The following is a 53,901-nucleotide window of genomic DNA, read 5'->3' on the forward strand; positions in this document are numbered from 1 at the left end:
CGCCAGAGGCCAGCGTCAGCGACACCAGCGTCTGGCAGTTGGCGTTCTTGCCAAGCGCCGAGGCATATTGCGGCGCGACGCCGACCGAGTGGCGCCCCTTCTTGGGGAGCGCGGTGTCGTCCACGATCAGCCACGCATCGTTCCCGCCAACTTGTCTGTCGGCCTCCGCAAGTAGCACCTTCTCCAGCGGCGCAGCATCCCACACGCCGCTCGAGATGAAGTGGTGCAGCTGGTCATAATTGACGCCTGCGTCGCGCGCCGCCATCGGTTGGATGCTCTTGCGATCCCCAAGGCCAATCAGCCCAGCAATATAGGCCGGACACATCCGCGCACGCGTCTTGTGCCTCAACGCCGAGACGAACGGCTCAAGCCACTGCTCCAGATCGACTTGCCAATCCCTGTTCATGGCCGGCCCCTCCAATAGCCGACCTCTCATGAATCACGCAAAACCGCTCTTGGGAATCCTCAAAACGCTCCCAGAACTAAAAATCTGCCAAAGTAGTGCTAGGCCGTGAACTCATAAATGCGGAATGACCGAGATGGGGTGGACAGCGGCCTGTCCGCTTCTGCGATCACAAGGGACAAGCCGGCCATCGGGTGGATGTCGGTAATAGCCTTAGCCCTTTGTTTTGAAAGCACCTGAGGTTAGCGTTCGCACTAGGAGATCTTTTGTTTCTTGATTCTTCTGGCTATTATCGACAAAGCGGACCGCGTAATAATTTGGCAACCACCGCAGAATTTTCTCCACAGGGCCGTCAGTCACCGCTTCATCAGTTATAGTCAATGTAATGCGCTTCAGGTTCGTTCCTGGGCCAAATGTCGCCGCAAGATTGTTGGGGTCAACTCTCTTCACTGATGTTGGGTCGGAGACATCGTCGAACGTCATGAAGTCCGGATATTTGTTGCGGGGCACGACGCGCGTCTCCCGCAATTTCACCAATGTGTCGAGTTCGCCATAAGCGTCTGGGCTCTTCTGAGGCAAGAAAGTAGAAGATTCGCGACCGGCAGAGTTCAGGATAGCGAAAAGATACTTTCCAGGCGTCACCTCCACGAAGGACGCTTCGCCTTTGACCTCGCTGTGAATGCCGCCCGCCGCCGAAATCGGGATCCATTTCGGTTCGGTGCCGGCATGGATTGCAACAGTACTCCCGCCTGTTTTGGCGCCGGTCGGCGTATCAACCTCCAGAACAAGCTTCTGGTGCCATTCCCAGCTTCGGAAGCCGAGCAGCCTTCCGCCGAGGAACCAGACAGCAAGAACTGCCAATGCGACAATGGAGATATTTCTGCCGCCGTGCATCACTGATAGAGCCCTCTCGCCAAAACACAATTAAGCGCGACATGACTTGGCCTAGGATTGGGGCCGTGATTTGAGCAATAGTCAGAAATCACGCCTATCCGCCATAAACCGCCGAGCATCGTTCGGTGGTTTATGGCGTGGTCTTTAATCTTGGACATGCCATCAATCTTACCCCCAAAGTGCTGAAAACTGATCAAAGTCGAAAATAGAATTTGAACGACCGCAATGGGTCGTTTTCCGGCTGGCGGCTTTCATATTGCGGCGCAATCTGATTCAGGCTCCGCATGAGCCGATATGACCTGACCGACTTCGAGTGGCGCGTGATCGAGCCGCTGTTGCCCAACAAGCCGCGAGGAGTGCCGCGCGTCGATGACCGGCGGGTGCTCAACGGCATCTTCTGGGTGCTGCGATCCGGTGCGCCATGGCGCGATCTGCCCGAGCGATACGGCCCACGCACCACCTGCTACAACCGCTTTGTCCGATGGCGGAAAGCAGGTGTGTGGGACCGCCTCATGGCCGACATTACCAAAGCCCATGACGGCGAGGTGCAGATGATCGACACCTCCATTGTTCGCGTCCATCAGCACGGCGCGACGGCAAAAAGGGGGGTCGAGATTGTTGTCTCGGTCGTTCTCGAGGCGGGCTGACAACCAAAATCCATGCTCTTGTCGACGCCCAAGGGAGGCCGATCAAGCTAACGCTGACGGCAGGCCAGAAGAGCGACATCACCTCCGCAGTCGACTTGATCAGGGATTTGCCCGAGGGTGCCATGCTGTTCGCCGACAAGGGCTATGATGCGAACGCCTTGCGTGCGGCCATCACCGAGCGAAAGGCTTGGGCCAACATCCCGCCCAAGTCCAACCGCAAGGACCCGATCTGCTTCAGTCGCTTCCTCTATAAGGCGCGCAACCTCGTAGAGCGCTTCTTCAATAAAGCCAAGCAGTTCCGGCGGATCGCGACACGCTACGACAAGCTGGCAGAAAACTATCTTGCTGCCCTCAAACTCGTCTCAACTCGCATCTGGCTACGCAGTAATGAGTCTACGCCTTACCTAGACAGTCGCAGGAAATATTTGGCGCCGCAATCACTGGCACCCGGGTCGAGCTTGAACTTGTGACATGGGCTGTGACATACCGGTGGAACGGTGACTTGCGGGCGTGGCGAAACTGGTAACCGCACAGGACTTAAAATCCTGCGTCCTCAGTGACTTACGGGTTCGACCCCCGTCGCCCGCACCACCGCAAATGAGACTTAAAATCCCTCGATCTCTGATCGTACGGGTTCGATTCCCGTCGTCCGCACCAGCAAAAATCTTCAAATTTGTTGGATTTGCTCTGTTGAACCGCCGCAACGTCATTTAGCCCGGCGCGGCTACCGGCTGCGGATCACTGCTGTAACTCGGATAGTGCCCTCTCCAGCGGAGCCATCGAGATCTGGATCGGGCCGGAAAAGGCCACGTCCATATCGAAGATCAGATAGATCGCCCCGGCAACCAAAGCCGCCGACACCAGGTAGGTCGAAATGGTGATCGTATTGCGTGGCGCCCTGAAGCCGAAGCTGGCGAAGATCAGCACCAGCCAGGTAACCAGGAGCGTGATCAGAGGCACCGGAATCGTGCCCTCCGACTGCTCGATCAACACCCATCGCAGTTCCAGCACTTTCTGCAAATGCTGGCGGGCGTCCTGCACAATGAAGCCATGCGCGTCGTCGGGCGGCGCCAGCGCACTCAGCCGGGTGCCGATTTCCGCCAGCAACTGCTCAGAGAGCCGGTTGGCGGCGACCAGCGTCTCGCTGGTCGGCGAGGCATCGCCCGCCACCCGCTGCAAGTAGACGACCAGCGGCTGGCGTACCGTGTCGGTTTGCGGGCCATATTGCCGCAAGGTCCTGTCGAGCAGGATCAACTCGGTCGCGTAGGCGTGGACATTGTGGTCGATCGATTCAAAGGTGTTCTTAGCCGAATTGATCATCAGCCCGAGCATCAGCGAGGTCATGACCCCGAACAGGTTCGCGGCGTGCCGAACCACGGTGCTCGTGTCGTCGTCACGATGTTTGGCCGGCAGTTTTGGCCATATAACGGTGCTGGCAAGCGCGGCCGTAGTCAGGCACAGGAAGATTACCGTTGCGATGAAAGCTTCGCGCATGCCACTCATTCCGATGGGCAATGGCAAGATCGTCAGTTGATGACCGCCATCACGATTCCGGCGCGTCCTTGCGCCTTGCCGGACGCCTGCTGCAGGGGTGGGTTGACGCGCACCGCCTCGCGGCCCGCCGCGATAGTTCTGTCGACCTGTTCGGGCTTCGACCTAAGCCGGGTCGGAATAGCGTTGAGGCCAGACGCCAACGCATCGAGATCCCCCGAGCCTTCGATCTCGATGACGGGGAGTGTCATTCGATGTAGGTCACCGCACCCGTTTGCAGATCATAGATCGCCGCGACTATCTTCAGCTTCCCCGCCTTAATGAGACCGGCTAACACCTTGCTCGAGGCCGAAAGGCGCCTCGCGGTCCTCCGCGCGCTCTCCTTGGCAGTGTTGTCGACGAAATCGCCCGCTGCGCTCCGCATTGCTATCGCCGCGGGCAGGATCGGTTCGATCATCGGGCCGATCGCGCCAGGATAGGTCGCGTTCTTGGTGACCACGTCGCACGCCGCCTTCACGGCACCGCAGTTTGTGTGCGCCAGAACCACGATCAAGGGTGAGCCGAGCACCGCTGCCCCGTATTCGACGGTACCGAGCGTCGCAGTGTCGACAAGGTTGCCGGCATTGCGGGCGACGAACAATTCTCCAACGCCGTGACCGCCGAAAATCAGCTCCGGAGGAACGCGACTGTCGGCGCAACTGATGATCGTGGCCCAGGGCGCCTGATGTGCGGCGACGGCGTTTCGCTGCGCGGCAAGGTCCATCGAGCAGAGTTCCGGGTGACTGACGTAGCTTTCGTTGCCGGATTTTAGCGCAGCGAGCGCTTCATCGAGGCTTAGCGCGGTCGCCGCGCCTTGTGCCGCGCGCGCCGACCACGTGGCCCCACCAAGGCCGAATGCGACGAGTCCCGCGCCGACTTTGAGGAACTCCCTCCGGCCGACCCCTGTACCATCACAGGTGCTGCACATTCTTAGCCCTCGCCCATTGTTCTCCGAAGAATATGCGCTCGCTCTAATATATAGGCAAGCGATTGGCGATAAGGTCAGGATCGAAGAGAGGAGGCCAGGATGCAGGAACGACGAAAGCCACCGCAATGCAGTGCATCGGCGCGCCCCTGAAATCAGGCCGGCTTGCCCTTATCATCTAACCTTCAGCGAGAAATTGCCGTGGATTTGGATGCCTAGCCGCTCGCCTTTTCTCCACCGCACTTCCGCTCGATAAGTCGCACCATCCAACGGCACGCGCAGCCGGAAGCTATCCGGCACTTTTGCCCCCACAGCGACACGCAACTCAGCGCCGTGCTCATGCTGATTTCTGACGGCGCAGCCTATTTCGCCATCCTGCGTGATTATGAACGCATCCTTCAAAACCACTTCTCTCAAGTGACTTCGACGCTCGATTGGCGGTTCAGAGGATTTGTCGGTCATGGTAGGCTGCCTCCAACGAGCTAATGCTATCAGACTAAAGTCTGCGATGCAGGACGCAAAGGTCTTACGTTTTCGCTTAAGTTCCGTTCTTGTCCTTTGTCCGTTCTTTGTATTAGCAAATCGTGAAATATTCAGCTCTATAATCATCGTCGGCCTTGCCCCGGAACTGTGGCGGGGAGAGCCGAGAATACACCGCATGGGAAAGCCCGGTATGTTCATCGACTTCTACGAAATGCTCGAAATCAGTCCGAATGCCAATTCGGAAACGATAGAGCGCATTTTTCGTCATTTTGCCATGCGCTACCATCCCGACAACCAGGTCACCGGCAACGAGTCACGCTTCAGCGATATCCTGGAGGCTCACAACACGCTCAAGGATCCGGTCAAGCGTGCGCAATACGATATTCAATACAAGGCTCATTTGAACCTCCGGGCCGAGCTGGCCGATCAGGCGAGCAACAGCAAGAACCTCGATCGAGATTCAGCCTTTCAAGCCAAAGTGCTCTCTCTGCTTTATGCAAAACGCCGACAGGACGTCAACAATCCTGGCATTGGCGACGATGAACTCGAACGAATGTCAGGCTGTCCGCGTGAGCACCTCGAGTTTCACCTGTGGTATCTAAAAGCGAAGGGCTGGATCGCCAGAACAGAAAACGGCACGTTCGCCATCACCGTCGAAGGCATCGATCGCGTTAATTCCGAACATCATCGCGACGCAGCCACCACCCGCCTGTTGGATCATGCGGGCTGAATTGGAATTCCTTGGTCTCCGATCAAGCTGCCATCGGATTAAGCTTCAGATGCTGGATCAGAATGATGGTCTTGGCATCGACGATGCGGCCGTCGGCGATGCCGGCCAGCGCTTCGTCGAGCGGCATTTCCAGAACCTCGATGTCCTCGCCCTCCTCTGGAGCGCCGCCGCCGGCCGAAATGCGGTCGGCGGGCGAATAGCGGGCGATGAAGAACCAGAGCCGCTCGGTGACGCTGCCCGGGCTCATGTAGGGTGAAAACAGCCGCTCGATCCTGTTCAACCGGTAACCCAGTTCTTCCTCGGCTTCCTTGCGGATGGCGGTTTCCGGATCGTTTTCGTCCAGCAATCCGGCACAGGCCTCGATCAGCGGTTCGCGGTGGCCAGTGACATAAGCGGGATAGCGGAACTGGCGCACCAGAAGCACGGTCGAACGCTGGGGGTCGTAGGGCAGGATCACCGCGCCGTCGCCGCGATCATAGGTCTGGCGAATCTGCGTCTCCCATTGTCCGTCACGCCGGCGATAGTCGAGCACGGTCTTCTTCAGGACCGCCCAGTCGTCGGAGAGAATCTCTTCCGAGCGGATACGAACGCGGTCTTCCATCTGACACCTCGAAGCTTGCTGGCGAACGCAGGCGTAGCCGCGAACCGGTACAGGCGCAATCGGGCCAGCGATTGATGCAGCGCCCTTCACTGTCTCGTGTGTGGTATGGAAGGGTGCCATTGCCTAAATAGCGCATTCCCCTCCCCGGAGTTTCTTCATGACGACATCGCTTTTCCAGCCGATCACACTCGATGGCCTCACCTTTCCCAACCGCATCGCCGTGGCGCCGATGTGCCAGTATTCCGCCGAGGACGGGTCGGCCAGCGACTGGCATCTCTACCACTGGATGAACCTGGCCATGTCCGGCGCCGGCATGGTCACGGTGGAGATGACCGATGTCGAGCGGCGCGGACGCATCAGCCATGGCTGTCTCGGCCTCTATTCCGAAGACAATGAAGCAGCCGCGCGCCGCGCGCTGGACGCGGCCCGGCGTGTGGCCGCACCCGGCACGAAGTTCGGCACGCAGCTGGCGCACGCTGGCCGCAAGGCCTCGAACCGCAAGCCCTGGGAAGGTGGCGGCCCATTGCAGCCAAACGAGGATCCCTGGCAGACCGTCTCGGCCTCGGCCATCGCCTACGACACCGGTTGGAACGTGCCGCACGCCCTGGACGACGAGGAAGTCCTGCAGCTCATCGAGCGGTTCGCGGAAGCCGCAAGGCGGGCCGAACGTGCCGGATTCGACTTCATCGAACTGCACGCGGCGCATGGCTACCTGATCTTCCAGTTCCTGTCGCCGCTGTCCAACCAGCGCACGGATCGCTGGGGCGGCTCGCTGGAAAACCGGATGCGTCTTGTCGTCGAGATCGCCAGGGCGGTGAAGAAAGCAGTGCCAAGGCTGATGCTCGGCGCACGGCTGTCGGTGAAGGACTGGGTCGATGGCGGCTTTGACGTCGAGGACGCGATCGAGGTGGCGAAAGCGTTGAAGGCCGAAGGCATCGCCTATCTCTGCTGCTCGAGCGGCGGCAATTCGCCGTTGCAGAAATTGCCCACCGGGCCGGGCTATCAGGTGCATCTGGCGGAAGCCGTACGCAAGGGCGCCGGCATTCCAACCCGTGCGGTCGGGCTGATCGACAACCCGAAACAGGCCGAGGCTGTTATCGCCGAAGGTCGCGCCGACATGGTGGCGCTGGCGCGCGCCTTCCTCGCCGATCCGCGCTGGGGATGGCGTGCGGCGGCCACCTTCAGCGAAAAGATCCATCCGGCGCCGCAGCTCGCCCGCTCGGTGACGACGATGGAACATTGGATGAAGGCGGCCAGCTGATCGCCCATTCTCCCTGACGGTTCGCCAACGGCCTGCTTCAATTCTGGCCGCGAACTGCTACGCTGCCGAGGGCTGCGGCGGGCGCGGCCGGGCTGGGGAGGTAATCATGTCGTTCAGGGCATTCTTGCCGGCCGCGGCACTCGTGGCCGTGGCCGGATTTTGGCTCGGCTCTTCGGCGCCGACCGTCGGGCAATATTGCGAGGGTACGGTGTACGGCCTCTCCGGCCGTTACAATCTGGCGACCGGCAGCGGCTTTCTCGCCGTGCGCACATGGCCAAACTCGTCCTCACGGATGATCGGGCAGTTGTTCAACGGCGATCATACGGAGATCTTCGACCGGCGCGGCAACTGGGTCGAAATCGGCGGCGGCACCGGCTGGGCGAATGCGCGCTGGCTACGCAACGACTGCGGCTACTGAGACGCCAATGCATTTAGTGCGCGCCGCGGAAGCGACGCGACCTTTGGGCGCGGGCCAAAGGCCATTTTTGCAACCAAATTGGCTGCTTTGCGTTGCGGCCATGATGGACAACAAGCCTTTTGAAACGCCCGTCGTGGTCGAGCTTGGCCATGTCGGCAAATATCGCCATATCCGCTCGACCCAGGAGGCAGCGGAGTGTCTGATGACTGTGTGGCCGCTTAATCGCGGGCCTCGTCATCGTGATGCCCTCGACACTTGCCTCAAAGTGCTGGAAGGTTATCGTTCGACAGCGGAAGCGCGCCGGGCACTGATCGAGGCCGCCAGGGAATCGGAAGTGCTGGTGCACGACGACAAGCTGCCCGACGACCGGCTGCCAGACGACCGGTTGCATTGAGCAGGCGGACCTTTAACTGGAGGTTTTGATGGCGAAGCTGACTTACAAGATCGTCGAGCATGACGGTGGCTGGGCCTATAAGGTCGGATCAACCTTCTCAGAGACATTTCCCACCCATCAGGACGCGTTACGCGCCGCCGAGATCGCTTCGGCCGAACAACAGGTGGCGGGTTCCACCGATGGCATCCAGTATGAGGACGCCGAGGGCAAATGGCACGAGGAACTCGCCGACGGCCGCGACCGGCCTCAGACCGAAATCTCGGATTGATCTCGACAGGCGATGGCCGCGGATAGTGTGAAACTATCCGCAGCCAACCGGCGCCCCGTGAATCGAATTACTTCCCGCAGTACTTATCGTTGACGTTCAGCCCGGAATTGGCGTCGGGACCAGGCGTGTTGTGGGCACATGGACCGATACCTCCAGTGTTGCCTTGGGTGCTCAGCCCGGAGCCGTAGGCGTCGATGCTCCCGGTGGTGTACGGATCGACGGTTGTCTCCTCATGGTTGCCGAACAGCCACCAGCTATGGTTGGTATATGTCGGTTCTGACGACTGAGCCATGGCCGATGTTGCGAGGCCAATCGTCAGAGCGGATGCGGCTAGAAGTTTCGCGTACATATTAGTTACTCCGTATCTACCTTGGTCGTCTTGGGTGCGACACGGTCGAAACCCAATAGTCAGCCGAATGGTTCCCTGAAATTCTCGTGAAGTGGCGGTGATGCCGGGCGACAAAAGCGCGCCGCTATGCGCTCGATGAAGGCGACGACTTGTTCAGGCGCGGCGAATTGCGGCATCCGTCATCACCGGGATCCGAGCCGTGCACCTTATCCGCCCGCGATGCCGCCGCAAGGATGGCAAAAAACGGACTGACTTCGCGGGGCGGTCGTTGATCGCACCCCGCGTCCGAGAACAATCGGAAAGAGCTTTCTCCCGTCCTGGTCAAGCTATGCCAGCCACCGTAATCCAGGTGATATCCGTGTATGCCGGATCGTTCGCCGTTTGGGCGGCATTGCCGCCGCCCGTCGGTCGCGCTATTCAGACGGGCCGTCTGTCGGAGCCTTCCATGCCTGAAATCGTCACTGCCGCCATGCTTGTCATCGGCGATGAGATTCTGTCCGGCCGCACCAAGGACAAGAACATCGGCCACCTCGCCGATATCATGACGGCGATCGGCATCGACCTGAAGGAGGTGCGCATTGTTCCCGACGAGGAAGACGAGATCGTCGCGGCGGTGAATGCCGTGCGCGCACGCTATACCTATGTGTTCACAACCGGCGGCATCGGCCCGACACATGACGACATCACAGCCGATTCGATCGCCAAGGCTTTCGGCGTGCCTTGTGAATACGATGCCAAGGCCTATGCCCTGCTGGAGGCGAGCTATGCCGCACGCAGCATCGAATACACGGAGGCTCGCAAACGCATGGCGCGAATGCCGCGCGGCGCCGACCATATCGACAACCCGGTGTCCGTGGCGCCCGGTTTCCGCATCGGCAACGTCCATGTCATGGCCGGCGTACCCTCGATCTTCCAGGCCATGCTCGACAATGTCGTCCCGACGCTGAGAGCCGGCACCAAAATGCTGTCGGCCACGGTGCACTGCCCGTTCGGCGAGGGCCTGGTCGGCGGGCCGTTGGGCGAGATCCAGAAAGCGCATCCGGACACGATCATCGGCTCCTATCCGAAATATGGCGACGGCAAGTTCTGGACTGAACTGGTGGTTCGTGCCCGCAGCGCCGATGCGCTCGAGGCCGCGCGCGCCGACGTCGAGGCCATGGTGGCTGGCTTCGCTGGCAAGACGAGCTGATCCGGCGCAAACCGGAACCAAGAACGACGCCGCAACGTTTCCCTGCCGCGAGGCTCGTCACTCGCAAGGTTGAGGGATCATCATGCGTTTCAAGACCATCGTTGCCATTCTGCAGAACGAACAGGACGCCGAGCGGGTGCTCGACTGCGCCATCCCGCTTGCCAGCCGCTTCGAGAGCCATCTGATCGGCATTCATGCCGAGGCGCTCCCGGTGCCCTACACGTCGGCGACGGGTTTTCCCGATACGGAGTTCCTGCAGGTTTCCGCCGACATGAACCGGGAGCGGGCCGAAAAACTCCAGGCTTTCTTCCTGAGGTGCATCGAGGATTCCGGCCTCTCCTTCGAATGGCGGAGCCTGGAGAGCTTCTCCGGCGACAGCGCGCTGACTGGCATTTCAAACGTGCGCGCCGCCGATCTCATCATCGCCGCCCAACGCGAGACTGGCGGCGATCCGAGCGCAGACGTCGATACGCTGGTCTATGATGCCGGCCGGCCGGTGCTGGTGGTGCCGCATGCCGGTCCTCTCGTCACCACCTTCAAACACGTTCTGCTTGCCTGGAACGGCAGCAAGGAGGCCGCGCGCGCCGCGTTCGATGCCCTGCCCTTCATCATCGAGGCCGAGAAAACCGACATACTGGTCATCGATCCACCCGATACGCTCGACGAAAGCCCGGAGGCCGCGGGCGCCGAAATCGCGTCGGCCCTGTCGCGCCACGGCGCCACTGTCAGTGTCTCGGTGCAGAAATCGGGCGGCACCTCGGTCGACGACATGATCCAGAACAGAATCGCGGAGACCGGTGCCGATCTGCTGGTGCTTGGCGCCTACAGCCACTCCTGGCTGCGCCAGCTTCTGTTCGGCGGGGTGACGCGCACGGTGCTGCGCACGGCGCAGGTAGCGGCCTTCCTGTCGCGATAAGTCCACAGCGATCGCTACCAGCCACCCTTGCCAAGCCCGGTGATTTCCAGTTAATTCCGCGCGCATTCCCCTGTTTTCTTGCACGCGGCCGTCGCGTGCCGCGGAGTGCGCGAAAAATGTCCCTTCCCGAAAAAGCCTTCCCGGTCTCCTGGGACCAGTTCCATCGCGATGCCCGCGCGCTTGCCTGGCGGCTTGCCGGCACCAGCAAGGGCCAATGGAAGGCTATCGTCTGCATCACGCGCGGTGGCCTGGTTCCGGCGGCGATCATCTCGCGCGAACTCGGCATCCGCGTCATCGAGACGGTCTGCGTCGCCTCCTATCACGACTACACCAGCCAGGGACAATTGCAGGTGCTGAAGGAGATCACGCCGGCCTTGCTGTCCGACGATGGCGCCGGCGTGCTGATCATCGACGACCTGACCGACACCGGAAAGACCGCCGGCATCGTGCGGGCAATGATGCCCAAGGCCCATTTCGCGACCGTCTACGCCAAGCCCAAGGGCCGGCCGCTGGTCGATACTTTCGTCACCGAGGTCAGCCAGGACACCTGGATCTATTTTCCCTGGGACATGGGCTTCACCTATCAGAAGCCGATCGCCGACGATCACGCCGGCTGATTCGCGGCAAGCCGTTTTTACCAATCAAGCCAGCGCCGACGACAATATTTGCTTGCGCGGACTGACCCGCCGACAAGATATCCTGCGAAATCGACCCTTGTTGACGGGAATCAGCCAGCGTGACCGAAGTTTTTACTTTTATTGGTCACAATTAGCCGTAAGATTCATGAGACGGCAAACGATTCTGGAGGCTGGGGCTAGCTTCTTCGATGTTGACACGGCCAACGACGCACAACCACCTTGCTGAAAGGGTCCGGCGACTCTTCGGCACGGCACCGTGTCGTCTGCAGGTTGCCGCCCTGCCCTGGCGCGATGTCGGGAACGGCGTCGAGGTCATGCTGATCACCAGCCGCGATACTGGCCGCTGGGTGTTGCCGAAAGGCTGGCCGGAAGCCAAGGAGCCGCTCTGCGAAGCCGCCGCGCGCGAGGCCGCCGAAGAAGCCGGTTTGCGCGGCAACATCTCCCATCTCGAAGCCGGCCGCTATTTCTATGCCAAGGTGCTGGCTTCGGGCGAAGAAGTGCCTTGCGAGGTGCTGGTGTTTCCGCTGCATGTCGACAAGATCGCCGACCGCTGGAAGGAAAAAAATTCCCGCACACGCAGGTGGGTCAGTTCCAGCGAGGCCGTGCGCATGGTCAATGAGCCCGACCTCTGTCAGATCATCGCCTATTTCTGCGCCGACCCGCGCAGGTTCTCCTGAGCGCACGTGTTATCGCGGCAGACTCACAACTATGCGATGCACCGCGTGTGAATGGTTTGCTAATTTTTCTTCGATAGAAATGGGCCAGTCTGGCGCGTTTCATCGATGGCGAATCCTGTAAACCCATTTCAGCAAGAGTCCCCTGAGCCGCAGCGCGAGCATCGGCCACGCGTGCTCAAAGGTGGAACGATCATCACCGGGATCCGGAATTCAGAAATCGGTTGTACGGTGCGCGACCAGCATGCGGGCGGCGCCGAACTGAAAATCCCGCTCGAGTCCCGGGTTCCCGACCAATTCCTTCTTTATGTGCCGCTCGACGGCGTCGCCTATCGCTGCGAAGTCCGCTGGCGCCGCAACGACCGGGTCGGCGTACAGTTCACCGGTACCGAGCCCAAGCCGAAGCGGCACTACGGCTGACTCCCTGCGCATCCGCTTGCCGGGCTTTTTTGAACCCGCCGGACAGTCTTGACGCAGCCCGCGTAGGCGGACCGGTGATCGCAAATGCTTGCCGCCGGAAAATGGCCGCCACAGCGGCCCATTCTATCCCCGTTATCCACATGTGTGACACACAAGATGTTGGGGTCACAAAAGCTACGCAAACGAATCCTTGACGGCTCGAAACGAGTCGCCTTTTATAGGCCATGCGCTCCTGTTGAGAGCGCGACCGGAAAGTTCTGAGCCCGGTCTTTTTCCCGGATTATGTGCGTTTTGCCCGCATTTCCGCCTATTTACGAGGCCGGCGGAATCGTGGGGTGGTGGGGCGACGAAAGGGAGAATTGTCGGACTGGAATAAATTGTCTGTTAACACTATATTTAGTGTTTGCAGGCAGGTTCGACGCTAGATAGTGTGAATTTCCCTCAGGTGAGGGAATCGAAAAATTCAGTTTTGAGGGACCCGCGGGGTCGGTTGGCAGCCTCGGCAAACGCTCGGCAAGGCGTTTTGTCGTGTGCGTGGCCGCGCCCGCGAAGAGGAGATGCCGGCATTGTTCGCAATGCCGGCAAACGGCGGACAGCGCGTTTCGTCTTTTGGGGGCAGAAATCCCCTGATGAAAGCGCTATATATAGACAAAAGGGACCGGACCAATGCGCATCGAGCGTCGTTTCACCAAGCCAGGACATGCAGGCCAAGAAGGGGCCGCTTATGCGGAGATCGAATTCCGCAAGGCGCTTTCCGAGATCAAGAATCCGGATGGCTCGGTGGTGTTCCGCTTGGACAACATCGATGTGCCGGCGCAGTTCTCCCAGGTCGCCGCCGACATCCTGGCCCAGAAATATTTCCGCAAGGCCGGTGTTCCCGCGCGCCTGAAGAAGGTCGAGGAGAACGACGTCCCCTCCTTCCTGTGGCGCTCCGTCGCCGATGAGGCCGAGCTCGCCAAGCTGCCGGAAGCCGAGCGCTACGGTTCCGAGATCGACGCCCGCCAGGTCTTCGACCGGCTGGCCGGCACCTGGACCTATTGGGGCTGGAAGGGCGGCTACTTCAAGGCGTCGGAGGAAGATGCGCGCGCCTTCCGCGACGAGCTTGCCTATATGCTGGCCACCCAGCGCGTCGCGCCGAATTCGCCGCAATGGTTCAACACCGGCCTGCACTGGGCCTATGGCATCGACGGTCCGAGCCAGGGTCACTTCTATGTCGACCCCTTCACCGGCAAGCTGACCAAGTCGAAGTCCTCCTACGAGCATCCGCAGCCGCATGCCTGCTTCATCCAGGGCGTGCAGGACGACCTCGTCAACGAGGGCGGCATCATGGATCTGTGGGTGCGCGAGGCGCGCCTGTTCAAATATGGCTCCGGCACCGGCTCAAACTTCTCGCTGCTGCGCGGCGAAGGCGAAAAGCTGTCCGGCGGCGGCCGCTCGTCCGGCCTGATGAGCTTCCTCAAGATCGGCGACCGTGCGGCGGGCGCCATCAAGTCGGGCGGCACGACGCGCCGCGCGGCGAAAATGGTCATCGTCGACGCCGACCACCCCGACATCGAGGAATTCATCGACTGGAAGGTCAATGAAGAGCAGAAGGTCGCCTCGCTGGTGACCGGCTCCAAGATCGTCAAGAAGCATCTCGAAGCGATCATGAAGGCCTGCGTCAACTGCGAAGGTCATGACGACGACTGCTTCGATCCGGCCGTCAACACGGCGCTGAAGCGCGAAATCAAGGCGGCCAAGAAGTCGGCGGTGCCGGAAAACTACATCTATCGCGTCATCCAGTTCGCCAAGCAGGGCTACACCTCGATGTCGTTCAAGACCTACGACACCGACTGGGATTCTGACGCCTACCTGACGGTCTCGGGCCAGAACTCCAACAATTCGGTGTCGCTGAAGGACAATTTCCTGCGCGCCGTCGAGACCGACGCCGACTGGCACCTGACCGCCCGCAAGGACGGCAAGGTCTTGAAGACGCTGAAGGCGCGGGACCTCTGGGAAAAGATCGGCTACGCCGCCTGGGCGTCGGCTGATCCCGGCCTGCATTTCAACACGACGATGAACGACTGGCACACCTGCGCATCGGCGGGTGCGATCCGGGCTTCCAACCCGTGCTCGGAATACATGTTCCTCGACGACACGGCCTGCAACCTCGCCTCGATCAATTTGCTCCCCTACCGCAACGCCGACGGCACGATCGATATCGCTGCCTACGAGCACACCGTGCGGCTGTGGACCATTGTTCTCGAAATCTCGGTGATGATGGCGCAGTTCCCGTCGAAGGAGATCGCCAAGCTTTCCTACGACTACCGCACGCTCGGCCTCGGCTACGCCAATATCGGCGGCCTGCTGATGACCTCGGGCATTCCCTACGATTCCGACGAGGGCCGCGCCATCTGCGCCGCGCTGACCGCCATCATGACCGGCGTCGCCTACTCGACCTCGGCGGAAATGGCGTCCGAACTCGGCGCCTTCCCCGATTATGACCGCAACGCCCAGAACATGCTGCGCGTCATGCGCAATCATCGCCGCGCCGCCTATGGCGACAAGGACGGTTACGAAAAACTCGCCGTCAATCCGGTGCCTCTCGTGGCGTCGGACCTGAAGCAGCAGGATTTGGCCACCCACGCCAAGGCCGCCTGGGACCGCGCCATCGAACTCGGCGAGGAGCATGGCTACCGCAACGCGCAGGCTACCGTGATCGCGCCAACCGGCACGATCGGCCTGGTCATGGATTGCGACACCACCGGCATCGAGCCCGACTTCGCCCTGGTGAAGTTCAAGAAGCTCGCCGGCGGCGGCTATTTCAAGATCATCAACCGCGCCGTGCCGGAAGCGCTGCGCACGCTCGGTTACTCCGAGAGCCAGATCGCCGAGATCGAGGCCTATGCCGTCGGTCACGGCAATCTCAACCAGGCGCCGGCCGTCAACCCCGGTTCGCTCAAGGCAAAGGGCTTCACCGACGACAAGATCGCGGCGCTTAATGCCGCGCTGAAGTCGGCCTTCGACATCAAGTTCGTCTTCAACCAGTGGACGCTCGGCGCCGACTGGGTGAAGGAGACTTTCGGCTTCACCGACGAACAGCTCAACGATTTCTCGTTCGAAATGCTGCCGGCGCTGGGTTTCTCCCGGAAGGACATCGAGGCCGCCAACATCCATGTCTGCGGTGCGATGACGCTGGAAGGCGCGCCCTTCCTCAAGGCCGAACACCTCGCCGTGTTCGACTGTGCGAGCCCCTGCGGCAAGATCGGCAAGCGCTCGCTTTCGATCAACAGCCACATCCAGATGATGGCGGCGGCGCAGCCCTTCATCTCCGGCGCCATCTCCAAGACCATCAACATGCCGAACGACGCGACAGTGGAGGACGCCAAGAGCGCCTACATGTTGTCCTGGAAGCTGGCGCTGAAGGCCAACGCGCTCTACCGCGACGGCTCGAAGCTGTCGCAGCCGCTCAATGCCTCGCTGCTCGCCGATGGCGAGGAGGATGAGGACGATGCGGTCGAGCAGCTGATCCAGGCACCGGCTGCGGCGCGCGCGGCGCAGATCACCGAGCGCATCGTCGAACGCATCATCGAACGCGTGTCGCGCGAGCAGGAGAAGCTGCCCGGCCGCCGCAAGGGTTACACGCAGAAGGCCAAGATCGGCGGCAACACCATCTTCCTGCGCACCGGCGAGTATGACGATGGCCGTCTCGGCGAGATCTTCATCGACATGAACAAGGAAGGCGCCACGCTGCGTGGCCTTCTCAACAATTTCGCCATCGCGATTTCGCTCGGCCTGCAATATGGCGTGCCGCTCGACGAATATGTGCACGCCTTCACTTTCACCAAGTTCGAACCGGCCGGCATGGTTATCGGCAACGATGCCATCAAGAGCGCGACGTCGATCCTCGACTACGTGTTCCGTGAGCTCGCCATTTCCTATCTCGGCCGCAACGACCTCGCCCATGTCGACCAGTCGGACTTCTCCAACACAGCGCTTGGCCGCGGCATCAGCGAAGGCAAGACCGACGCTGTCTCCAAGGGCCTGACCCGCGGCTCGCCGGTGAAGCTGGTTTCGAGGGCAAGCGGCAGTGAGCCGAAGGGTTTTGCCGGCTCCTCCGGCGCCCCTGCCCGCTCGGCGCCGACCGCCTTCTCCGGCTCCAACGTGCTGGCGTTGAAGCCGGCGAGCGACGAGGCGATCGCCTACAAGCGCGACTATGAGGAGCGGGCCAAGGAATTGGCGGAAGACATCGCCTTCGAGGAAGCGGCCTCCGATGCCTCGAGCGATACCACCGCGGCACTGTTCACCGACACGGCGGCCCAGGAAGCGGCCGAGGCGAAGAAACTCGCCGCCGACCGCCGCGCCAAGTCGCTGCTCCAAGGCTACACCGGCAATTCCTGCTCCGAGTGCCAGAACTTTACCATGGTGCGGAACGGAACTTGCGAGAAGTGCGATACGTGCGGCGCCACGAGCGGGTGCAGCTGAGAATCTGAGGCACTTCCTATTCACGGCATCCGAGGCCGGCCCGAGAGGGTCGGCCTCTGTGTTTTGTTCGACCCGATCTTACGACCGAACCGATGATGTTACTGTGCTTTTCCCGACGCATTTGTCGGTCGGCGGACGACGGTGCGGGTTCGGCACGAGTCACTGTAGGTTGCCATCACAGATACCAGGGCACCGATCCAGATGATCGATGCCATCGCGCTATTCATCGCTGCATCCCGTCAAAGTAAAAGCATCCCGGGCCGAGCCGTCGGGGTTGGCATTGGCGAAGTCGGGCCATTCGGCGAACGTCGCACCGAACTGCGGCAGCAGCAGCCCTTTCGGCGCCGGTGTCGCTTCGCGCGAATTCAGCTGCTCGGCGCCGCCGCCGGTCAGGGCATAGATCTGCCCGTCCCATATCCTGCACAGCCCGCTGCCGTCCTGCAGACCCGCTTCGCGGTCGTCGTCGGTGCAGGTGTGGCGGATGGTGCCGAGCGGAAATGAATTTTTGCCGTTGGTCCAGGTGATGTCGGCCGGCAGACTTATGTCGGTATGGGGCACGGTCAGCGAGAACACCTGCGTCGTCAGTGCCGCTGGTTCGTTGTCGAGCGGCCGGAATTGCATGACCGCGCCCGAGCGTGGCTCCTGATAGGTGGCGTGGCTCAGCAGGCATTCCTTGGCGCTCGCCGCTTGCATGAGCCCTAGCGAACCCAGGACAACAAAGGCCAGTTTGCGAATGGTCATCGAAATCTCGGGGAAAGCGTTGTGAAGCAAGGCCGGCTGCGTGCCGGGCTGCACAGTCGCATCATCCGTGCAAAACCATAAGCGAAATCCGGAACCGCTGCGTTTATCGCACGTCGATCGAAACTTGCCCCACGCAAACCAGCAATCTGTATGATCAGACGACGGCCCAGGGGGACAAGGATGCAGCGTTTGGCAATGATCATGGCAATCTCCGCAACTGCGATTGTGCCGGCCGCAGCGGCAGCGCCCTATGTCGGGACTTGGTCCAGGGACAGGTTGAACTGCCGTGCGACCGCCGACGTCCAGCGCCAGACTGTCTTCACCGTGGATCAATCGGCCCTGTCGTTTCCCAACCTCGGCTGCGAGCACGCGAGCTTCCGCAAAACCGCCACCGGTTGGGTGGTTCGCGCCAGCCAGTGTTATGGCGAGGACCCATCGCTTGACGAGCCATTTTCCCGCATCATCCATATCAAAAGAGATGGCGCGACGGTGCGATTGACCTGGCGGGGATTCGATAGCGGACCTCTCGTGCGCTGCTGAAGGCGGCGACGCTCAGACCAGTCCGACCAGCAAGGCCGAGCCGCCGAGAAAGCCTGCCGAACAGACCCACAGCAGCCAGAGCCCGCGCACCCGGCATTCGAGCACCGCCGAGGCGGGATTGGCGGGGTCATAATGCACGTCGACCTTGCCGCTCTCGACATACCGCCTCGCCTGACCGCCGACGAGGCCGGGCAGCGAGGCCGTCACGCTGGCGCCGAAAGCGACGCGATCGGCGCTGTAGCGCTGTCCGGCGACACCATAGCTGTAGACGATGCGGGATTTGAAGACAGTGCGCCAAGGCCGGTAGCCTTCGAACCTGTCGCGGGTCTTGATCGCCTGCAGGCCGGACGCATCGATACGGCCGGCGGTGGTCGGCCATTTTGTCGCCTGCTCGGCCATCGATTTCTGGGCAAAGCCCATGCGCAGCACAAAAAGACCCATGAACAGCAGGAACGCCGCGGCGCCGAGGTTCTGCGGCTTGGGCAAATGCGGCCCGATTGCCTCCATCACGCCACCGACGGAAAACACCAGCACCAGCGCACCAACCACCAGCCCCGCCGAAAGCTGGACCATGAACTTGAAGGCGCCATCCGGCATGGTGCGCTCGATCACCGCCTTGCCCGGACTGGACGGGTCATAGAACACGGTTACCGCCGCGCCGCGCGGAAACCGCGCAAGGGTTTCCGCGACTTCGAAATTTCCGAGGTTCTCCTGCACGCTGTAGTGCGAACTTTGGAATGTCTTGCCACCCACCTTGTACTCATAGGTGATGGCCGGAAAATTGCGGATTTCGGTCGAAGTGCTGCTTTCCGAGCCAGTGCCCGAGCTTGTCACCTCGCGCGCCTCGACACGCGACGAGACGATCTTTCCAGGCGTCGGCAACCAGCGGCTGGCGGCCTTGACCTCTCGCCATTTCAGGAAGGTGACGATCGACAGCATGCCGGCGACCGTGCAGGCAAAGCCAACCAATAGAAATTTGAGCTCCAACTCGCCCCCCGACGACCAAGAGTGCAGCAGCCCGCATATAGACAGCACGGCGCCGGAAATGTCTCGTCTATTCGCAAGATTGGGAAATGAACGCCGGCAACGCCATCCGCACGACGACGTGATAAAAGGTAGTGTCTCAGTTTGAAATTTGAGGCGGCAAAACCCGTTGTCGCGCCCCGGCCCGAACTCCTATATGCTTAGCGGAAAGCATGGAGGCGCGGTTGCCATACGTCAAAGTGGAAATTGCCAAGGGCATCGCATCGGTCGAGCAGAAGCGCGCCGTCATACGCGGCATGACCGACGTGCTTGTCAAGGAGCTTGGGCGCGACCCGGAATACGTCTTTGTCGTCATTGACGAGGTGGAGACAGATAACTGGGGTCGCAAAGGCGAGTCCCTTACCGAGCTTTGGAGGCAGCGCGATGCCAACCGGACCTAAAGGCCAGAAGCGACCAGCCGATGTGATCGGCAATGCCGTCCGCGTCATGCGTATTGCGACCGGCGAGGAAGACGACTCCGTTATCGATGACGGCAAAGACCCTGCCGCCAAGGCGCTCGGCGCAAAGGGCGGTAAAAAGCGCGCCGAGAACATGACGCCGGAGCGGCGCGCCGAGATCGCTAAGAAGGCTGCTGCGAAGCGCTGGGGAAAATAGCAAGCACGTTAGCTTTTGTTCCGCCTCTATGCTTGCAGGTGAATTGCAAGCATGATAGCGCTCCAGCCTTAGCAAGCATGGAGCGATTCTTATGCCGCATAACCCACAGAGCAAAGGCGGGCTCGCAAGAGCCGAAAAACTAACTCCCGAGGAAAAATCGGCAATTGCGTCGGGTGCGGCTAGGGCCCGATGGGAGGATCAAGCCAATCTCCCCAGCGTGGATTTCCCCGGAACGCTGAAACTCGGAAACATCAGTATTCCCTGCGCCGTTCTCACGGATGGTACGCGTGTCTTGTCCGAAAATGGAATTGCGAATGCCTTGCTCGGCGGGCGTAGCGGCGCATCTAAAAGAAAGAAGAAGGCGGCAGGCGAAGCTGGGGCCCATCTGCCCCTTTTTGTGGCACCACGGCAGTTAGAGCCGTTTATTTCCAACGAGTTGCTGGATGGGCCCCTTAGGCCAATCCGCTACGTGGACGGTAGATCTGTTGTTATCGGCTACGATGCGCGCATCCTTCGCGCTGTTTGCGAAATCTGGCTGAGCGCCCGCGCCGCTGGCGCTTTGCAAGACCAGCAGCTCGACAAAGCTCAACGGGCCGAAGAATTGATGCGGGCCCTTGCCGACGTTGGCATCGTCGCATTGGTTGACGAGGCTACGGGTTATCAGGCCTACCGCGCCCGCGATGAACTTCAAAAGATCCTTGCTGCATATATCGCCCCCGAACTGATGCCTTGGACACAACGCTTCCCTCAGAGCTTCTATGCGGAATTGCATCGGGTACGCGGCTGGCGATACGCCCCAGGATCGAACAAGCGCAACCACTACATCGGCAAGCTGACCAACGAATTGATTTACAAGCAACTGCCTGAAGGTGTTCTGGATGAGTTGCGCAATAAGAACCCGCGCGACCCTGACAAGGGACGCAGACGATACACGCATCATCGGTTTCTGACTGACGACATCGGCAACCCACATCTCGAAAAGCAGATTGTTGCAGTCACCACGCTATTAGCGGTTGCTGATGACTGGTCGGATTTTTCCCGCCTGTTCTGTAAAAAGTTCCCGCCGGGCCCCAACGATCTATTCTCGCTTCCCCCTCCAGATAAATGAACAGTAATGCTTGACACTAAGCATAAAAGTTCACATATTAGGGGCGTGAACAAGCTGCCCCTCCAAACCCGCGTCCAAATCCTCACCATGCTTTGCGAGGGTTCTTCCATGCGGTCGATCTCCCGCGTTGCCGACGTGTCGATCAACACGGTTTCCAAGCTGCTGGTTGATGCCGGCAAGTTCTGCGCCGATCTGCATGACCGCGAAGTCCGCAACGTGAAGTCCAAGCGCGTGCAGTGCGACGAAATTTGGAGTTTTACCGGCGCGATGCAGAAGAACGTTTCCGGTATGAAAAAGCCGGTCGATGGCGCTGGCGACACATGGACCTGGACCGCTTTGGACGCCGACAGCAAGCTTATCATTTCGTGGCTGGTCGGCGGTCGCGACGGCGAATATGCGTTGGCCTTCATGGACGACGTGAAGGACCGCCTTGCCAATCGCGTCCAGCTTACGACCGACGGTCACCGCGCCTATCTCAATGCGGTCGAGGAAGCCTTTGGAGCGGACATCGACTATGCCATGCTGGTCAAGCAGTACGGCGAGCCGGAAGGCAAAGCAGTGCCACAGGAACGCCGCTACAGCCCCGCCGTTTGCACTGGCGCGGTAAAGACCCGGATTGAAGGCTCGCCCGATCTGGCGCATGTCAGCACGTCGCACGTAGAGCGGCAGAACCTCACCATGCGGATGCAGATGCGCCGCTTCACGCGCCTTACCAATGCGTTCTCAAAGAAGTTCGAAAACCACGTCCACATGGTCGCGTTGTACACGGTTTGGTACAACTTCATTCGCATTCACAAGACGGTGAAAACGTCGCCAGCAATGGCCGCTGGCGTGTCGGCAACCTTGTGGTCGATGGATGATCTTTGCGAGAAGATGGACGCCGTTGCGCCGAAGCCGGGCAAGCGCGGGCCTTACAAGAAGCACTGGGCCTAGCTATCTTGTCGCAATGACCAGTTCGCTACTCCCGTGCCCATGCTGCCGTTCGCTCGTCGTGAGCCAGCCCGGCAGCTACGAAATCTGCCCAGAGTGCGGATGGGAAGACGATCCCGTGCAAACTGCCGATCCTGATTATGCGGGCGGCGCAAATGAGCTCAGTCTAAATCAATACCGGCGGCAAATTTCAAACTGAGACACTACCTGATAGAAGGACCACTTGACGATCGACCCGATCGGATAAATTCCAGGAAGACAACAGCCGGGACGATGCGCATGAGTGACAAAGCCGACGACGAAACCGATATCGTGAACCAGCTCGCCTATGTCAGGGCCGATCCGACCCAGCACGACACGCTGACGCTTCTCGCCATGATCGATGCCGCCATCGCCGAGATCATGAGCCTGAGGACGCGGCTGCGGCTGTGCGAGGAAAAGAACGCCGGAAGCAACCAGTTCCGATAGGGACGAGCGCCCGGGCGACGGACGGTATCCCGTCCTAGTCCGAGTCAGCCATCATCTGCCTGCCGCCACCGCCGGCCCAGGCGCGCCATTGCCGCTCATCGCTGTGGAAGACGTTGAGATCGATGCGGCCGGTCACGCCATGCGACAGGCCGGAGCCGGAATACTGCCAGAACAGCCACTTGCGATCGGGATAGACCTTTGACGGGTGCCGGGCCACAGCGCGCAGCCAGAACGGGTAGTCCGGGAAGGCGCCCTGAAGGTTGTCGCGATAGAAATCCGGCGCCGTGTAGATGATCGGCCGCTGGCCATAGCGGCGCTCCAGCTTGTCCATGAACACCTGCATCTTCTCCAGCACCTTTTCGCGCGACGGGCGCCGCTGGCAACTGGAGTCGCCGTTCCACTCGACGTCGATCACCGGCGGCAGCGCGCCCTCCACCTTCGGCACGTTGCGGATGAACCAATCGGCCTGCTCGCCGGCGGTGCGGCACCAGTAGAAGAAGTGATAGGCCCCGCGCTTCAGGCCGGCGGCGTCGGCGCCGCGCCAGTTCCTGGTGAACATCGGGTCGAGATGGTCGCCGCCGTCGGTCGCCTTGATGTAGGCGAAGTTGGCGCCCTGGGCGCGCAGCTTCTCCCAATTCACGTCGCCTTGCCAGCGCGACACGTCGACACCATGCACGGCAAGGTGACGGGGCGACGAGCGGCCGAAATTGATCGGCTTGGCATCGCGGAAGCCGTAGCGCGTGACCGGGCCTGCAAGCATGGGCGGCGCCGCCCGCGACAACAGTTTCGGCGGCGACACCAGGGCAGCCTCCTCGATCGGCGGCTCGACGCTGTCGGGCAGTTCGGGTGCGGGAAACGCCACCGTCTCTTCCTCCGCAAGGCCGAAGGGCCGAGCGGTGTCGTCCTCGGGCGCAACCTCAACCCGATTGCGCGCCGCGTTTGCCTTGGCCACCGGAACGGATGTGATCGGCGCGCTTGGCCGCACCACCGAACTGGTCGTCTCATTGGACGGCTTCTGCATGTCGAGCGCGTCCATGCCCGATGTCGACGAACAGCCGGCAAGGCACAGCGATGCGATCACGAAACTGATGACGCCTGGTAACCGCATCTGGACCTGTACTCAAACACAACAGACCGAAGGCGACGGCCGACGGACAACCAGACGAGTTATGAACGAGAAATTACCAATAAAGTTTGAATCAAGTTTTTTACCATGGCTGTGGCCCCTTTCAGACAGTCGCAGGAGCGGCCCGGCCAAGCCTTGACAGCGCCATGATATGGCTGTTGAGAACGGTATGCGGCGTATGCGCCGGCGTTCCCATGAATCTCGAAAAGGCGCCGGGCCACGCGGCTGGCTCGTCAACGACAAGCTCGACCAACTCAGGAGCCTGCTCGAGAGCGGCAGCTGAGGAACACTTTCAAAGGGAGCTTGCGTGCAGTCGTTCATCGACCAGAGCGTTGGTTTCATCGAGAACCATCAGGCCTGGGCGGGCCTCGTGGTCGGATTGCTGGCCTTCGGCGAATCGCTGGTGCTGGTCGGCATCCTGTTGCCCGGCACCACGGTGCTGATCATCGTCGGCGGCCTGGTGGGTGCCGGTATCGTCCAGCCACTGCCGGTCCTCCTCGCCGCGATGATCGGCGCGGCGCTCGGGGACACCATCTCCTTCTTTCTCGGCAAATGGCTCGGGCGCGGCGTCGTCCACAAATGGCCGCTCAACCGCTATCGCCGCGAGATCGCCAGGGCGCGCCTGTTCTTCCATCGCTACGGTTTCGCCGCGGTTTTCGTCGGCCGCTTCTTCGGTCCGGTGCGTGCCACCGTGCCGCTGGTCGCGGGCATGATGGGGATGAACAGGCGCCGCTTCCAGATCGCCAACATCCTGTCGGCGATCATCTGGGCGCCGGTCGTGCTGTCGCCTGGGTGGCTGGTGGCGAAAGGGGCCGACAATCTGCCTGAGCTAGACGCAACCAGCCTGTTCGGCCTGGCGGTGATCGCGGCCATGGCGGCGGCGATCATCGTCGTCGTTATTGTCATCAGACTGCGCGGCAGGCGCGATACCCGGGCTTAGGGCGTTCAGCCGCGCTTCCTGAAGACGCCGATCATCGGCCCCAGGTTCCAGTAGTCGTCGTTGCGGCCGAGGGCCGGAGCGAGCAGGCTCGATATCGTGCCGTCGAGAAAGAGCGCGTTGTCGCAGCCGAGCACGTCGCGAAACAGGCGGGCGAAGGCATGGAACGTCACCGTGCCGTTCGAGATGGCAAAGACGGCAACCCCATCCTTTCGCACTCCGACGCCGTCGCGGCTCTTGCGCGACGTGCCGTCGGACCGGAATTTCGGGTGAAGCTGGCCGTCGATCACCAGCATTGGCCCCGATTGCGTCGCATAGTCGGTGGCTGGCCGCTGCCTGACGAAGTCCCTGGTCGCCCGGACCGCGGCCTTGCCGCCGCCGACGTAGAAGATGCCATTCGGCTGCAGCGAAAAGTTGCCGCTTCCCGAGCCCGTCTTCACACCGGCCATTTCCTGGCCGCGTTCGACATAGAGGCCGACCGGCCTGAGGTCCGGATGATACATGCCGCCATTGATGGCAAACAACATGGTACGGCCGGCCGTGCGCTGGGCGCTGTCGAGATTGTGCAGCGATTGAAAAGGCTTGCCCGCCGGGTCTTTCCAGAACAGTTCGATCGAATACAGTTTCGGATCGACCTCGCAGACGAGAAAGCTCGCGGCCTCGAAGGCGACGTCACGGCAAGGCGGCACCGAAGCGAACCACTGGCCGAATGCCATCATCGTGGCGACCGCGTGGGGCAACGCGCCCTTGACCAAGGTCAGCAACAAGGGCGCAGAATGCAGGAGAGTCAAAAAATCCATGCGCGTTCCGGATTGTCGGTCCCAACGAATTGTCGTGGATAGCACCGCTTGCCGGCACGATGAAGGATTTGCTCGAGGAGAAGCGTGGACTACGGCCCGACGGCTATTTGACGGCGCTGACCAGCTTCTCTTCGCCGGCAAGAATGGAGACCCAGTGCCCGGTGTCGTCACTCGCCTGTCTTTTCAGATAGCGATACGGCGTCTGGTTCCAGACACGAACCTTGTCGACGAGATTGTCGAGGATGAAGTCGCCCTTGTCGGTACGCACCGTCAGCACGGCGTGGCCCTCGCCGTCCGGCTTGCGAACCACCGTCATCAGGAGGTTGGCTATGGCAATGCCCAGGCTGTTGAGCTCACGCCGCTTTTCCAGCGCGTAATCCTCGCAATCGCCGAAGCCATTGTCCGGATAGGCCCACCATTCCTCCTTGCCGTAATTGTCCATGTCGCTCATCGGCTTGACGCGTGCGTTGACCGAAAGGTTCACGGCTCTGATCTCCCGCGACAGCTTGGCGGTCAGTCGTGCCGGCTCGCTGTCGGGTGAACGGATCAAGCACTCGGCGGAATGGATCTTGCAAAAATCATAGTGGCCGATCGGCTGGGAGGTCGAGCCGCCGATAACCATGGAAACGGGAGCCGTGTAGGCGGAACTCGCCGCCGAACAGAAAGCAATCAGGCCAATCGCGAGCCCCAGCCCCTTCGCCTTCCGGCGCCAACCCATCAAGGATGCCATCCGGCCCCGCCCATCTGTTTTGTTAACAGAACGTTAAGGGCGGATGTTGCCGGAAGTCAATGAAGGCGTCCGATCACATCTTCGGGCATGGGTTCATGTCCTCCCGGCGGTTGCAGCCGCGCAACACCGGAAGCGTGCCGATCCGGCCTAGGCAAGCCATCCCGTTGCCACGCCGAGCAGCAAGACAACCCCGAGCACGCCGCGATAGATGACGAAGGGCCAGGCGGAGAAGCGTTCCAGCACGCGCATCAGGCCCCAGATGGCGAAAAAGGCCGATATCGAGGCCACAAGCAGTCCCATGCCGAGAACCGACCATCCATGGGCATCGAGATGCACCTTGTGCAGTTCCCACAATTCCTTGAGGCCGGCGAGCGCGATGGCCGGCAGCCCGAGCAGGAACGAGAAACGGGCCGCCTCCGCCCGCTTGAAGCCAAGCCCCAGTGCCGCCGTCAGGGTCGAGCCGGAACGGGAAACTCCGGGTATCAAGGCGCCGATCTGCGCGATGCCGACCAGCAGTGCATCGGCCAGCGACGCGTCGGCCATGGTGCGCCGGTGGCGGGCAAGGATTTCCGCCAGCCCCAGCAGGACCGCCATGGCGATGCAGGCCCAGCCAATCACACTCAGGCTACGCAACGGCGAATTGCAGGTGTTGAGAACGCCCGAGAGCGCCACCCCGGCGATGACGATGGGGATCGTCGCCAGCACGATCCACAGCGCCAGGCGGAAATGCCGGTCGGCAAAATCGCGGCGCGTGAGGGCGTCGAGCGACCCGAACAGAAGATCCCTCACATCGCCCCAGAAATAGCTGACCACGGCGGCAAGGGCCGCCAGTTGCATGGCGGCAGAGAAGGCGGAACCCGGATCCTGCCAGCCGAGCACGGCCGGCACGATGCGCATATGGGCGGTCGAGGAAATCGGCAGCAGTTCGGTGATGCCTTGCACCAGGCCGAGGAATGCGACCTTGGCAAATCCAAGGCCGACAAAGCCCGTGTCGACGCCTTGCGTGCAGATATCAGCCATGTCGGGTTCCATGCGGGAGAGATCGGACTTGCGAAGGCACGATCGGCGGCGATCGGAGCCGGACAAGCCATACCGTCATGCTGCGGAGAATCAATTTACGGATTTGTAAGCTGGCACCGCCGCGTCAGGCGCGTACGGTTCAAACCGGCCCGAAGGGCCGGCGATGCTCCCATGGGTGAGGTTGACAAGACGATTACGGGCACAGCCACAGTTTCTGGCAGGTCCTGGCAATCACATGCGCGGGCGGCATGACAGGCTCCTCTGCGGACGGCCGGCGAGCCCGCTCAAGCAGCATGCGCACCTGTTCCGGGCGCACACGGTCGCGCTCCATCACAAGCAGGACCATCGGGTCGCTCAAAAGCTCGTCCAGGGTGCTGATGCTGTCGCTCATCCGTCGTCTCCTCGAATGCCGGGCCCGCGACGCTTAGATAGGGTGACAAAGATGGCCCGCCAATGACGCTTTGCCGGCTATCGCGTGTCTCTTTGGGTTATTTTTTGGTCATCCTAGGGCACGTCCTCTCCTGCTGACGGGAAGGAGAAAGCCTAGGCCGGCGGAGCGCCTTCATATTGCGGCAGGCCGTCGTCCAGCATCACCCAAGGCTGCTTCGAGGTGGTCCAGATATGCATCTGGGGCCGGAACAGCGACGGGTCGTCGAGCGAACCGGTCGTGACGCCGATGATGCCGGCCGAAACGCGCCGCGAAAACATCGTCGTGCCGCAGCTCGGGCAAAAACCGCGCTCGAGGTCCGGCGAGGTATTGACCGTGGCCAACGGGCCCTCGACCGTCACATCGTCGATGCGGAACAGAACGCGCGCATTGAAGGCCGCGCCGATCGCCTTCTGGCAGAGCCGGCAATGACAGATGCGCTCGTTGATGGGGCCGGCGTCGGTGCGGTAGCGCACCGCCCTGCACAGGCATCCGCCCTCATATTTTGTCATCGCCTGGATCCATTGTTGGAGTGAACAGGCGGCAAGGTAGCGGCGAAGCCGATTGGGTCAATTGAAAAGCTTTGATACAAGGTCATCGATTATCGTGATGTGGCAGGACCGTCATGACAGCGGACATCGAAACAATCGGCATTGCGGCTCTGTTCGGACCGCCCTCGCCCGCCCGCGACCGCTGCGACGCCAGGATCATGGCCGCCGCGTCCGGCATCGGCTTCATGGCGGTCCGGGATTTCCCCGGCGACGACTGGCTGACGCCGGACAAGCGCGCGCAAGTGCTGCGCATCTTCGCGCTTCCCGATGCCGGGAGGCAGGAATTGCTGCGCTGGAATTTCGATCACACGAAGAAGAATTTCTACCGCGGCTGGTTTCCGCTGCAGCCGCAAGCCGTTTCCTACAAGGAAGGTATCGACATGGGGCCGGACCTTGCCGACGCGGCGCGACTGTCAGCCTCCGACGATCCCTTGTGCGAGCCGACACCACTGCCGGCCGAAAATGCGCTGCCCGGCTGGCGAACCGCGACAGCCGACTACTATCGCGCGATGGAGACGATCGGCACCATGCTGATGCGGTCGATCGCTCGCGGACTTGGCCTGCCTGAACTGATCTTCGATGCCTATTTCGATGGTGGCATCTCGACGCTGCGCCTGATCCGCTATCCCCTGCGCGACGCCAATGCCGGCGTCGACACCAGCGGGCCGGAGTTTTCGGTGATCCACAAGGGTGAGATGCGCACCATCATCGGCCGCGAACATGCCGATTCAGGCTTCGTCACCTTGCTGGCGCAGGATGGCGTCGAGGGCCTGCAGGCAAAGAACCTCGCCGGCGAATGGATCGACGTGCCTCCAGCCAACGGCACGCTGGCGGTCAATTTCGGCCAGTTGCTGGAACGCTGGACCGGCGGCCGCGTGCGGGCGACACGGCACCGGGTCATCGCGCCGAAAACGGTGCGGTTCTCGATCCCGTTCTTCTACGAGCCGCGCGTCGATGCGGAAATCTCGCCTCTGCCATTGGACGACGCCGAACCGTTCGCGCCGTTTCTCTACGGTGACTATCTCTGGGAGTCGGCGACGAACTTCGTCGAGATGAGCGGTATCAAGCATCTGAGGCAGCCGCGCCGCGCCAAGGCTTCCTGAGCGACACGCAGGCCGTCTCGCTGGAGACGACCTGCGGAGATGGCAGGGTCAGGTTTGCGTCCCAAGGACGAGCCGAGCCAACGCGACCCGAAATCGCCGGTGAAAAATTCTGGACACTGTGAGTGCTGCAGAGGAGGCGCGCGTCAGTGACGTTTGGCGTGCACCAGATAGGCGTCGATCTCCGACTCGCCGAGCCACTTGGCTGCCTCCAGACGATGCAGTCCTTCGACAAGTATGTGCCGCTTGCCGTCGTGGCGGACCTGGATCGGCGTCTTCATACCGTTTTCCAGTATATCCTCGGCCAGATGCCGGACGGTCTCGGGATGCAGCGTCTTCTTGCGCGCGGTGGGCACATAGATGTCGTCGACCTTGACCTTTTGCACCCTGAGCATGCCTGTCCCCGTGGCGGAGCCGCCGCCATCTTTCCTGAGATAGTCGGTTTGCCGAGCGCGGCCAAGAGTGCGGCTAACGAATGCTGGCATGATCGTTTCCATTTGACGCCTGGCCGGCGGATCGCCGAAATGGCGCCTCCGATGGTCCAGGGCTTCATGATCAATCCGCCGACCGAATTTCCCGATTTCGGGCTGACGCCCGAGCAACGCCGCCATGCCGTGCGCGGCCACTATTACGAATGGCCAGGCATGGATGGCGAACGCGGCGAGATCTGGTGTTACAGCGACCGGTTTTCGTACCGTGCCGGCGAGACGGTTACGCTGCATGTCAGTTCGACCGCTCCGTCCTTCGGCATCACGATCGTTCGGGACGGCGGCACCGAGACGAAAATGTTCGAGAAGTCTGGCATCGCATCGTGCTGGCAGGACAGTCCGGATCAATGCTCGGCCGAAGGTTGCGGCTGGCAAGCCTCCTTCGAATTTTGCGTCGGAAGCGACTGGTCGTCCGGCGCCTATCGCGTGACCCTGACCGCAGACGGGCGCGACGGCAAGCCGATCCAAAGTCACCACATTTTTATCGTTTCTCCCCAGCCCGGCAAGAAACCCGGCCGCGTGCTGCAGGTGGCGGCGACAGGCACATGGCTTGCCTACAACACCTGGGGAGGCTCCAACCACTATCAGGGCATCACCGGGCCCGACCGCAACCAGTACTCGCCCATCGTGTCGACGCAGCGCCCCTGGTGCCGCGGCTTCGTCGTGCTGCCCGGGGATGCGCCCCGCGTGCCATTGGAGGTCGCGGTGCCGCCGAAGACCGTGCCGCGGTATCCGCACATGGAGTGGGCGCTCGCCACCGGTCATTCGAAGAAATACGCCTCGTCCGGTTGGGCCAGCTACGACAGCCATTTTTTTCGCTTCGCCGAACGGGCTGGTTATGATGTCGACCTGACAAGCCAGCACGATCTGCATTTTTCGCCCGAGATTCTCGACGGCTACGACTGCGCTGTCTTCGTCGGCCACGACGAATACTGGACCTGGGAAATGCGCGATGCGGTCGACTTCTATGTCGAGCGCGGCGGTCATGCGGCGCGCTTTGCCGGCAATTTCATGTGGCAGACGCGGCTCGAGGACGAAGGCCGCCGGCAGGTCTGCTACAAATACCGCGCCCGGGCCGAAGACCCGGCCTATCGCGGCGGCGACGTGACCCGCGCCACCAATTCCTGGGAAGCGCCCGAAATCGGCCGGCCGGGTTCGGCGACCTTCGGGCTCAATGCCACACGTGGTGTCTATGCCGGCTGGGGCGGCTGCGCGCCACGTGGCGTACGCGGCTTTCCGGTCTATCGGCCCGAGCACTGGGCCTTCGCCGGCACCGGCATCTATTACGGCGACCTGCTCGGCGCCGACAGCCATGTCTATGGCTATGAGGTGGACGGGCTCGACTTCGAGATACGCGGCGGCCTGCCCTACCCGACCGCCACCAGCGGCGCGGCCGATGGCTTGCAGGTGCTGGCCGTCGGTATGGCAAGCCAGGTCGAGGAAAGCGCCGACATCCCGGTCGAGGACCAGTTCCTCACCGACGAGGATGGCCGCTTCACCGCCGAAACTTTGTTCGGCGAGGCGAGCGACGCCAATCTCGAAAAGGTCAAACGCGGCAATGGCATGATCGTCAATTTTCCACGCGGCAAGGGCGACGTGTTCCACGCCGGAAGCTGCGAATGGGTCGCCGGCCTGCTAAGACAAGACCCGATGGTCGAACGGGTTACCCAGAATGTCCTCGATCGCTTTCTTGGAAAGTCCTGACATGTCGAAAGTCCAGCCTGCCATTCAAGACACCGATGCCCGGCGCCAATCGCATCTGTTCTACCTCTCCAGCCTACGCCGGCCGCTGATCGACCGCGCCGAAGGCATCTACATGTGGACGCAGGATGGTCGCCGTTTCATCGACGGATCGAGCGGGCCGATGGTCGCCAATATCGGCCATTCCAACCGCAATGTGCTCGACGCCATGAAGCGGCAGATGGACCGCGCCACCTTCGCCTACCGGCTGCATTTCGAGAACGAGCCGGCGGAAGAACTGGCGCGAGAACTTGCCGGCAAGCTGCCGGTAGGCATGGACCGCATCTTCTTCGTCTCCGGTGGTTCCGAAGCGACGGAATCCTGCATCAAGCTGGCGAGGCAATGGGCCGTGGCCACCGGCCAAGCCGGCCGCTGGAAAGTGATCACCCGCTTCCCTTCCTATCATGGCGGTACGCTGGGGTCGCTTTCGATCACCGGCGACGATGCGCTGGCCGAGACTTTTACGCCGATGATGCGGGTGATGCCGACCGTGCCGGCACCAACCGCCTGGCGCGACCGCGACAATCTCTCGATGGAGCAGCGCGGCGTGCGCTATGCCGACATGCTGGAGGAAAAAATCCTCGCCGAAGGCCCCGAAAGCGTCGTCGCCTTCATCATGGAGCCGATCGGCGGCGCCGCGACCGCTGCGCTTGTCGCGCCGGACAGCTACTATGCGCGCATCCGCGAGATCTGCGACCGCTACGGCATCCTGCTGATCCATGACGAAGTGATGAGCGGTGCCGGCCGCACCGGCAAATTCCTCGGCGGCGACCACTGGAATTGCAAGCCGGATATCGTCGCGCTGTCGAAGGGACTGGGATCGGGCTACGCGCCGCTCGGGGCACTGGCGGCGCCGATGCGGCTGGTCGAGCCGCTGCTCGCCACCGGCGGCTTCCAGCACGGCCACACCTATGCCGGCAACCCGCTGGCCTGCGCCGCCGGACTTGCCGTGCTGGGTGAAATGGACCGGCTCGACCTGATCGCCAACGCCGCCGCCATGGGCGACGTGCTGATGGACGGATTGAAGGGCCTGGCGAAGCGCTTCCCGTTCATTGCCGATGTTCGCGGCAAGGGGCTGCTTACCGGCGCCGAAATGGTCGCCGATCCCGATACGCTGAAACCGATCGAACAGAGCAAAAAAACCACTCAGCGCCTGCTCGACCTGGCCTATGAGCGCGGGCTGATCATCTATGGCCGCAGGGTCAAGGGCGGCGTCGACGGCGACAATTTCATGGTGGCACCGCCGATGATCGTCACCAGCGAACAGATCGGCGAGATCATCTCCATCATTGGCGACTCGCTTGAGATTCTTGCCTCCGAGCTAGATCTGCCGGTCGAAGGCCGGGGGTAGAGCAGATGGCGCCGCGCAAAGTCATCATCACCTGCGCCGTTACAGGTTCGGTGCACACGCCGTCGATGTCGCCCTATCTGCCGGTGACACCGGACCAGATTGCCGCGGACGCCATCGCGGCGGCCGAGGCCGGCGCCTCGATCCTGCATCTGCATGCCCGCGACCCAAAAGACGGGCGGCCGACCGCCGATCCCGATGTGTTCATGCAGTTCCTGCCGCGCATCAAGCAGGCGACGTCGGCTGTCATCAACATCACCACCGGCGGTTCCTCGCTGATGACGCTCGACCAGCGGTTGGCGGCGCCGCTTCGGGCCGAGCCCGAGATGTGCTCTCTCAACATGGGCTCGATGAATTTCGCGCTGTTTCCGATGCTCGACAAGCCAAGGGAATGGCAACACGAATGGGAACCGAAGCTGCTCGAAGCCACGCGCGACACCATCTTCAAGAACACGTTCGCCGACATGGAGGGCGTGCTCGAGCGGCTTGGCAAAGGCTGCGGCACCCGCTTCGAGTTCGAGTGCTACGATGTCGGCCACCTCTATTCGCTGGCGCATTTCCGCGACCGGGGGCTGGTGTCGGGACCGCTGTTCATCCAGTTCGTGCTGGGCATACTGGGCGGCATCGGCGCCGACCCTGACAATCTCGTCCACATGAAGCGCATCGCCGACAAATTGTTCGGCGACAGCTACCAGTTCTCGGTGCTGGCCGCGGGCCGCAACCAGATTCCGCTGATATCGATCGCCGCCGCGATGGGCGGCAATGTCCGTGTCGGGCTGGAAGACAGCCTCTATGACGGCCGCCAATTGGCGAAATCCAACGCCGACCAGGTGCGCCGCATCCGTGGCATTCTCGACGGGCTTTCGCTGGAGGTTGCGACACCGGCGGAAGCGCGCGACATGCTGGCGCTCAAGGGCGGCGACCGGGTGGCTTTTTGAGACAAGACCGTGACTAATCCATCCAATGATGTCCTCCTCCGCCCCGGCACCATCGATGATGTCGAAAACATCCATGCGGCGATCCTGAAGCTCGGTACCCATATCGGCGCGCCCGAGGAAATCGTCTCGACGGCGGACGACCTCAGAACCTGGGGCTTCGGCGAAAAGCCCGCCTTCTCGACCCTGATCGCCGAAGTCGGTGGCGAATTCGCCGGGCTTTGCCTGCATTTCCCGATCTTCTCGACCTGGATGGGTCGGCCTGGCGTCTATGTGCAGGACCTCTATGTCGAGGACCGGTTCCGTGGCCGCAAGATCGGCGAACGCCTGCTGCGGCGCGTGGCGGCCGAGTGCCGTAGGGATGGCGGCGTGTATCTCAGGCTGTCCGTCGACACCGACAATGAGGGAGCCAAGACCTTTTACGAGAGGTTGGGCATTGCCTGGTCGAGTTACGAGCAGACGCAGAAAATCATCGGCGAGGCCTTTTTCGCCTTCGCCGACGCGTCGGAAAATGGGGAGCAGGAATGAAAGCCTTCTACGCGCAGGAGCAGAAGCGGCACGACCCCAAGGCCTTTCTTTCCAGCGGTGCGGCGCAACCCAACCCTGAAAAACCGGAACGCGTCGAAAGATTGCTAGCCGGCGCAAAATCCGCCGGTTGCACGATCGAGCGACCGCGCGATCACGGCCTCGGCCCGGTCTCGGCGGTGCACACACCCGAATATCTCGACTTCCTCGAACATATTTTCGAACGCTGGCAGCGGATCGAAGGGGCGTCGGCCGAGGTCATCCCCAACATCCACCCGATCGCCCGCAACGGCTCCTATCCGGCCTCCGCTGTCGGCCAGGCCGGCTACCACATGGCCGACACCGCTTGTCCAATCTCGGGCGAAACCTGGCATAGCGCGCTATGGAGCGCCTGGAGCGCGGTCGAGGCGGCGGAAACGGTGATGGCAGGCGCTTCCGGTGCCTATGCACTGTGCCGACCACCCGGCCATCACGCCTTTGCAGATGTCGCCGGCGGCTTCTGCTTCATCAACAATTCGGCCGTCGCGGCACAGGTGCTGCGCAGACAGGCTGCCCGCGTGGCGATCCTCGATGTCGACCTGCATCACGGCAATGGCACGCAAGGCATTTTCTATGCGCGGCCTGACGTGCTGACCGTTTCGCTTCATGCCGATCCCGTGCGCTTCTACCCGTTCTTCTGGGGCCATGCCGACGAGCGCGGTGAAGGTCCGGGACTTGGCTACAATTTCAACCTGCCGCTGCCGCGCAAATCCGCGGACGCGGCGTTTCTGGAGGCACTCGCCGTGGCGGTCCAGCGCATCCGCGCCTTCTCTCCCGATGCGCTGGTCGTGGCGCTCGGCCTCGACGCGTTCGAGGGCGATCCGTTCGGCGGGCTTTCGGTGACGACGCCAGGTTTCTCGCGCATCGGCGAGGCGATCACCCGGCTCGGCCTGCCGACGGTCATCGTCCAGGAAGGCGGCTATCTCTGCGACGCGCTCGGCGACAATCTCACCGCGTTCCTCACCGGTTTTGGCGGCAAGGCGCGGTGACAATGCAAGCTCGCGTCAGGAGCGTTGCTGCCTGAGCATGGCAATCACCCGGTGCACGCTCTCCAGCGTTTCGTCGATTTCGGACGCCGTATTGTAGTGCGCGATGCCGATGCGCACGACGCCCTGCTCGGCGGGAATGCCGAGTTGGTGGACGATTTCCCAGGCATAGTTGTGGCCCGACCACAGGAAAATGTTTTCGGCGTTCATCTGCCGCACAATCGTTTCGGGCACTATGCCGTCCACGGTGAAGGAGACAGTCGGGACACGCTCATGGATCCGCGCCGGATCAGCGATGCCGTGGATGGTCAGCCCGGAAATATCGGACAGGCCGTCGATCAGCCTTTGCGCCAACGGGTTTTCATAGGCGATGGAGACTTCGAACGCCCTGGCAATCCTGCGCCTTCTCGACCCACCCTCGCCGGCCGAGGCGCCGAGGTCGGCAAAATAGTCGACCGCGGCGGTGAGCCCGGCCATCAGTTCGATCTGCGGCGTGCCGAGTTCGAAACGCTCCGGCAGGCCATTCGAGGAACAGCGGCATTTATAGGCTTTCAGGCCGTCGATGACCTCGCGCCGGCCCCACAATATGCCCATATGCGGACCGAAGAATTTATAGGCCGAACAGATCAGGAAATCGCAGCCGAGCTCCTGCACGTCGATCAGGCCATGCGGCGCGAATTGCACGGCATCGACATAAACCAGCGCGCCGGCGTCTTTCGCAAGTTGGGTCAAAGACCTGACCCGGTTGATCGAGCCGGTGAGATTGCTGGCGTAGTTCAACGCCACCAGCCGTGTCTTGCCGGACAGCAGACCTGCCAGCGTCGCCTCCTCGACCTGCCAGCTCTTCTCGTCGAACGGCAGCCAGTGCACGACGAGGCCAAGGTCCTCGGCCAGTTGCAGCCAGGGCGACACATTGCCCTCATGGTCCATGCGGGTGAGGATGATCTCGTCGCCTGGCTTCATCGTGCGCCCGAGCGTTCGCGACATGTGATAGGTCAGCGTCGTCATGTTGGCGCCGATAATGATCTCCTGGGGGCTTGCGGCACCGAGGAAATCGGCCATCGCCAGATGCGCCTCGTCAACGATCTGCTGCGCCGCGATCGTCGTTTCAAAATAGCCGCCAAGATTGGCATTGGTCGTGAGCAGGCAGCGCGACACCGCATCGGCCACGGCCTGCGGCACCTGCGTGCCGGCAGGATTATCGAGATAGATGCGCCGCTGGCCCTTGTCGGTCAGCGAGAGAGCGGGAAATTTTCCACGCACGGCCTCGATCGGGAAATCCACCATCGTCTCCACCCCTTTGCTTTTGCTCGAAAATTCCGGACTCGGTCACGGACAGGGATTGCCGACCCGCTGGTGAACGGCGTCCACCGCTTTCTGCATTTCTTCGGTCCAGACGACATCCACCGAAGACAGCGCTATCTCGAGCTGTGCAACCGATGTCGCGCCGACAATGTTCGACGTGACAAAAGGTCGGCTCGAGACATAGGCATTGGCAAACAGCGCCGGCTCCAGGCCGAACGAGCGTGCCAGTTCATTGTATTCGAGCTGCGCTTCGGCGGCATTGGGCGTCTCATACCGCTGACCGCGATTGAACAGTTGCGAGCGCGAGCCTTGCGGGCGGGCGCCGTGATCGTATTTGCCGGTCAGATAACCCTGCGCCAGTGGCGAATAGGCGAGCAGCGAGACCTCTTCGCGCTCGCAAACCTCGGCGAGGTTCACCTCGAAGGTGCGGTTGACCAGGTTGTAGGCGTTCTGGATCGAGGCGACGCGCGGACCGATCCCCTTGTCGGCCTCCGCGAGGAAGCGCATCACGCCCCAAGAACTCTCGTTCGAAAGACCGAAATGGCGGATTTTCCCTGCCTTCACCAGTTCCTCGAACACTGCGAGCGTCTCGGCGATCGGCGTTTCGCCGGCTGGTGCGCCGACAGTATCGGCACGCCGCGCCACCGCGCCGACACGCGTCGGGTTGGCGCCCCAGGGAATGTCGCGCTCCGGCCAGTGGATCTGATAAAGGTCGACATAGTCCGTGCCGAGCTTGGCCAGCGACTTGTCGATGGCATCAAAGATATCGGCCCGCACCAATTGCGAGGGTCGGTCGCCGCGAAACCAGGCATTGGCCGTGCGACCGACGACCTTTGAGGCAAGGATCACCTTGTCGCGATTGCCCTTGGACTTCATCCAGCTGCCGATGATCTTCTCGGTCCGCCCTTGCGTCTCGGCCTTGGGCGGGATCGGATAGAGTTCGGCGGTGTCGATGAAATTGACGCCACGCGAGAAGGCCAGGTCCATCTGGGCATGGCCCTCGGCCTCGGTGTTCTGCTGGCCCCAGGTCATCGAACCAAGGCAAATCTGGGTAACAAGAAGATCGGTCCGACCGAGACGGCGTTTGTGCATGGAATTCTGCTCCGGAGGGAAGGTCTGCGCGGCTGCGCCGGGAGGAATTCGCATCTTATAGGAAAAGCGAAGGCGCTCTCCAAGCCTCGCCGGGCCGACTTTTGCGTGAGCGGAGACGGTTAGCGGCGTGCGGCAGCCACGGCGGCGCGGCGCTTGGCCTCGTCGATCAGCATATTGGCCACCTGCATGCGGACCATGGCGCGCTGGCGCAGATGCGGGGCAACGCGGTCGGGATGGTTGGAGAAGGCAAAGCTGCGGCGCATGCGGCCGAAATCGGCAAGGCCCTTGGGCTGATTCAGTCCCAGTTCGACCGCGATCGATTCAGGATCGATCGGCGGCAATGCTTCCTCCGGCTTCGGCTCTTCGCCAGCCAGGGCCAGCCTGGCCTGTTCGAGCAAGGCGGCGAATTCGCCGGCCAGATCGGCACCGGCCTCGCGATATTCCGCGGCGGATACCTTGATGCGGCCGGAATGGAGTTCATCGGCGACCGAGAGATAGTCGAACGGGATGGATGGGCGCGCGCCGGTCTCCGCGCCCTCGATGCCGTCGCCCTTGTCGGAGGCGACGAAGAGGTCGTCGAGCAACGAAGCGAAATCACGCTTGGCGCTGGTAGCGATGTCAGCCTCCCGCTTGCCTGACTGTCTGGACTACAAAGTAGAACCGGCTCGTTAAAAATACATGCCACCGATGTGAACGAATTTAGCCGTTGCGAGGATTGCGATCGAGGATCAATGCTCCTCAAACGAAGAAGCCGGACTGCACCTTCATGCAGTCCGGGATGTGCCAGCTTCGAAGCCTACGATTGGCGCCGCGCAAGAGTTTCACCGGGCCGCAAAAAAATTCTAAAAATCATCCGGACATGGCAGGCATGCAAATGCTGCACTGCACAATCTTCACGATTCACCTATACTGTCTGGCGTGGAGGACCAACCAGGAGCCTGAACCATGGGTTTCTTCACGGAAATGTTCGCCCGGCCGCGCCCGCAGGAACATCAGAGATATCGCGCGGCGCTCGCACTGCTTTATTCCATGAGCAACGCCGAGCGCGCCGACATCGGCATCAAGCCTGCCGATTTCCCGCGCATCGCCCGCGAAATGTCCATCCGCTAGGCAGGTGGCGAGATGTCCCGGATCGATACGGGACATCTCGAACGTCACTCCTCAACGCGATCCCAGGAATGTCGCCTTTCCCAGCGGCACGCCATTGTGGCGAAGGATGTCGTAGGCGGTGGTGAGGTGGAAATAGAAGTTGGGCATGGCAGCGTGCAGCAGATACTGCATGCCGCTCAATGTGGTTTCCCGGCCCCCCAGCTTCAACTCGATCATCCTGTCATCCGACCCGTCGATATCGGCTGCCGAAAAAGTCGCCAAATAGGCGACAGTCTTGGCGATCCTCGCTTCGAGTTCGGCAAAGCTTGCTTCATTGTCCTCGTATTTCGGCACTTCGCGGCCGGCCAGACGTGACGGCGCGCCCTTGGCATGGTCGGTTGCGATCTGCACCTGCCGGGTCAGCGCGAACATGTCGGGCGCGAGCCGCGCCGTCAAAAACACCTGCGGATCGATCTTGCGGTCAAGCGCATTCTGTTCGGCTGCCGCCAGCACACTGGAAAGTGCCTTCAGCCTGGCTGAAAACACGGGCACGGATGCCTCATACATCGATATCGTCACGTCAGATCTCCTGTCCGGCAGGAACGCCGGCGGGAACCTAGCGCCCTCAGGCGCGATTCTTCAAGCTGAAGCCGGACGGCGTCACCACGTCGCCGCAATCGCCATGGTAGAATCTTCGTTATCGAGTGGAGATTCCCGATGAGACGCGTCCTTCTGGCAGCGACTGCCCTTCTCTCCCTTGCCACGACAGGCCAGACCGCATTGGCCGCCAGCGATACGCCCCAAGCGCCTTACGTCGATGATCGGTCGAGCGCGGACGCGGTCGTCCGCTCTCTCTACAGCGCCATCAACCGCCATGAATTCGCCCGCGCCTGGGGCTACTATGGAGATACAAAGCCGGCAAAGGATTTCGATACGTTCGTCAAAGGCTATGACGGCACCGACACTGTGGAGGTCAAGACCGGTCCGATCTCGGACGAGGGCGCGGCGGGCAGCATCTATTACAACGTCCCGGTTGCCATCCAGGCAACCGACAAGAAGGGCGAAGCGAAGGTCTTCGCCGGCTGCTACACGCTGCGCCAGGTCAATGCCCAAATCCAGGCGCCGCCCTTCCAGCCGATCTTTATCGACAAGGGGGCGCTGAAGCCCTCCACCGCGGATTTCGACGAGGCGCTGCCGCCAAGCTGCGGCGACGGTCCGCCGCCGCCGAAGAAGGATGCCGCACTGGAACAGGCCAAGAAGGCCTTTCTGGCTGGCTATGCCGACCAGTGTGACAAAAATCTTCTAGCCAACGAGCCGGAAACTTTCTCGATCAAATACAGGGACAAGAACGCGGCTGCCAGCGATCCCGACCGGGAAACGCGGCTTTTCCATTTCGCCTGCTCTGCCGCGGCCTATAATGAAAACTCCATCTACTACATGAGCGATGATGTATCTGGTGTGCGGCAGTTGCAGTTCACCGAGCCTGAGATGGATATCCGCTACGTCAACAACGACAGCGAGGGCAAGGTCGAGTCCATGCACATTGTCGGCTTCCGGACGACAGGCTGGGCGACCAATTCCGACTATGACAAGGATGCCCATACGATCACCACCTTCAACAAATGGCGCGGCGCCGGCGATGCCTCGTCATCGGGCACCTATCTGTTCCGCAACGGCGATTTCTCGCTGGTCCAGTATGATGTCGATGCGTCCTATGACGGCGAGCAGAATCCTGAGACAGTCGTCGACTACAACACCGCGCCCTGAAAATACCCCGGGCTTGCAGTCAGCGTCGTTCAAGGCGCCTTCGACAGCATCCAGTTGAGAGTACCGCGCCAGTCGACCATGCGAATCGGCGTGCCATGCGTGCCGGTTTCGAAGCGGACGAAGCGGGTCGGATAGGCCTTCGACCTGGCTAGGATGGAGCGGAAGAACGCTTCCTGATTGGCGACGGGAAAGACCACATCATGGCTGCCCTGGCCGAAGAACACCGGCACGCGACGCTTGAAGGCGGGACTTGCAAGAAAGCCCTCGTCCCACAGCGATCCGAGCAGCAGCAGTCCATCCACGCGGGCGCCAGTATCCTTGCGTGCGGCAAGCTTCCAGCACAGCGCACCGCCCATCGAGCCGCAAGCGATGAAGATTTTCGCGCCCGGGGACTGTTCGGCATAGTGCTCGATCAGGGCCGCGATCAGTGCTGCGCCCTTGTCGCCGAAATCAGGAAAATCAGGTGTGATATAGAGCCCGCCATTGCCGGCCATCAGGTTCTTGAGGCGGTTGAAATTGCCGCCGAAGGTGAAGTCGTCCATGCCTTGCTTGCGGCTGCCGCCCTGCCCGTGCAGATAGAGCACGATGACGGCGGCGCCTTGCGTCTTGCCTACGGCGACATGCCTGACATCGCCGGCGTCCGTCTTCAACATCAGATCCTGCTGCACCTTGCGCACGCCGGTGTCGGTGTACTGGGGGTGCACGCGCTTTTCTGGCACCTCGTCGCGCTGGTTGATGTCGCGCATTTCACGGTAGTCGAGGACGGTGTAGGCGCCGTCGCTGTCGGACGAGAGCGTCGCCGGATAGGCGAAGAGATCGTCCTTGAAGGGTTTGAGCGTGAGAACATCAGCGTAGGCCGCGATCGGAAACAAGAAGGATATTGCAAGCAGAAATGCAGGGACAGCGCGAGGCGCCCCCCTCTGGCCTGCCGGCCATCTCCCCCTCGAGGGGGGAGATTGGCAGCTCCCGCGTCGCGATATTTGCTCCGGCGTTAGCGATTGGCGAAAGCCATCGTGACATCCGATCTCCCCCCTTGAGGGGGAGATGTCCGGCAGGACAGAGGGGGGTAGGCGGCGGCGAAGCAAGAAAGGGAATGCCATACCGAAGGCATGCGGAATACAGGCCGGGTTTGTCAATCCTGCAGCACGCCGCCCGCGCCTTCGAGCGCCTCTCGGGTGTCGACATCGACGGACGCGCCCTCGCCGATCTCGACATCGATGACATCGAGCCCCTCGGCCTCGACCAGATGGCGTGCGCCGGTATCGCCTTCGAGATGGGCGACGGCCGCGAACAACGAGCGCGGCAGGAGCACCGGATTGCCGCGCTTGCCTTCATGCGAGGCGCGAACCACGGAATTGCCTCCGGCCGCGCGGAACGCATCGATCAGCCGGTCGAGGTCGCCAGGCGCCACGCCGGGCATGTCTCCAAGAACGATCATTGCACCGGCGACGTCTTGCGGCAGATAGGCAATTCCGGCCTTCAGGGACGTGGACAGGCCATCGGCAAAGTCGGGATTGTCGGCGAAGGTGACGTCGAGGCCAGACAAGGCCGCGCGCACCCGCTCGCGCTGATGGCCGGTGACGACGATCGTGTCCGAAGCCTTCGAGGCGAGAGCGCGTTTGGTGGTGCGGCGCACCAGCGGTTGGCCGTCGAACAGCGCCATCAGCTTGTTCGGTCCGCCCATGCGGCTCGACTGGCCCGCCGCCAGAAGCACGATCCCGACCTTGAGCCGGTTTTTGGCCGGCAGCGGCTCGCGCGGCTGCGGCCGCGTCGGTATCTCCATGAGCAGGCCGCCGACGCCCATGCCGGCGATGTCGCGCGCGGTGACATCGAGGCCGGCAATCAACCGGTCGAGCACCCAGTCGAAGCCGTTCTCCTTGGGGCTGCGGGCGCAGCCAGGCGCGCCGATGACGCGCTTGCCGCCGAGTGTTCCCAGCACCAGCAGATTGCCGGGATCGACCGGCATGCCCGCGCGGACAACAGTCCCCCCGGCTCTCTCGATCGCCGCGGGAACGACGTCGGCGAAATCGCTCATGGCGGAAGCCCCGAAGATCACCACCATGTCGTTGTCGCGCGCAAGCGCAATGGCAGCCTCGGCGACAGGGGCGATCTCATGCGGCGTGCGGCGCTCCGCCGTCAGCCTGCCGCCCGAGCGCGCCAGCCTGGCTTCGGTGACGCGCAACGTCTTGTCGAGCACACCAGGTTTGGTGCCCGGCAGCACGGTCTGGATGACACCGACACGCACCGGCCGATAGGCGTTGACGGCAAAGATTTCTCCGCCGGCGCAGATTTTCATCACGGCGTCGACCAGCGCGGAAGAGACCGCGAAGGGAATGATCTTCACCGTCGCGACCATCTGGCCCTTCTCGACCGGCGCGTGCCGGGCCAGTGTGGCGATGGTGATGGCGGGGTCGACGGCATTGATGGCGTCGATGACAGCGGCATTGACCGTGAAAATACCTGCCGCCGTGGCGTGGAGATTGACCCGACCGGTCGCGGCAGGCTTTGCCTCGATGCCGCCAAAGGTCATGCCCTGCGCAATTCTTTGCGCCGCGGCGTCCTCGCCGAGATCGTCCGGAGCCAGCACGGCCGCAACGACCTCCGAGATACCCGCCCCTTTGAGTATGGAGACATCTTCGGCGCTCAGCCTGTGCGCCTTGCGAAACCGCTTTTCGCCAGCGGTGGTGGCATGGGCCAGCACCGCCCCCTCGGCCGCCTCGATCGGGATCGGACCGAATTTCACGCCGCCGCGCCTTTCGCATCCAGGCCGCGCGAGCGGAAGGCAAGGATTGTCTGCGCGAGAATGGCGACGGCGATCTCGGCGGGGCTTGCCGCCCCGATATCCAGCCCGATCGGCGCGTGGATACGCGCGATCTGGTCGGCACTCGCGCCCAGCGCCAGCAGACGCTCGACGCGCTTTGCATGCGTCTTTCGGCTGCCGAGCGCCCCGATATAGAAACAGTTGGCGTCGAGTGCCGCCTTCAGCGCGAAATCATCGATCTTCGGGTCATGAGTGACGGCGGCGAGCGCGGTGTAACTGTCGAGCGGCTGGCGCTGCAGCACGTCCTGCGGCCAGTCGGCATGCAAGGCGACGTCGGGAAACCGGTCCGGTGTGGCGAAGGCAGTGCGCGGATCGATGATCTCCAGCGGATAGCCGGCGATCCGGGCCATCGGCGCGAGCGCCTGACTGATATGCACGGCGCCGATCACTACCAGGCGCGGCTGCGGCAGATGCGCATTGAGAAAGAAGGTCCGTCCTTCCGCCTCGACGGAGCCGGAATTGCCGGATCGAAATGCCCTAGCGATCGCCGCTCCGAGATCACCGGCGACCTGATCGCCCTCCCGCACGATACGACCGCGACCATCACCGAGATCGGTGACGAGGATCGCCGCGCGGCGGGCGCGTCGTTCGGCATTGAGCGTTTTCAGCGCATAGGGATCCATCCGAGGTCAGCCCAATCGCTCGACATAAACCTTGATGCGGCCGCCACAGGACAGGCCCACCTGCCAGGCCGTCTCGTCGGCAACTCCGAACTCGAGCATTCTGGCCTTGCCGGAGCCGATGACGTCGACCGCCTCGGTCACGACGGCACCCTCGACGCAGCCACCCGAAACGGAACCATGGAAATTGCCATCGGCATCGATGACAAGGTGGCTGCCGACGGGGCGTGGCGCCGAACCCCAGGTCTCGACCACGGTCGCGATAGCGACATCCTTGCCGTCCTTCATCCAGGCTTCCGCGATGATCAGCGGGTCGCGGGCCTCATCGAGATAAATGCTGTCGCTCATCGTTGCTTCTTTCAGGATCTGTTTTTCCAGGGTTCGGGAAACATATGGCTATGCGGCGTGCCTCGCGCCAGCACCCATCCACCGCCGCGGATCGACCGAAAGCGCCGATTTCTTGTCGAGCGAAGCGCAGAGATCGGCGAGCGCGTCGAGATTGTGCACCGAGCGGAATTCGTCGACATGCGGCAGCATCGCCTTGACGCCCCGGGCGCGCGCCTGAAAACCATCGAAGCGCAACAACGGATTCAGCCAGATCAGCCGCCGGCAGGATTTGTGCAGCCGCTCCATCTCTTCCGACAAGCCCACGACATCGTCGCGCTCCAGTCCGTCGGTAATCAGAAGCACCACCGCGCCCTGTCCCAGCACGCGTCGCGACCATACAAGGTTGAACTCGGCCAGCGTATTGCCGATGCGCGTGCCGCCCGACCAGTCCTTGACCGCCGCCGAGCAATCGGCAAGGGCGGCATCGGGATCGCGGTGGCGCATCTGCCGGGTCAAATTGGTCAACCGCGTGCCGAAGACGAAGGTGTGCACGCGCCGGCGCTTTTCCGTCAGCGCGTGGAGGAAATGCAGGAAGATGCGCGTGTACTGGCTCATCGAACCGGAAATGTCTGCCAGTACCACCAGCGGCGGGTGTGTTTCGCGGACCGAGCGGAATTTCGGCAGGATCAATTCACCGCCGGTGCGCGCCGCCGAGCGCATCATGGCACGCGGATCGATGCGGCGGCCCTGTGCATCGACCTTGAACCGCCTCGTCCGCACCATGTCGAAAGGCAATCGCAGCTCGGCGATAGCCTTCTTGGCATCGGCCATCTCGGCAGCGTTCATCTGCGCGAAATCCTTGCCCCGCAACACCTCGTTGCCGGAGAAAGTGAAGCGGGCGTCGACTTCGATCTCAGGGACTTCCTGCGGTGGTTGCTTTTTCTGGTGGCCTTCGAACATAGCCTGGCTGACGCGGTTTTCGGCCGCGCGCGGCTTCTGCTTCTGCCTGACGTCAGGCGCCACCGGCGAAAACATCGCCAGCAGCTTTTCGATCAGTTCGCGCGATTTCCAGAACAGCCTGAAGGCTTCGTCGAAGGTCGGGTGATCCTCGTGCCTGGACACCAGAACGGCATGCAGGGTCCAGTAGAAATCCGCGCGCGAGCCGATGCCGGCGACGAGCACCGCCTCGATTGCGTCCTTGACCGAGGCCGGCCCGACCCGCATGCCGGCCTTGCGCAAGGTGCGGGCGAAATAGACGATGTTGTCGGCGATCCGCCCGTCTTCGGTCGCCTCTCTGGGGTCGGGACGCGACGTCTCCATTGCCGCTACTCCGCCGCCGCGAGCTCGGCCTTGACCTCGTCGAGGATGCGCCGGCCCTCACCCGCACCGATGCGGGCAATGTCGTCCTGGTATTTTAGCAGCACGCCGATCGTGTCGGACACGGTCTCCGGATCCAGCGCCACCTTGTCGAGTTCGGTCAGTGCACCGGCCCAGTCGATGGTCTCGGCGACGCCCGGCATCTTGAACAGCTCGAGCTGGCGCAGCTTCTGGATGAAGGACACCACTTCGGCCGAAAGCCGCTGGTTGGCCCGAGGCACCTTGCGGCGCACGATCTCCAGCTCGCGTTCCGCATTGGGATAGTCGACCCAGTGATAGAGGCAGCGCCGCTTCAGCGCGTCGTGGATCTCACGGGTGCGGTTGGTGGTGATGATGACGATTGGCGGCTCTTCCGCCTTGATCGTGCCGAGTTCAGGCACCGTCACCTGGAAGTCGGAGAGGATTTCGAGCAGGAAAGCTTCGAACGCCTCGTCGGTGCGGTCGAGCTCGTCGATCAGGAAGACCGGGGCCGCGCCCGTCTTGCCTGTCAGCGCATCGAGCACCGGCCTGCGGATCAGGTATTTTTCGGAGAACACATTGCGTTCCATGGCGGAGCGCTCGACCTTGCCGGCAGCCTCCTCCATGCGGATTTCGATCATCTGTGCGGCGTAATTCCATTCATAGACCGCCGAGGAGATGTCGAGCCCCTCATAGCACTGCAGGCGGATGAGCCGGCGGCCAAGCGCCTCTGCCAACACCTTGGCGATCTCGGTCTTGCCGACGCCGGCCTCGCCCTCGAGGAAAAGCGGCCGTTTCATGCGCAGCGACAGGAAAAGCACCGTTGCCAGCGACCGGTCCGCGACATAGTCCGCGCCGGTCAGCAGATCGAGCGTCTCGTCGATCGTCCGCGGCACGGCGCGCGGTTTCAAGTCGCTCATTCTTTCTCCGTGGGTGCGACCGCCCCACTTTCCAGGACGTGGTAGCCGCGCGCGTGATAGATCAGCGGCCGCAAATTATCGCCCATGCGCAGGCCTGTCACCTTGCCAAAAAGCACACGATGGGTGGCCAGGTCCTTGGTGTCGATCAGCTCGCAGTCGAATACGGCGAGTGCGCCCTTCAGCGTCGGCGCGCCGGTGGAAATCACGTCCCATTCGCCGAGCGCGAAGCGCTCTTCGACCGGCAACCCAGTCATGCCGGAGAACCCAATCGACAGGGGCTCCTGGTGCGAAGCCAGCGTGTTCAAGGCAAACCTGCCGTTCTTCACGAACGGTTCGTTCTTGGGGTTTTCACGGTTGAGGCAGACCAGAATGGTCGGCGGCGTGTCCGACACGGAACAGGCCGCGATCACCGTCGCGCCACGCTTGCCGGCGGGTCCATCGGTGGTCACCACATGGACGTGACCGGCAAAATGGCTCATCGCGTCGCGATAGGCCTGCGGTCCAATATCATTCTTCTTCAGCACCGGAAGTTTTCCATGGCCATTGTTCGCCTGACATATATGGCCAGACATCACATGCCACAAGCGAAGTGCTTGGCCCATATCCCGAATTCGCGTGTTGCACCAAGGCCGGACAGCCTTTAGGTCTTGGCGGGAATTGGTGCTGCGCGCGTGTCGCGGGCTTGGAGGAACGGTTCGGCAGGATGCGATCCGGGGCAACGATATCCATCGCGCTGGCTTGGCTGTTGCTGACCGGCGCCGCCGGCGCCCAGACGCTGACGATCGGCGTCGCCGCGCCCCTGTCGGGACCTTCGGCCATCCTCGGCAGGCAGATCGAGGCCGGCGCCCGGCTGGCGGCAGAGGCGAACGGCATTGAGCTCAAGACCGTGGATGACGCCTGCACCGGCGACGGCGGCGGCGCGGCAGCCAGGGAGTTCGTGGCGGCCAAGGTCAATGTCGTGATCGGCTTCCTCTGCACGCAGGCGATCGAGGCGGCGATGCCTGTCCTGAAGGACGCCAGCATCCCGGTCATCACCGTCGGCGTGCGAACCGAAAGCCTGACCGACCGCCGCGCCAAGACGGGCTGGCCGGTCTATCGCCTCGGGCCGCGTGGCGATGACGAGCGCAACGCTGTCGCCTCTAACCTCACCCGGCTGTGGCGTGACGAATTGTTCGCCATCATCGATGACGGCACCATCTATGGCCGCGAAATCGCCGAGACATTTCGCGCAGCGGCGGAGCAGGCAGCGCTGAAACCGGTCTTCGTCGACACGTTCCGGCCGCAACTCGACAACCAGATCGGCCTGGTCGGGCGGCTGAAAAAGGCCGGCGCTACGCATGTCTTTGTCGGAGGCGACGGCGACGACATCGCCATCATGGGGCGCGATGCCGCCCAACTCCAGACGGGCATCGTTCTTGCCGGCGGCGAAAACCTGCGCACGCCGCCCGGCGACATTCCTTATGCAACGGGCACGCTGATGATCGCGCCGCCCGAATGGGCCGATGTCGCCGACCCAAAAGTTTTGGAGAGCTTCTCCGCGCAAAAAATCGTGCCGGATGGCTACGCCTTGCCGGCCTATGCGGCGGTCGAGATCGCCAAGGCAGCGGCGGTGGACACCGCAAGCTCCGGCAAGCCGCTGACCGACGCACTCACCGGGCATGATTTCACCACGGCGATCGGGCCGGTCCGATTCGACGCCAAGGGCGACCTCAGCCAGAGCCCCTACCGTGTCTTCCGCTTCGACGGCACCCGCTTCGTGCCCTTGGAAAACAACTGATGTTCCGTACAGGCCCGCGCAACCTCATATCAGACGTTGCCGGCCTGCGCGTCGGCAATGCTTCCGATGCCAGGCTGAAATCCGGCGTGACGACTGTCCTTTGCGACGAGCCGGCGGTGGCGGGTGTGCAAATCCTTGGGGGCGCGCCAGGCACACGCGAGACGGATCTGCTGGAACCGCACAATGCTATCGAGACAATCCATGCCGTCGTGCTGTCGGGTGGTTCGGCTTTCGGCCTCGATGCTGCGTCCGGCGTGCAGGCCGCACTGCGCGAACGCGGCATCGGCTTCGAGGTGGGCGGCTTCCGGGTACCGATCGTGCCGGCTGCAATCCTGTTCGACCTGCGCAATGGCGGCGACAAGGACTGGGGCCGTTATCCACCCTATCGCGACCTCGGCTACGAGTCGGTACAAGCTGCGGCCGTCGATTTCCAACTTGGCACAACCGGCGCCGGTACCGGTGCGCTGACTTCGGGCCTGAAGGGCGGCCTGGGGTCCGCCTCGACACTGCTCGACAATGGCGTCACCATCGGTGCGCTGGCCGCCGTCAACCCGACCGGCTCGGTGACCGTCGGCCGCACCCGCCATTTCTGGGCGGCACCCTTTGAAATCGGCGATGAATTCGGCAGGCTCGGTTATCCATCGCCCATGCCCGAAGACGCCAAGCGGATCTTGCTGAAATACCGCGACAAGGATCACGGGCGGCAGATGGAAAGCGGCGACAACACGACCATCGCAGTCATCGCGACAGACGCGGTCCTCACCAAGGCCGCCGCGAAACGCCTGGCGATTTCGGCGCATGACGGCTTCGTGCGCGCCATCTGGCCGACGCATACGCCGGCCGACGGCGACCTGGTGTTCGCGCTGGCGACCGGCAGGAGTGGGGTCGAACTCACCGCCGACGCGGCAGTCGATCTCTACGCCGCCGCCGGTGCCACCATGGCACGCGCCATCAGCCGTGGCGTGTTTGCCGCGACGCCAGCCGGCAACGATCTGTTTCCCGTCTGGTCGTCACGCCCCGGCTAAGCCTTCGATCAAATCGGATCGGATTTCTCTTCCTCGAACGTCACCGCGACATCGGAATTCGCGGACAGCCACACCTTCTTGCCATCGACCTCGGCAACCAGGGCCAGGGAAATATAGTGGTGATGGCCTTTGTGAGCGCCCTCGCCGCTGTCGGCCTTGGTCAGCTTGATGCGCTGGCCATCGACCTTGTCGACGGTTCCGATATGCACGCCATCGGCGCCGACGACTTCCATGTGCTCACGAATTTTGCTGGTGTCGGTCATGTCAGGTTCTCCATTGGGGTGGTTGCCATTGGGACTGCCGACAATAACAAATGGCGAGCGGATTGGATGCATCGGCTGTGGTCCGCACCACGTTTTGATTTCTATTTCCGCTTGACCAGCCTCTGGTTTGCGCGGCAGCAACGTTGAGCATTTTGCCCGCCTCTGTTAGGACGCGGCCAACGCAACGCGAAGCTGGAAATCAATCCGTATGATCCCTCGCTACTCCCGGCCGGAAATGGTCGCCATCTGGTCGCCCGAAACCCGGTTTCGCATCTGGTTCGAAATCGAGGCCCATGCCTGCGATGCGCTGGCCGAACTGGGCGTTATCCCCAAGGAAGCGGCCAAAACCATCTGGGAAAAGGGAAGCGCGGCGGAATTCGACGTCGAGAAGATCGACGCGATCGAGCGCGTCACCAAGCATGACGTCATAGCCTTCCTCACCCATCTTGCCGAATTCGTCGGACCCGACGCGCGCTTCATCCATCAGGGCATGACGTCTTCGGACGTGCTCGACACATGCTTTGCCGTGCAACTCACCCGCGCCAGCGACATCCTGCTCGCCGACATCGATGCGTTGCTTGCCGCACTCAAGCGCCGCGCCTTCGAGCACAAGGACACCGTCACCATCGGCCGCAGCCACGGCATCCATGCCGAGCCGACCACTTTCGGCATCAAGCTGGCGCAGGCCTATGCCGAATTCTCGCGCTGCCGCGAGCGGCTGGTGCACGCGCGCGAAGACATTGCCACATGCGCGATTTCAGGGGCGGTCGGCACGTTCGCCAACATCGAGCCCTATGTCGAGGAGCATGTGGCTCAAAAGCTGGGACTGAAGCCGGAACCGGTATCGACGCAAGTGATCCCGCGCGACCGCCACGCCATGTTCTTCGCCACGCTCGGCGTCATCGCCTCCTCGATCGAGCGGCTGGCGATCGAGGTCCGGCACCTGCAGCGCACCGAAGTGCTGGAAGCGGAAGAGTATTTTTCGCCGGGCCAGAAAGGCTCGTCGGCGATGCCGCACAAGCGCAACCCGGTGCTGACCGAAAACCTCACCGGCCTTGCCCGCATGGTGCGTTCCATGGCGCTGCCGGCGATGGAGAACGTGGCGCTCTGGCATGAGCGCGACATCTCGCACTCCTCGGTCGAGCGCATGATCGGCCCGGACGCCACCGTGACGCTCGATTTCGCGCTGTCACGCCTGACCAGCGTCGTCGACAAGCTGGTCGTCTATCCCGAGAACATGTTGAACAACATGAACAAATTCCGCGGCCTGGTGCATTCCCAGCGCGTGATGCTGGCGCTGACGCAGGCCGGCCTGTCGCGCGAGGACTCCTACCGGCTGGTGCAGCGCAACGCCATGAAAGTATGGGAACAAGGCGCTGATTTCCTTGAGGAACTTCTGGCTGACAAGGAAGTGACCGCAGCGCTGCCGGAGGCGCAAATCCGCGAGAAGTTCGACCTGGGCTACCACACCAAGCACGTCGACACGATTTTCAAGCGGGTGTTCGGGGAGGCGTGAATACAGCTTCCTTCTCCCCGTCACTATACGGGGAGAAGGTGCCGGCAGGCGGATGAGGGGCGGCGCCGACCTCGGCGATGAACCCTCGTCGGCTTCGACAATCTCGAGACTCTGGCGCTGCCCCTCATTGCCCTGCCGGGCATTTCTCCCCGTATAGTGACGGGGAGAAAGACGCTCGCGCCGACGTTTTCGCCAATCAAGCCTTCCCCGGCACGGTCCTGATCACCGTGCCCCAGGGGTCCTCACGGGTCGTTGCGCTGCTCACATTGTCCGAACGCATCTCGACCCAGGCAAGGCCGGAGCGGGACGGGTCGCGGCGGCCAGCGCCGGCGCTCTGCCAGGCATTGGCGCCGATGTGGTGATGGTAATGGCCTGACGACAGGAACACCGCCTGGCCGCCATATTTGGCCACCGTGTCGAACCCGAACTCCTGGTTCCACCAGGCTTCCGCCTCTTCCGGCCTGCCGACGCGCAGATGGACGTGGCCGACAATGCTGTTTTCCGGCGCTCCTTGCCAGCCCGCGTCGCCGGCCGGCACTTCGGCAACGACAGAAGGAATGTTCATCCGCTCGGTCGCCATGGCGATCTTGTCGCTGTTCCATTTCCAGTCCTGCGGGCGGCGGTCGGCATAGATCTCGATGCCGTTGCCCTCGGGATCGGTCAGGTACAGCGCTTCGCTGACCAGATGGTCCGAAGCCCCCTCGATGGCGATCTTGTCTGCGATGGCGTGGTTGATCCAGCGGCCGAGATCGGCGCGGCTGGGCAGGAGGAATGCCGTGTGGAAGAGGCCGGCGCTGCGCGGATCGTCTGGCTTGGCGGACACGTCCGGTTCAAGCACCAGCAGCGGACGGTCGGCTGCGCCCAGGGTGATCGCGCCATCGGCACGGCTCAGTTCCTGCAGGCCGACAACCCGTCGGTAATAGGCCGCGAGGCTTTCGGCATCACGCGCCTTCAGCCCGACCCGGGCGACGCTCACCGGCGTGGTGGCGGCAAATGGCAGTTCGCTCATCATTGTCTCCGTTGCGGCAACGTTTCGCGAAGTTCCCAAAGCCAGGAGCCCGGCGCCGCCGATCATTGTACGTCGTGTCAGCGCCAAAATCCCGGTCCTCCACGGCTGTTTCTTTCCCAACAGACATCGTCGATCGCCATCGTTCACACAAGAGAGCGAAAAGCGAACATGGTGTTCACCATTGCGAGCGCAGGGCGCGTCCATCAACGGTTGCATCAGACAATCGCCCTCGCTATCTCAGCGCCATGAAAGTCAAAGACGCAGATATTCTGATCATCCCCGGATACACCAATTCCGGACCCGAGCATTGGCAGACTCGCTGGCAATCGAAGCTGTCGACGGCGCGACGCGTGGAACAGGCGGAGTGGTCGAAGCCGGTGCGCGAGGACTGGACGGCGAGCGTGGCCAAGGCGGTCAACGAGGCGCAGAGAGCTGTCGTTCTCGTCGCCCATTCACTGGGAGTGGCCGCGGCCGTACAGGCCATTCCACAATTTCAGAAGTCGGTCGCCGGCGCCTTCTTCGTGGCGCCGCCCGACGTCGCCAACCCCACGATCAAACCGAGGCATCTGATGACCTTCGGCCCTTATCCGCGCGAGCCGCTGCCGTTTCCGTCGATCGTGATCGCCAGCCGCAACGATCCCTTTTGCCCCTTCGATGTCGCCGAGGACATCGCCGGCGCCTGGGGCTCGCTGTTCATCGACGCCGGCGAGACCGGTCATCTCAGCGAGGATTCAGGTTTTGGCCCCTGGCCCGAGGGATCGATGACCTTCGCCAAGTTCCTGACGGACCTGAAGGCTTAGAGCGGTTCAGCGCTTGATAGAATCGCCGACCCGCTCTAACTCTTTGTTTTCACGCAATTCCCTAGGGAAAGCGCCACGCGCTTTTCCTGGAATTGCTCTGGCGTCAGGCGCCAATCGAATCCTTGATGCCCTTGAGCAAGGTCTTTGCTCCCAGCGAAATCAGCGCATGCTCGGAGCCCGTGGCGAGCAGGCGGTAGCCCATCGACACGACGCGGCCGGCGATAGCCGGTTCGACGACGTAAATTGCCGCATGCTTGCCGGCCTTGCGGGTGCGCTCGGCAACCGAGGCCACCGTCTCCATCATGCTTTCCAGCGTGGAATTGACCGTGGCGCCTTGTGTCCAGGCGATCGAGAAATCGGATGGCCCGAGGAAAATGCCATCGATGCCCGGCGTATCGAGGATGCCGTCGAGCGCATCGAGCGCGGCGCGCGTCTCGACCATCGCAAACGCCATGGTACGCTGATTGGCGTCACGCAGCCATTCGGCATAGTCGCCCTTGCCATGGCGGGGGAAGGCATAGGTCGGGCCCCACGAGCGCTCGCCGAGCGGGGGATATTTCATGGCGGCGGCGAACAGCTTTGCATCGGCCACCGAGTTGACCATCGGCGCAATGACCGCTTCGGCGCCGAAATCGAGGGCACGGCTGGCCATGTCGAAACGGCCAACGGGAATGCGCACCAGCGCCGGCTTGCCCACAGCCAGTACCGGTGCCAGGCCGCGCAGGACGCTGTCCTCGTGATGGCCGCCATGCTGCATGTCGAGTGTGACCGCATCGAAGTCCTGCCTGGCGAGGATCTCCACGGTCAGGGCATCCGGCACGCCCGACCAGGCGGTGACCAGCGTTTCATCGGCG

Annotated in this window: 60 protein-coding genes, 1 tRNA gene and 2 pseudogenes (1 of these 63 only partly in view); 32 read left to right on the forward strand and 31 right to left on the reverse strand. The window is 62.2% G+C overall.

Annotated features, from left to right (window positions below; translation table 11 throughout):
* Both FJW08_RS25905 and FJW08_RS25910 read right to left on the reverse strand, forming a co-directional pair.
* Window positions 1-443: pseudogene (locus FJW08_RS25905) on the reverse strand (transposase); the annotation flags it as partial.
* A gap of 173 nt (window positions 444-616) precedes the next feature.
* Entirely contained in the window at window positions 617-1,297 is a 681-nt protein-coding gene (locus FJW08_RS25910; RefSeq protein ID WP_246682581.1) for a hypothetical protein, read from the reverse strand.
* A 284-nt stretch (window positions 1,298-1,581) separates the two neighbouring features.
* Here FJW08_RS25910 and FJW08_RS25915 point away from each other — a divergent pair.
* Both FJW08_RS25915 and FJW08_RS25920 read left to right on the forward strand, forming a co-directional pair.
* Window positions 1,582-2,414: pseudogene (locus FJW08_RS25915) on the forward strand (IS5 family transposase).
* Between the two features lie 34 nt (window positions 2,415-2,448).
* A tRNA-Leu gene (locus FJW08_RS25920) sits at window positions 2,449-2,535 on the forward strand.
* A gap of 147 nt (window positions 2,536-2,682) precedes the next feature.
* On the opposite strand, the gene FJW08_RS25925 is transcribed toward FJW08_RS25920, so the two are convergent.
* The 4 genes from FJW08_RS25925 to FJW08_RS25940 form a co-directional block, all read right to left on the reverse strand.
* Window positions 2,683-3,438, reverse strand: a complete 756-nt coding sequence (locus tag FJW08_RS25925) for a DUF4239 domain-containing protein (protein WP_140812843.1) — start codon at window positions 3,436-3,438, stop codon at window positions 2,683-2,685.
* Between the two features lie 32 nt (window positions 3,439-3,470).
* Complete coding sequence (locus FJW08_RS25930; RefSeq protein WP_140812844.1) at window positions 3,471-3,686, reverse strand: hypothetical protein; 216 nt, start codon at window positions 3,684-3,686, stop codon at window positions 3,471-3,473.
* Window positions 3,683-4,402, reverse strand: coding sequence for a carbonic anhydrase (locus FJW08_RS25935; RefSeq protein WP_140812845.1), 720 nt, complete (start codon window positions 4,400-4,402; stop codon window positions 3,683-3,685). The genes FJW08_RS25930 and FJW08_RS25935 overlap by 4 nt, the downstream gene beginning before the upstream one ends.
* Window positions 4,403-4,573: 171 nt before the next feature.
* The gene (locus FJW08_RS25940) at window positions 4,574-4,861 is read right to left on the reverse strand and encodes a PilZ domain-containing protein (RefSeq protein WP_140755068.1); all 288 of its coding nucleotides are present in this window, start codon (window positions 4,859-4,861) and stop codon (window positions 4,574-4,576) included.
* A gap of 211 nt (window positions 4,862-5,072) precedes the next feature.
* Between FJW08_RS25940 and FJW08_RS25945 the strand changes: the two genes are divergently transcribed.
* On the forward strand, window positions 5,073-5,612 hold the full coding sequence (locus tag FJW08_RS25945; RefSeq protein WP_140812846.1) for a J domain-containing protein: 540 nt from the start codon (window positions 5,073-5,075) through the stop codon (window positions 5,610-5,612).
* Window positions 5,613-5,634: 22 nt separating this feature from the next.
* Here FJW08_RS25945 and FJW08_RS25950 read toward each other — a convergent pair whose 3' ends face one another.
* Window positions 5,635-6,213 carry an NUDIX domain-containing protein gene (locus FJW08_RS25950; protein WP_140755072.1) on the reverse strand — a complete coding sequence of 193 codons (579 nt, stop codon included), beginning with the start codon at window positions 6,211-6,213 and terminating at the stop codon, window positions 5,635-5,637.
* A 157-nt stretch (window positions 6,214-6,370) separates the two neighbouring features.
* Between FJW08_RS25950 and FJW08_RS25955 the strand changes: the two genes are divergently transcribed.
* From FJW08_RS25955 to FJW08_RS25970, 4 genes are all read left to right on the forward strand, one after another.
* Entirely contained in the window at window positions 6,371-7,474 is a 1,104-nt protein-coding gene (locus FJW08_RS25955; protein WP_140812847.1) for an NADH:flavin oxidoreductase/NADH oxidase, read from the forward strand.
* Window positions 7,475-7,580: 106 nt separating this feature from the next.
* Entirely contained in the window at window positions 7,581-7,892 is a 312-nt protein-coding gene (locus tag FJW08_RS25960; protein WP_140812848.1) for an SH3 domain-containing protein, read from the forward strand.
* 100 nt (window positions 7,893-7,992) lie between these two features.
* Window positions 7,993-8,286 (forward strand): DUF982 domain-containing protein, encoded by a 294-nt coding sequence (locus FJW08_RS25965; protein WP_140755078.1) that lies wholly within the window; start codon window positions 7,993-7,995, stop codon window positions 8,284-8,286.
* A gap of 28 nt (window positions 8,287-8,314) precedes the next feature.
* Window positions 8,315-8,554: a DUF2188 domain-containing protein gene (locus tag FJW08_RS25970; protein ID WP_027145493.1), complete on the forward strand. Its 240-nt coding sequence runs from the start codon at window positions 8,315-8,317 to the stop codon at window positions 8,552-8,554.
* Window positions 8,555-8,621: 67 nt separating this feature from the next.
* On the opposite strand, the gene FJW08_RS25975 is transcribed toward FJW08_RS25970, so the two are convergent.
* Entirely contained in the window at window positions 8,622-8,903 is a 282-nt protein-coding gene (locus FJW08_RS25975; RefSeq protein WP_140755080.1) for a hypothetical protein, read from the reverse strand.
* Window positions 8,904-9,348: 445 nt separating this feature from the next.
* Here FJW08_RS25975 and FJW08_RS25980 point away from each other — a divergent pair, with 445 nt between their 5' ends.
* From FJW08_RS25980 to FJW08_RS26005, 6 genes are all read left to right on the forward strand, one after another.
* The gene (locus FJW08_RS25980; RefSeq protein WP_140812849.1) at window positions 9,349-10,092 is read left to right on the forward strand and encodes a competence/damage-inducible protein A; all 744 of its coding nucleotides are present in this window, start codon (window positions 9,349-9,351) and stop codon (window positions 10,090-10,092) included.
* An 82-nt stretch (window positions 10,093-10,174) separates the two neighbouring features.
* Window positions 10,175-11,008: a universal stress protein gene (locus FJW08_RS25985; protein WP_140812850.1), complete on the forward strand. Its 834-nt coding sequence runs from the start codon at window positions 10,175-10,177 to the stop codon at window positions 11,006-11,008.
* Window positions 11,009-11,124: 116 nt separating this feature from the next.
* The gene (gpt, locus tag FJW08_RS25990; RefSeq protein WP_140755086.1) at window positions 11,125-11,625 is read left to right on the forward strand and encodes a xanthine phosphoribosyltransferase; all 501 of its coding nucleotides are present in this window, start codon (window positions 11,125-11,127) and stop codon (window positions 11,623-11,625) included.
* A gap of 209 nt (window positions 11,626-11,834) precedes the next feature.
* Window positions 11,835-12,323 carry an NUDIX hydrolase gene (locus tag FJW08_RS25995; protein ID WP_140755088.1) on the forward strand — a complete coding sequence of 163 codons (489 nt, stop codon included), beginning with the start codon at window positions 11,835-11,837 and terminating at the stop codon, window positions 12,321-12,323.
* 105 nt (window positions 12,324-12,428) lie between these two features.
* Window positions 12,429-12,740 (forward strand): PilZ domain-containing protein, encoded by a 312-nt coding sequence (locus FJW08_RS26000; RefSeq protein WP_140812851.1) that lies wholly within the window; start codon window positions 12,429-12,431, stop codon window positions 12,738-12,740.
* A gap of 666 nt (window positions 12,741-13,406) precedes the next feature.
* Complete coding sequence (locus FJW08_RS26005) at window positions 13,407-17,204, forward strand: vitamin B12-dependent ribonucleotide reductase (protein WP_140812852.1); 3,798 nt, start codon at window positions 13,407-13,409, stop codon at window positions 17,202-17,204.
* A 219-nt stretch (window positions 17,205-17,423) separates the two neighbouring features.
* Here FJW08_RS26005 and FJW08_RS26010 read toward each other — a convergent pair whose 3' ends face one another.
* Complete coding sequence (locus tag FJW08_RS26010) at window positions 17,424-17,945, reverse strand: hypothetical protein (protein ID WP_140812853.1); 522 nt, start codon at window positions 17,943-17,945, stop codon at window positions 17,424-17,426.
* 201 nt (window positions 17,946-18,146) lie between these two features.
* Here FJW08_RS26010 and FJW08_RS26015 point away from each other — a divergent pair, with 201 nt between their 5' ends.
* Entirely contained in the window at window positions 18,147-18,485 is a 339-nt protein-coding gene (locus tag FJW08_RS26015; RefSeq protein WP_246682576.1) for a hypothetical protein, read from the forward strand.
* A gap of 12 nt (window positions 18,486-18,497) precedes the next feature.
* Here the strand turns inward: FJW08_RS26015 and FJW08_RS26020 are convergent, their stop codons facing one another.
* The gene (locus FJW08_RS26020; RefSeq protein ID WP_181183051.1) at window positions 18,498-19,472 is read right to left on the reverse strand and encodes a DUF3592 domain-containing protein; all 975 of its coding nucleotides are present in this window, start codon (window positions 19,470-19,472) and stop codon (window positions 18,498-18,500) included.
* Between the two features lie 209 nt (window positions 19,473-19,681).
* On the opposite strand from FJW08_RS26020, the gene FJW08_RS26025 reads away from it, so the two are divergent.
* The 5 genes from FJW08_RS26025 (at window position 19,682) to FJW08_RS26050 (ending at window position 22,629) form a co-directional block, all read left to right on the forward strand.
* The gene (locus FJW08_RS26025; protein WP_140812855.1) at window positions 19,682-19,909 is read left to right on the forward strand and encodes a 4-oxalocrotonate tautomerase family protein; all 228 of its coding nucleotides are present in this window, start codon (window positions 19,682-19,684) and stop codon (window positions 19,907-19,909) included.
* Between the two features lie 22 nt (window positions 19,910-19,931).
* Entirely contained in the window at window positions 19,932-20,123 is a 192-nt protein-coding gene (locus FJW08_RS26030) for an RNA-binding protein (protein WP_246682579.1), read from the forward strand.
* Window positions 20,124-20,214: 91 nt separating this feature from the next.
* Window positions 20,215-21,231, forward strand: a complete 1,017-nt coding sequence (locus tag FJW08_RS26035; protein WP_140812857.1) for a P63C domain-containing protein — start codon at window positions 20,215-20,217, stop codon at window positions 21,229-21,231.
* A 45-nt stretch (window positions 21,232-21,276) separates the two neighbouring features.
* Window positions 21,277-22,164, forward strand: coding sequence for a DDE-type integrase/transposase/recombinase (locus FJW08_RS26040; protein ID WP_210241218.1), 888 nt, complete (start codon window positions 21,277-21,279; stop codon window positions 22,162-22,164).
* Window positions 22,165-22,440: 276 nt separating this feature from the next.
* Complete coding sequence (locus FJW08_RS26050; RefSeq protein ID WP_140755100.1) at window positions 22,441-22,629, forward strand: hypothetical protein; 189 nt, start codon at window positions 22,441-22,443, stop codon at window positions 22,627-22,629.
* A 34-nt stretch (window positions 22,630-22,663) separates the two neighbouring features.
* On the opposite strand, the gene FJW08_RS26055 is transcribed toward FJW08_RS26050, so the two are convergent.
* Window positions 22,664-23,737, reverse strand: a complete 1,074-nt coding sequence (locus FJW08_RS26055; protein WP_140812860.1) for a GH25 family lysozyme — start codon at window positions 23,735-23,737, stop codon at window positions 22,664-22,666.
* Window positions 23,738-24,062: 325 nt separating this feature from the next.
* On the opposite strand from FJW08_RS26055, the gene FJW08_RS26060 reads away from it, so the two are divergent.
* A complete protein-coding gene (locus tag FJW08_RS26060) occupies window positions 24,063-24,695 on the forward strand; it encodes a DedA family protein (RefSeq protein WP_140812861.1) in 633 nt (210 codons plus the stop codon).
* Window positions 24,696-24,700: 5 nt separating this feature from the next.
* Here the strand turns inward: FJW08_RS26060 and FJW08_RS26065 are convergent, their stop codons facing one another.
* The 5 genes from FJW08_RS26065 to FJW08_RS26085 all read right to left on the reverse strand — a co-directional run bounded on the left by FJW08_RS26065 (window position 24,701) and on the right by FJW08_RS26085 (window position 28,181).
* A complete protein-coding gene (locus FJW08_RS26065; protein ID WP_140755106.1) occupies window positions 24,701-25,492 on the reverse strand; it encodes a phosphodiester glycosidase family protein in 792 nt (263 codons plus the stop codon).
* A 103-nt stretch (window positions 25,493-25,595) separates the two neighbouring features.
* Window positions 25,596-26,222 carry a transglutaminase-like cysteine peptidase gene (locus FJW08_RS26070; protein ID WP_140812862.1) on the reverse strand — a complete coding sequence of 209 codons (627 nt, stop codon included), beginning with the start codon at window positions 26,220-26,222 and terminating at the stop codon, window positions 25,596-25,598.
* A 147-nt stretch (window positions 26,223-26,369) separates the two neighbouring features.
* Window positions 26,370-27,242, reverse strand: coding sequence for an undecaprenyl-diphosphate phosphatase (locus tag FJW08_RS26075; protein WP_140812863.1), 873 nt, complete (start codon window positions 27,240-27,242; stop codon window positions 26,370-26,372).
* Between the two features lie 193 nt (window positions 27,243-27,435).
* Complete coding sequence (locus tag FJW08_RS26080; RefSeq protein ID WP_140755112.1) at window positions 27,436-27,633, reverse strand: hypothetical protein; 198 nt, start codon at window positions 27,631-27,633, stop codon at window positions 27,436-27,438.
* Between the two features lie 152 nt (window positions 27,634-27,785).
* Entirely contained in the window at window positions 27,786-28,181 is a 396-nt protein-coding gene (locus FJW08_RS26085) for a GFA family protein (protein ID WP_140812864.1), read from the reverse strand.
* Between the two features lie 113 nt (window positions 28,182-28,294).
* Here FJW08_RS26085 and FJW08_RS26090 point away from each other — a divergent pair, with 113 nt between their 5' ends.
* A complete protein-coding gene (locus FJW08_RS26090) occupies window positions 28,295-29,323 on the forward strand; it encodes a 2OG-Fe(II) oxygenase family protein (protein WP_140812865.1) in 1,029 nt (342 codons plus the stop codon).
* Between the two features lie 143 nt (window positions 29,324-29,466).
* Here the strand turns inward: FJW08_RS26090 and FJW08_RS26095 are convergent, their stop codons facing one another.
* Complete coding sequence (locus FJW08_RS26095) at window positions 29,467-29,715, reverse strand: ParB N-terminal domain-containing protein (protein ID WP_140755118.1); 249 nt, start codon at window positions 29,713-29,715, stop codon at window positions 29,467-29,469.
* Window positions 29,716-29,871: 156 nt separating this feature from the next.
* Between FJW08_RS26095 and FJW08_RS26100 the strand changes: the two genes are divergently transcribed.
* The 5 genes from FJW08_RS26100 to FJW08_RS26120 are packed head-to-tail and all read left to right on the forward strand — an operon-like array spanning window position 29,872 to window position 35,384.
* Entirely contained in the window at window positions 29,872-31,512 is a 1,641-nt protein-coding gene (locus FJW08_RS26100; protein ID WP_140812899.1) for a N,N-dimethylformamidase beta subunit family domain-containing protein, read from the forward strand.
* 1 nt (window position 31,513) lies between these two features.
* Window positions 31,514-32,899 carry an aspartate aminotransferase family protein gene (locus FJW08_RS26105; RefSeq protein WP_140812866.1) on the forward strand — a complete coding sequence of 462 codons (1,386 nt, stop codon included), beginning with the start codon at window positions 31,514-31,516 and terminating at the stop codon, window positions 32,897-32,899.
* 5 nt (window positions 32,900-32,904) lie between these two features.
* A complete protein-coding gene (locus FJW08_RS26110; protein ID WP_140812867.1) occupies window positions 32,905-33,834 on the forward strand; it encodes a 3-keto-5-aminohexanoate cleavage protein in 930 nt (309 codons plus the stop codon).
* Between the two features lie 9 nt (window positions 33,835-33,843).
* Window positions 33,844-34,359, forward strand: a complete 516-nt coding sequence (locus FJW08_RS26115; protein WP_140755124.1) for a GNAT family N-acetyltransferase — start codon at window positions 33,844-33,846, stop codon at window positions 34,357-34,359.
* The gene (locus FJW08_RS26120; RefSeq protein WP_140755126.1) at window positions 34,356-35,384 is read left to right on the forward strand and encodes a histone deacetylase family protein; all 1,029 of its coding nucleotides are present in this window, start codon (window positions 34,356-34,358) and stop codon (window positions 35,382-35,384) included. Before FJW08_RS26115 ends, FJW08_RS26120 begins: the two co-directional genes overlap by 4 nt.
* Before the next feature lie 15 nt (window positions 35,385-35,399).
* Here FJW08_RS26120 and FJW08_RS26125 read toward each other — a convergent pair whose 3' ends face one another.
* The 3 genes from FJW08_RS26125 to FJW08_RS26135 form a co-directional block, all read right to left on the reverse strand.
* Window positions 35,400-36,668, reverse strand: coding sequence for a cysteine desulfurase-like protein (locus FJW08_RS26125; protein WP_181183052.1), 1,269 nt, complete (start codon window positions 36,666-36,668; stop codon window positions 35,400-35,402).
* A 42-nt stretch (window positions 36,669-36,710) separates the two neighbouring features.
* Window positions 36,711-37,778: an aldo/keto reductase gene (locus tag FJW08_RS26130; RefSeq protein ID WP_140812869.1), complete on the reverse strand. Its 1,068-nt coding sequence runs from the start codon at window positions 37,776-37,778 to the stop codon at window positions 36,711-36,713.
* Between the two features lie 119 nt (window positions 37,779-37,897).
* Window positions 37,898-38,362 (reverse strand): hypothetical protein, encoded by a 465-nt coding sequence (locus FJW08_RS26135; RefSeq protein WP_140812870.1) that lies wholly within the window; start codon window positions 38,360-38,362, stop codon window positions 37,898-37,900.
* A gap of 361 nt (window positions 38,363-38,723) precedes the next feature.
* Here FJW08_RS26135 and FJW08_RS26140 point away from each other — a divergent pair, with 361 nt between their 5' ends.
* Window positions 38,724-38,888: a hypothetical protein gene (locus FJW08_RS26140; protein ID WP_140755132.1), complete on the forward strand. Its 165-nt coding sequence runs from the start codon at window positions 38,724-38,726 to the stop codon at window positions 38,886-38,888.
* A 51-nt stretch (window positions 38,889-38,939) separates the two neighbouring features.
* On the opposite strand, the gene FJW08_RS26145 is transcribed toward FJW08_RS26140, so the two are convergent.
* Window positions 38,940-39,446 carry a DUF1993 family protein gene (locus FJW08_RS26145; RefSeq protein ID WP_140755134.1) on the reverse strand — a complete coding sequence of 169 codons (507 nt, stop codon included), beginning with the start codon at window positions 39,444-39,446 and terminating at the stop codon, window positions 38,940-38,942.
* 138 nt (window positions 39,447-39,584) lie between these two features.
* On the opposite strand from FJW08_RS26145, the gene FJW08_RS26150 reads away from it, so the two are divergent.
* On the forward strand, window positions 39,585-40,634 hold the full coding sequence (locus FJW08_RS26150) for a DUF1176 domain-containing protein (protein WP_140812871.1): 1,050 nt from the start codon (window positions 39,585-39,587) through the stop codon (window positions 40,632-40,634).
* A gap of 29 nt (window positions 40,635-40,663) precedes the next feature.
* On the opposite strand, the gene FJW08_RS26155 is transcribed toward FJW08_RS26150, so the two are convergent.
* From FJW08_RS26155 to FJW08_RS26190, 7 genes are all read right to left on the reverse strand, one after another.
* Entirely contained in the window at window positions 40,664-41,515 is an 852-nt protein-coding gene (locus FJW08_RS26155; RefSeq protein ID WP_140812900.1) for an alpha/beta fold hydrolase, read from the reverse strand.
* 251 nt (window positions 41,516-41,766) lie between these two features.
* On the reverse strand, window positions 41,767-43,377 hold the full coding sequence (locus FJW08_RS26165) for a molybdopterin-binding/glycosyltransferase family 2 protein (protein ID WP_140812872.1): 1,611 nt from the start codon (window positions 43,375-43,377) through the stop codon (window positions 41,767-41,769).
* Entirely contained in the window at window positions 43,374-44,078 is a 705-nt protein-coding gene (locus FJW08_RS26170; RefSeq protein WP_140755140.1) for an XdhC family protein, read from the reverse strand. Before FJW08_RS26170 ends, FJW08_RS26165 begins: the two co-directional genes overlap by 4 nt.
* A gap of 6 nt (window positions 44,079-44,084) precedes the next feature.
* A complete protein-coding gene (locus FJW08_RS26175; RefSeq protein WP_127280086.1) occupies window positions 44,085-44,423 on the reverse strand; it encodes an XdhC family protein in 339 nt (112 codons plus the stop codon).
* Between the two features lie 48 nt (window positions 44,424-44,471).
* Complete coding sequence (locus tag FJW08_RS26180) at window positions 44,472-45,722, reverse strand: VWA domain-containing protein (protein WP_140812873.1); 1,251 nt, start codon at window positions 45,720-45,722, stop codon at window positions 44,472-44,474.
* Window positions 45,723-45,727: 5 nt separating this feature from the next.
* Window positions 45,728-46,657 carry a MoxR family ATPase gene (locus tag FJW08_RS26185; RefSeq protein ID WP_140812874.1) on the reverse strand — a complete coding sequence of 310 codons (930 nt, stop codon included), beginning with the start codon at window positions 46,655-46,657 and terminating at the stop codon, window positions 45,728-45,730.
* Window positions 46,654-47,181 carry a flavin reductase gene (locus tag FJW08_RS26190; RefSeq protein WP_140812875.1) on the reverse strand — a complete coding sequence of 176 codons (528 nt, stop codon included), beginning with the start codon at window positions 47,179-47,181 and terminating at the stop codon, window positions 46,654-46,656. Before FJW08_RS26190 ends, FJW08_RS26185 begins: the two co-directional genes overlap by 4 nt.
* A 179-nt stretch (window positions 47,182-47,360) precedes the next feature.
* Here FJW08_RS26190 and FJW08_RS26195 point away from each other — a divergent pair, with 179 nt between their 5' ends.
* Both FJW08_RS26195 and FJW08_RS26200 read left to right on the forward strand, forming a co-directional pair.
* Complete coding sequence (locus FJW08_RS26195) at window positions 47,361-48,434, forward strand: ABC transporter substrate-binding protein (protein WP_140812876.1); 1,074 nt, start codon at window positions 47,361-47,363, stop codon at window positions 48,432-48,434.
* Complete coding sequence (locus FJW08_RS26200) at window positions 48,434-49,459, forward strand: P1 family peptidase (protein WP_140812877.1); 1,026 nt, start codon at window positions 48,434-48,436, stop codon at window positions 49,457-49,459. The genes FJW08_RS26195 and FJW08_RS26200 overlap by 1 nt, the downstream gene beginning before the upstream one ends.
* 8 nt (window positions 49,460-49,467) lie before the next feature.
* On the opposite strand, the gene FJW08_RS26205 is transcribed toward FJW08_RS26200, so the two are convergent.
* Window positions 49,468-49,722, reverse strand: coding sequence for a DUF2171 domain-containing protein (locus FJW08_RS26205; protein ID WP_140812878.1), 255 nt, complete (start codon window positions 49,720-49,722; stop codon window positions 49,468-49,470).
* A 208-nt stretch (window positions 49,723-49,930) separates the two neighbouring features.
* On the opposite strand from FJW08_RS26205, the gene purB reads away from it, so the two are divergent.
* The gene (purB, locus tag FJW08_RS26210; RefSeq protein ID WP_140812879.1) at window positions 49,931-51,238 is read left to right on the forward strand and encodes an adenylosuccinate lyase; all 1,308 of its coding nucleotides are present in this window, start codon (window positions 49,931-49,933) and stop codon (window positions 51,236-51,238) included.
* 196 nt (window positions 51,239-51,434) lie between these two features.
* Here the strand turns inward: purB and FJW08_RS26215 are convergent, their stop codons facing one another.
* Window positions 51,435-52,247 carry a VOC family protein gene (locus FJW08_RS26215; RefSeq protein ID WP_140812880.1) on the reverse strand — a complete coding sequence of 271 codons (813 nt, stop codon included), beginning with the start codon at window positions 52,245-52,247 and terminating at the stop codon, window positions 51,435-51,437.
* Between the two features lie 245 nt (window positions 52,248-52,492).
* Here FJW08_RS26215 and FJW08_RS26220 point away from each other — a divergent pair, with 245 nt between their 5' ends.
* Complete coding sequence (locus tag FJW08_RS26220) at window positions 52,493-53,047, forward strand: alpha/beta hydrolase (protein WP_140812881.1); 555 nt, start codon at window positions 52,493-52,495, stop codon at window positions 53,045-53,047.
* A 103-nt stretch (window positions 53,048-53,150) separates the two neighbouring features.
* Here FJW08_RS26220 and FJW08_RS26225 read toward each other — a convergent pair whose 3' ends face one another.
* Window positions 53,151-53,901: the 3' portion of an HpcH/HpaI aldolase/citrate lyase family protein gene (locus FJW08_RS26225; RefSeq protein ID WP_140812882.1), read on the reverse strand. It continues 23 nt past the right edge of the window; 751 of the gene's 774 nt are visible here — the last part of the coding sequence; the start codon falls outside the window, past its right edge; it ends in the stop codon at window positions 53,151-53,153.

The sequence above is a fragment of the Mesorhizobium sp. B3-2-1 genome, assembly GCF_006439515.1.
Lineage (GTDB): Bacteria > Pseudomonadota > Alphaproteobacteria > Rhizobiales > Rhizobiaceae > Mesorhizobium.

What these genes read in the sequence shown, in the direction of transcription:
- FJW08_RS25910 (WP_246682581.1), bottom strand. Translation starts at nt 1,297, where the DNA reads ATGCACGGCGGCAGAAATATCTCCATTGTCGCATTGGCAGTTCTTGCT.
- FJW08_RS25925 (WP_140812843.1), bottom strand. Translation starts at nt 3,438, where the DNA reads ATGCGCGAAGCTTTCATCGCAACGGTAATCTTCCTGTGCCTGACTACG.
- FJW08_RS25930 (WP_140812844.1), bottom strand. Translation starts at nt 3,686, where the DNA reads ATGACACTCCCCGTCATCGAGATCGAAGGCTCGGGGGATCTCGATGCG.
- FJW08_RS25935 (WP_140812845.1), bottom strand. Translation starts at nt 4,402, where the DNA reads ATGTGCAGCACCTGTGATGGTACAGGGGTCGGCCGGAGGGAGTTCCTC.
- FJW08_RS25940 (WP_140755068.1), bottom strand. Translation starts at nt 4,861, where the DNA reads ATGACCGACAAATCCTCTGAACCGCCAATCGAGCGTCGAAGTCACTTG.
- FJW08_RS25945 (WP_140812846.1), top strand. Translation starts at nt 5,073, where the DNA reads ATGTTCATCGACTTCTACGAAATGCTCGAAATCAGTCCGAATGCCAAT.
- FJW08_RS25950 (WP_140755072.1), bottom strand. Translation starts at nt 6,213, where the DNA reads ATGGAAGACCGCGTTCGTATCCGCTCGGAAGAGATTCTCTCCGACGAC.
- FJW08_RS25955 (WP_140812847.1), top strand. Translation starts at nt 6,371, where the DNA reads ATGACGACATCGCTTTTCCAGCCGATCACACTCGATGGCCTCACCTTT.
- FJW08_RS25960 (WP_140812848.1), top strand. Translation starts at nt 7,581, where the DNA reads ATGTCGTTCAGGGCATTCTTGCCGGCCGCGGCACTCGTGGCCGTGGCC.
- FJW08_RS25965 (WP_140755078.1), top strand. Translation starts at nt 7,993, where the DNA reads ATGATGGACAACAAGCCTTTTGAAACGCCCGTCGTGGTCGAGCTTGGC.
- FJW08_RS25970 (WP_027145493.1), top strand. Translation starts at nt 8,315, where the DNA reads ATGGCGAAGCTGACTTACAAGATCGTCGAGCATGACGGTGGCTGGGCC.
- FJW08_RS25975 (WP_140755080.1), bottom strand. Translation starts at nt 8,903, where the DNA reads ATGTACGCGAAACTTCTAGCCGCATCCGCTCTGACGATTGGCCTCGCA.
- FJW08_RS25980 (WP_140812849.1), top strand. Translation starts at nt 9,349, where the DNA reads ATGCCTGAAATCGTCACTGCCGCCATGCTTGTCATCGGCGATGAGATT.
- FJW08_RS25985 (WP_140812850.1), top strand. Translation starts at nt 10,175, where the DNA reads ATGCGTTTCAAGACCATCGTTGCCATTCTGCAGAACGAACAGGACGCC.
- gpt (WP_140755086.1), top strand. Translation starts at nt 11,125, where the DNA reads ATGTCCCTTCCCGAAAAAGCCTTCCCGGTCTCCTGGGACCAGTTCCAT.
- FJW08_RS25995 (WP_140755088.1), top strand. Translation starts at nt 11,835, where the DNA reads ATGTTGACACGGCCAACGACGCACAACCACCTTGCTGAAAGGGTCCGG.
- FJW08_RS26000 (WP_140812851.1), top strand. Translation starts at nt 12,429, where the DNA reads ATGGCGAATCCTGTAAACCCATTTCAGCAAGAGTCCCCTGAGCCGCAG.
- FJW08_RS26005 (WP_140812852.1), top strand. Translation starts at nt 13,407, where the DNA reads ATGCGCATCGAGCGTCGTTTCACCAAGCCAGGACATGCAGGCCAAGAA.
- FJW08_RS26010 (WP_140812853.1), bottom strand. Translation starts at nt 17,945, where the DNA reads ATGACCATTCGCAAACTGGCCTTTGTTGTCCTGGGTTCGCTAGGGCTC.
- FJW08_RS26015 (WP_246682576.1), top strand. Translation starts at nt 18,147, where the DNA reads ATGGCAATCTCCGCAACTGCGATTGTGCCGGCCGCAGCGGCAGCGCCC.
- FJW08_RS26025 (WP_140812855.1), top strand. Translation starts at nt 19,682, where the DNA reads ATGGAGGCGCGGTTGCCATACGTCAAAGTGGAAATTGCCAAGGGCATC.
- FJW08_RS26035 (WP_140812857.1), top strand. Translation starts at nt 20,215, where the DNA reads ATGCCGCATAACCCACAGAGCAAAGGCGGGCTCGCAAGAGCCGAAAAA.
- FJW08_RS26050 (WP_140755100.1), top strand. Translation starts at nt 22,441, where the DNA reads ATGAGTGACAAAGCCGACGACGAAACCGATATCGTGAACCAGCTCGCC.
- FJW08_RS26055 (WP_140812860.1), bottom strand. Translation starts at nt 23,737, where the DNA reads ATGCGGTTACCAGGCGTCATCAGTTTCGTGATCGCATCGCTGTGCCTT.
- FJW08_RS26065 (WP_140755106.1), bottom strand. Translation starts at nt 25,492, where the DNA reads ATGGATTTTTTGACTCTCCTGCATTCTGCGCCCTTGTTGCTGACCTTG.
- FJW08_RS26070 (WP_140812862.1), bottom strand. Translation starts at nt 26,222, where the DNA reads ATGGCATCCTTGATGGGTTGGCGCCGGAAGGCGAAGGGGCTGGGGCTC.
- FJW08_RS26075 (WP_140812863.1), bottom strand. Translation starts at nt 27,242, where the DNA reads ATGGCTGATATCTGCACGCAAGGCGTCGACACGGGCTTTGTCGGCCTT.
- FJW08_RS26080 (WP_140755112.1), bottom strand. Translation starts at nt 27,633, where the DNA reads ATGAGCGACAGCATCAGCACCCTGGACGAGCTTTTGAGCGACCCGATG.
- FJW08_RS26085 (WP_140812864.1), bottom strand. Translation starts at nt 28,181, where the DNA reads ATGACAAAATATGAGGGCGGATGCCTGTGCAGGGCGGTGCGCTACCGC.
- FJW08_RS26090 (WP_140812865.1), top strand. Translation starts at nt 28,295, where the DNA reads ATGACAGCGGACATCGAAACAATCGGCATTGCGGCTCTGTTCGGACCG.
- FJW08_RS26095 (WP_140755118.1), bottom strand. Translation starts at nt 29,715, where the DNA reads ATGCTCAGGGTGCAAAAGGTCAAGGTCGACGACATCTATGTGCCCACC.
- FJW08_RS26100 (WP_140812899.1), top strand. Translation starts at nt 29,872, where the DNA reads ATGATCAATCCGCCGACCGAATTTCCCGATTTCGGGCTGACGCCCGAG.
- FJW08_RS26105 (WP_140812866.1), top strand. Translation starts at nt 31,514, where the DNA reads ATGTCGAAAGTCCAGCCTGCCATTCAAGACACCGATGCCCGGCGCCAA.
- FJW08_RS26110 (WP_140812867.1), top strand. Translation starts at nt 32,905, where the DNA reads ATGGCGCCGCGCAAAGTCATCATCACCTGCGCCGTTACAGGTTCGGTG.
- FJW08_RS26120 (WP_140755126.1), top strand. Translation starts at nt 34,356, where the DNA reads ATGAAAGCCTTCTACGCGCAGGAGCAGAAGCGGCACGACCCCAAGGCC.
- FJW08_RS26125 (WP_181183052.1), bottom strand. Translation starts at nt 36,668, where the DNA reads ATGGTGGATTTCCCGATCGAGGCCGTGCGTGGAAAATTTCCCGCTCTC.
- FJW08_RS26130 (WP_140812869.1), bottom strand. Translation starts at nt 37,778, where the DNA reads ATGCACAAACGCCGTCTCGGTCGGACCGATCTTCTTGTTACCCAGATT.
- FJW08_RS26140 (WP_140755132.1), top strand. Translation starts at nt 38,724, where the DNA reads ATGGGTTTCTTCACGGAAATGTTCGCCCGGCCGCGCCCGCAGGAACAT.
- FJW08_RS26150 (WP_140812871.1), top strand. Translation starts at nt 39,585, where the DNA reads ATGAGACGCGTCCTTCTGGCAGCGACTGCCCTTCTCTCCCTTGCCACG.
- FJW08_RS26170 (WP_140755140.1), bottom strand. Translation starts at nt 44,078, where the DNA reads ATGGATCCCTATGCGCTGAAAACGCTCAATGCCGAACGACGCGCCCGC.
- FJW08_RS26175 (WP_127280086.1), bottom strand. Translation starts at nt 44,423, where the DNA reads ATGAGCGACAGCATTTATCTCGATGAGGCCCGCGACCCGCTGATCATC.
- FJW08_RS26180 (WP_140812873.1), bottom strand. Translation starts at nt 45,722, where the DNA reads ATGGAGACGTCGCGTCCCGACCCCAGAGAGGCGACCGAAGACGGGCGG.
- FJW08_RS26185 (WP_140812874.1), bottom strand. Translation starts at nt 46,657, where the DNA reads ATGAGCGACTTGAAACCGCGCGCCGTGCCGCGGACGATCGACGAGACG.
- FJW08_RS26195 (WP_140812876.1), top strand. Translation starts at nt 47,361, where the DNA reads ATGCGATCCGGGGCAACGATATCCATCGCGCTGGCTTGGCTGTTGCTG.
- FJW08_RS26200 (WP_140812877.1), top strand. Translation starts at nt 48,434, where the DNA reads ATGTTCCGTACAGGCCCGCGCAACCTCATATCAGACGTTGCCGGCCTG.
- FJW08_RS26205 (WP_140812878.1), bottom strand. Translation starts at nt 49,722, where the DNA reads ATGACCGACACCAGCAAAATTCGTGAGCACATGGAAGTCGTCGGCGCC.
- purB (WP_140812879.1), top strand. Translation starts at nt 49,931, where the DNA reads ATGATCCCTCGCTACTCCCGGCCGGAAATGGTCGCCATCTGGTCGCCC.
- FJW08_RS26215 (WP_140812880.1), bottom strand. Translation starts at nt 52,247, where the DNA reads ATGAGCGAACTGCCATTTGCCGCCACCACGCCGGTGAGCGTCGCCCGG.
- FJW08_RS26220 (WP_140812881.1), top strand. Translation starts at nt 52,493, where the DNA reads ATGAAAGTCAAAGACGCAGATATTCTGATCATCCCCGGATACACCAAT.